The sequence below is a fragment of the Pseudarthrobacter sp. C4D7 genome (assembly GCF_013359725.1).
Lineage (GTDB): Bacteria > Actinomycetota > Actinomycetes > Actinomycetales > Micrococcaceae > Arthrobacter.
Window position 1 is genome coordinate 1 of record NZ_JABFMW010000018.1, and the last position, 56,960, is coordinate 56,960.

A 56,960-nucleotide genomic window follows, 5' to 3' on the forward strand; every position below is an offset into this window, starting at 1 on the left:
GACGCAGGCTTTCGTGGCGAATACGCTCACATTTGATCCGCAGGGATGCCAGTAGCGGCTGAGAGGGGCTGCAAATGATCACCGCACTCATCATCTCCTTGCGCGGCCGCCGGTCCGCCGGGCGCCGGCAACTGGCGAAGCTCCAGTCAAATAGCGGTTGACCGGAGCTTCGCTCCATTATGTGCGCCTACGGCTGGGAATTTCCTGTGAAGCGGGGCAAGGGACTGATAGCCGACGTTACGTAAAGTATCAAGTTGATAGTTGCTAACGCTAGCTACCGAAAGCCCACCCTTCCTCCCCTCGTTTCGGTGCTATGGGAGGCGGATACGCACGTGATGCCAGTCCTCCTGCAAGCCAAAAAGACCGATACTGGCTCTTTCCAGGGCTCCCAAGCACATTTCAATTGAGCACACATACAGCAGCAGTTTGAAGTGCGTTTCTATGTTTTGGCGGCAATATACGATCAATGAATGGACCAATGCCTCACCCTCAGCACTAGCGACCTCGTCAGCCTCTGCGTACAGCTGTCTGGACGTGTGGAGGGCCTAAAGGCTCAGCCCTACTGGACGGCCGCGATTGCCGCACTGGCGGCTGCATTCACCGCATTCCTTAGCACACGCGGGTCAATGCTCGCGAGCCGCAGAGAACGTCGGAATAAGAGTCAGCGTGAGGCACTGTACGGTGCCCAAGATGCTGCTCAAGCGCTCCGCACAAAGTGGACCAGCCTAAAGTCATGGAGGGAAAACGGCGAAGACGGCAAACGCCCCCTACCAGAGCATAAGGAGCAGGACTTGCTTGCTGCCTTCGAGAAGATGGTGAGTCGCATCAAAGACGAAGACCTAAAAGATAAACTCAGTGACTGGCGGGATTGGTCCCGCTTGTACTTCCATGGCTCCGAGGAACACGACAGACATGGCGAACGGGATCGTTGGAAGCTTGCCATCGAACTATGTGGCAAGAAAGCGCTAGAAATCGACTAACCGCTAGGCGCTAGCGAGGCTCCGGACAGTGACATGCATACCGCGCTTTGATGCTTCGCGCTCCATGTCGGCGATCCACTCTTTGCCGCCTCCGATGACTTCGACGTCGGTAAGGCCAGCATCGGCTACGCGCTTGACCAGCTGAGAGACGAAGCTCTCCGTATTGACATCCAAGTCTCGACTATCGATGAGAACTGACTCATGGGCATCCAGATTCGCGGAGCCGACAAGTCTATCGGCAAGCGCCCGAGAGCCGGCGACGCTAGGAACATTGATAATTTTCAATTGGATTCCCCTTTCGCCTGTGTAGTAAGTGTATAGGTTTAGGTAGGTTTCGGGACCTGCTCAGCAGATCATCCCGCAAATCGTTACGCGATGGGAAGCACAACGTCCAGGATCGTTCCCGCGTAGAAGCCCGCATTGCCAGTCCATGGGTGTAGCCCGTGGGGGCTTAGGTGAACCAGGGAATGCCCGGAGATCAAGGCACCCCTTCCACCATGGAGCTTAATGGATTCATGAATGGAGGTTAGTCCCCTGCCGCGGTCCTCGTCCACGAATTCTGATGTGCCCGTAACCGCCATCATCAAGGCGTGCTTCTCTGTCGTAGCCCCAGCCTTCACAAGCGTTGAATAGACGCCTACCCCAGCGTCTGCAACTGCCAGCCGTAATTTGCTGCCACTGTTAAGAACCTGAGCTGCCATGAACCCTCGGCTTACCCTCGCATGCTCGGGCACGTTACATCCAGCCTCCAACAGTGCCTGTGAGACGGACCGCTGCAGCGGGGCTGCCACGGACTGATAATTGACGATGGAAACCAGGCCCGCGACGTCGTCCTCAGAGGAAAACGCCCTTACTTCCACAAGTGCCCGTTCGGATAAGGCGAGGTTAGCATTCACGCTAGGCAACTGATGGGCTACTCCGGCGGAATCAAACACCTTGTCCATTCCCATACGGGACAAGTAGTAACGCACATCCCGGCTGGCAGGGGGGACGAATCTTATCGGCATGCCAGCAGAGGCCTTTGCGTCAACGAAGGCTGCCAGTGATGCCATCATCGCAGGACCCACCCAGCCGCTTTTTGAAAGATCGACCAGACACTCAGACTCTGACCGTCCAGGGCACAACGCGGAGAAAATTTGTGATCCCTCAGTGGCATCACATCGTTCCTGCGCTACCCAATCCACGACGGACCCCAATCTGCACCATTGTCTCGGCTATCTCAATCGAGGTCCCGCCAGGCTGCCAACCTATTCTACTGGGGGTCGTGCGCCCACAGGACTTCTTAAAGCAACCGCCACGTGCGCGACCACATGGTCCAACAAGACCCACGTGCTCAGAGCCCCTAGAATTTCCTGCGCGCACAAAAGGGAAGACCCCTATAAATGGCCTCCCCTTTTGTATGGCGTTTAGAAACGCGCCATCGATTGCTGCGCCATGAACCCTTCTTATTCCACTTAGCGCGTCCCGAACGCCTTCATCTGGTCCCAGTCAAGCCCGGCATCATTGACATCGTCTTCGGTGAGAAGGATGTAGTGCCAGCGCCCGTCAACCATGCCCGAATTATTGACGGTGTTGGCCCACGTCTTTGCGGCCTTCATTTTCTGCCGGACATCCTCAGCGGTGGCTTCCTTGTTCATCTTGGTCTCGATGAGCCAAGAAGTCCTTTGCCCGTCAATCTCCTCAATAGCAACCAAATCAGGATTGTACGTCCGACCTTCCTGCGTCCACGTAATTGGAAGGTCGTTGATGTGGAGACGAGCCCAAACAATCACGTTTGGGGCGTCATCCAGCGCCTGTGCTGCCTTATATTCAGGCGACGTGTCGAACCAGGCGTACTTGTAGAGGCACTTCTTCCAACCGTCGAAGGCAATGGCCTTGGAGTGTGGCTCAGAATGGCCATCGAGATGCTCTCTGGTAGAAACCCGTTCTTTGGCCAACGGCGCGAACTGTACTTCGTCCGAAAAAACTACGTCGTTGCTGGCCACAACCTTCAGTTGCTCTGTAACGAGGGAACCGAGCCTGCGTACGGCACGCTCACCAAACGCAGATAGGTGCTCTTGGGCAGCATCTCCCATGCCATCGATAACTAGATTGACCAGGCGCTGTGCAGCGCGCACTTCGCCAGCATCAGGGCGGACCTTTGGCACACGCATAATTGCCTTGAGCAGAGCATCACGGGAGGATTCAAGCGGAATATCTAGCGCGAGTGCCCGAACCGTACCCTCTGCTTGGACTCCTCGAATAGTCCCTGTTTCATCGGGCTTCAGCAGGGTCCGCCGCAATTCTGTGTCGGCCTCGGTAGTGAGCGCCCTCCCAAGGGCGATGAATGGCTGCTCATCATGAATTTGGTTCAGGGATACCGCCACCTTCGATGCAACCTTGGTTGTATAGGGGATTGCGATCTGAGTACGGCCGATGACTGGGTAATGCTTACGCGGCTTCGACTCGGTTTCAGCCGCCGCAGCCTTCGCTTTCGCGAGGGTGTCCTCTATGTCAGCAAGTCCCCCTTTGGGTGCTTCAGATCTAGCAGAGTCGCCGCCCGTGTTGGTGAGTTCGCCAGTCGGCACAGTGGGCGGTTCGTCGCCCTGACCATCGGCAGGAAAGATGTCGGCATCTTCTTCGATGACTCTCTTACGGGCAATGAGTTTGCCTTCTGCAGTTCGGCGTAGCTCGGCTAGTACCGCGTGATCAATAAACCTCTCATTCAGTGCATGCCTCTTTGCTAGGAGGGCCTCATAGCGTTCGTGTGCAAGCACCTCGAGAGTGTCAAGCATTTCGATTCCGGTGTACTGGCCGAAGGGGAGTCGCATACCGCGTCCGAGAGTCTGCTCGGTGAGGACGGTGGAAACACTTACACGCATAGAGGCGATGACGTAGACGTTTTTGACGTCCCAACCCTCCTTCAGCATTCCGACACTGATGATAATTCGGACTGGTGAGTTTGGGTCCTCGACTTCGTCCAGGGCAGCTAGGGCATTTTCCTTCTCGTCGCCGGTCAAGTTTGAGTGAACGACCAGCGTTCGGCCAACCCATGCACCGCCATCGAAAGCTTCGCTGTCCAGCATGTCCCGGTAGCGGTCTGCCTCGGAGGTGTCCTGGGCGATGACGAGCATGACCGGATTGATCCTCGGGATCCCCTCTTCATCGCAGCGGGCATGAGCGAGCCGCTCTTTGTAGCGAAGTAGAGTAACGCCATCAAGGAGCTTAGTGTGGTCATCGATGCGATCGTCCTTGCGCGCAACCAACACCGGCGTCTTAACAAGTCGGTCCGTTATCGCACGCGCCAGCGGATACCGGTAGACGACCATATCTCCGTCTGCAGGCGCGGGTGTGGCAGTTAGACCGACAACAAGCTCGGGATGAAGCTCATTGATGGTGCGGGCGAATGCCTTACCGCGGTAGCAGTGATGTTCATCGGCGAGTACGACCAAGTCGTTGAGGTTGGCTAGAAATTCGTAGAACGATCCGGAGAGCGTTTCCTGGTACTCGTGGGTCTCGCGTCCGCCGCTCTTCTCATCCTTCTGCGTAAGCGCTTGGACTGTAAAGATGTACAACTTCGTGCGACTTGGGTCTTTCATTGCGGTAAGGGTTGAGGACTGCTTGAAATTGTCTTTCGTTACCACGTACGGGGCTGCCTTCATCGCTGCGGTGAGTGACTTGGAGTTTCCCGGGGTGAAGTTCTTGACGCTCTTGTCGCGGATAGTCCGCCCCGGCGCCAACAGTAGAAAGTTGCGGGCCGGCGTCTCGAGGCCCGCGAAGTAATCGATCAAGCCCGCCATAACGTAGGTCTTGCCGACGCCCGTGGCTGAGTCGACAATGCATTCGAAAGGGCCTTCTTTGCCATCGACGTCATAGTGCATTGACGTCATGGCTGCGACGCTCTCGATTGCCTGCTGGTTCGGATCTCGCAGTTCGAGGCGTGCGGCGATCTGTTTGAGCAGGTCCTGGTCAATAGTCACGTCAGTCATGGTTCGGTCCCTCCTGGGTGGCAGCTCGCCGCCTGAACGGAGAGGTCTGGGCGGCCCGACGACGATAGGCGTCGAGTACGGCTTCAGGAATGCGTGTGAGTTTCGACCCAGGACGGGCTTTACGGAGGGCCTCCGCGGCATCTACGTCAAGTTGGGTAGCCCACACTTCAACGATTTCGCCCTGCGGTAGTTGATCAACAATGGCAGCCACTGTCCCTTCCCCAACAAGTCCGTCGAGGATGACGTAACGGACCCTGCCGTTCCTAGCGGCAAAGATGCCGTCCGGCTTATAACGGACCTCCAGCTGAGCGCACATTGCTTTTGCGAGCTCGCCTTGGGTGATCCAATCGGCAAGAACAACAATGCCACCGATATCCTCGAACATCGACGGTCCGACTTGGACGTGAGTGAATCCACCGCCGCCACCCCAGATCCGGGTGGCTTGTTGGCGGGTTTTAGTGAGTCGGCTCAATTGGCTCTTGACCGACTTCGTCGCATCAAACGTCGCCTGAGAGCCAATCTTCTTGAGGAGTGCAAGCAAAGTCTTATGCTCCCCGTCATTTAGCGGGCTGGTCCCGTCTTTCTTGGTGGCCCTGGCGATTTTTGCGAGTTCCTTATCCATCGAGACAGCAAGCAGGGCTTCGTCTTCGTTCTCCAAGAGTCTGCCAAGCACCTGCTGGAACTCCTGGGCGCCGTCTGGTTTCATTCCCTCTGGGAGATCGACGCCCTCATCAGCCACGCGCGCGATGAGCGTGGTGATACCACCTTGGTCCTCGCCTCGGACGACTTTGACAAGGCGAGGCTTGGTGAAGGAATCGACAGTCTCGGAGAGCAGCTCGCTCGTTACCCAACGGCGTCCGAGCTTGTGTGCGACAGCTGCCGTGGTGCCCGACCCAGCGAAGCAGTCGAGGACAATATCGCCGGGCTCCGTGGATACCTCAATAATTTTTCGAAGCAGCCGTTCAGGCTTCGGAGTAGCGAACGGGGTCTGGCCGGGGAAGAGTGCCTTTATCTCGGCCTTCGCCTCTCGGTTGTGGCCAACCTCTTCGTTCAACCACAACGTTCGCGTATTCGTACCGGAATCGGGCTGAGGTCGTTTCCGACCAAGGGTTCCCTTGGGCCGAAGGATGAATTCGGGCCAGGAGCCAGCGTCTTTGCGTCGCTGCACAGATTTCTGAGCGTCTTCGAGGGGCTCCGCCAGCATGATTGCCGGGATTTCTTTCCGCAGCTTGTCTATGGAGACACCGCAGATATCGGCGCGGATATCATCGTCAGAACCCAGCACACGAAGTTCAAACTTCGCGTACTCGGAGAGCGCAGCAAAGACAGTCTCTTGCTTCGCTCCCCAGCAACGTCCCTTAGCCGGATACATAAGTTCCCCGGTCACAGGTGATTGAATAGCGTAAACCCAGGTCTGGTTGCGGTGAGCACTCGGAGCAGTCGGGTCACCGTCGTACCAGGGCTCATCATCCCCATCCGCCGACTTGTAGATCGCGTTTAATTCTTCATCACGCAATCCGCGCACTAGGCCAGATTTCGCAGTCTTACCGTAAACAAGCAGGGTGTCATGGTCTACGGAGAAGTTTGGAAGGTCATTGCGTGGACCGTCTGCTTTCTGCCAGATGACTGTCCCGAGATACATGTCGATCCCGAGTTCCTCGTCCATGACCGCGCGGCAGCGGTGGACTTCGGCATCGTCGAGGTGCACCCATATAACCCCGTCATCAGCCATCAGGGGTTTGACCTGGCGGAGGCGATCCCTAAGCATCGTGACCCAGATGGAGTGTTCAATATTGTCTTCGTAGTGACGGAAGGTTTTCTTGGTATTGAAGGGCGGGTCTATATAGACCAAGCGCACGTTGCCGAGATATCTCTCCGAGTACTCAGGAGTCTTGGTGAGCGCGTCCAGTACGTGCATGGCGTCACCAGTAATAAGCAGGTTGTCAGCCGTCGGTTCGGGCTGATCTTCTAACTGATCCTGGGTCGTCGCCCCGTCGACCCGCTCAACCTCGCGTAGCAATCGGACTTCCGAGACCCGGAAATCCGACGGTTCAACGAATGTGTAGTCGTACTTGCCGTCACCAGTTGAGAGGAGCGCCTTGTCTTTGTTGGTCCAGGTGAGTTCGAGTCCTCCGCTGTGAGGCGCCATGCTTTGTCCATTCGTTCTGCTCAAGTTTCCACCCCATTCTTCACGACCCATGCACGTTTCCATGTATGGGCTCGTGTGACGTCACCCTGGCCGCAGCCTTCGCCAACTGCCCCAGGCATAAACACGATGGATACAGAGAGCGAGGAGACCGCTATAGCGGTATCCTCGCTCTCTACGTGGACTTATCTAGCGGGCGGGCCCGCTCTTGGTCCGCTCCGCACCCACACCTGCCCCTGTCCGGGTCTTCTTGGCCTTGGCGGCAGCTTTACCCATGGTGACGGCTCCGCTGGGGTGTGTGCCCTCGCTGCGCTCCGCGGCTAGCCGCCCTCGAACTTGATTCTCGTTGGCGCCAGTAGTGGCCAGGGAAGCGGCAAATGCTTCCTGGCGCTCCGCTGATGCATAGTCCGCGGCAGATGTGCTTTCAGCCTTCAGCCCTTGGTCCTTGAGCCGGCTACTGTCATTGCCGGTGACACGGTTTTCGATTTCGCGGCCGACGCCTTCGAGGCGGGCAAAGAGTTCCTTCTCAGCGCGTTCGTAGCGCTGCTCCAGTGGCAACTGCTCGGAGCCCTGGAAGCCGCCCTCGGCGAGGAGTTTGGCTTCGTGCATGTCCTTGGCGGCTTTGACGAACTCGGGATCTTTGAAGTGGGCGTCGTTGGCTCCGTTGATGTTGGCCGTGGTTTCTTTGCGTAGCTGGTCGATGTCGGGTCCGTTGATGCCGTCCTTGCCGATGAGGAACATGCGTTCCTTGATGTCGGCGTCGGCAGCTGCGACTGCCTTCGGGGTTTTGGCGTTGTGTGCCCGTTGCAATGCCTGTGCCAGCTCGGGGTTGGCCAGGTACTCCACGGGCACTTGGTGGCGCTCCAGTTCCGGTGCCAGTTTCACTGCCTGCGCGCGGAGTTCTTCAGCGCGGGCCGCTGCGAGAAGCTGCATGGCCTTCTCTTGTTCGGCGGCTGCCTTCCGGGCCTCTTCCTGGCTCAGGGCCAGTGCCTCCTGACGGGCCCTTTCTGCTGTGATGGTCTGGATACCTGATTCCAGGTATGCGGTGTCCGCGCCGACGTCGCGGGTGTCGATCCCGTAGCGGGTCAGGACCTCCTGCCTGATGCGTTCGGCGGCCGCCAGTGCCGCTGGGTCATGGTCTTTCCAGGCTTCGGCCACAGCGTGGGCAGTGGCAATGTCGTCGGATTGCGCTTTGTCCCACCACTGATCCTTCTCGATAGGCGAGAGTGCTGCGCGTGTGGCGCTGCGTTGGGCGGCCAGTTGGGCCTGCGCTTCATTCGCTGCCTGGGCGTCCTGCTGTTCCCTCTGCCGTTGCAGTTCCTGCCGGCGGCGAGCCAGGGTTTCGGCGATACGCGAGGCGATCAACAGCGACTGGCGCATTCCGCCGTCCAGGACTTCATCGATTCCATCTGATTCACTCATGGTGTTCCCCCTTGCACTTGGTGTTCTTCTTTATCGGTCGAGTCCGGGGCCGGATTCGCGCCCCGTGTGCTGGTGGTCCTTCGTCGGTGTCGGTGTCGTGGGTACTGCCGAACCTGGGCGGATGGGAGCCATGCCGCGAAGCCCAAGTTCCACGGACTTTGGCGCCGGCATCTGTTCTGACGTGGCTTGTTCGGGTGCGCCTACCGTGACTGGTTTAGGCATCGTGGCAGCGAAGGGCTTCAGCTGTTCGGTCACGACGGCGCGGATACGCTGCGCCTCCCGTTTGCGTCCCGATTGCTGGTGCATCTCGTGGATGGCAAAGGCAGTGTTCACCAGCTGCAGCATGAGGGCGGCTTGGGCCGCTGTCTTGTTCTTGCTCGACGCTGCCATGAACAGCATGGCCGTCCCCGCGATGGACGGCAGCGGCACAGGTTTGCTGTGCTGGCGTGGCGCACGCAACTGCGCTGTGCGGGACAGCTCCGCAGCGGTCGCAGCCAGCGGTCCCGGCGTGGGTTCGAGTCGATGCGACCATGCTGCAAATGCCCCCGAAACTTCCCGGGCCGCCTTCGCCCACGTGGCGTGGTCATCCCGCGGCAGTACCCGCAGCTTTTCAACCAGCGCCGCAGCATTGCGGGTGTACTCCACCCAGACATCGGCTGACGGCGTGGCGTTCTCAGGACCCGTCCTGGAGACCTTGCGCTTGTTGCGCGCGGCCGCGTTCCACTCGGCTGCAGCCTCCGTGGCCAACGGCGGGGAATCCATCCATTCCTCACGCAACGCACCGAGCTTCAGGTCCGAAGCCAACGTGCCGCCGCCGAACCAAATAGGACGCTCACCCGCTTTCGGGCGTTCGGCCACGGAGTAACCCACGATGACGTCAGTGGTGTTCTTCGCGTATCGCGGCCGGAGCAGCATTCCTGTGTCCCTGGCCCTCCGAACGAACTCTGCTTCGGTCGCTGACGCACTCGCGCTGGCGCGCACTTTCCGTGCCAGCGCACTGCGGTGCATTTCCCGCTCGTCACGGGCGGCCGTTGCCTTCTCGGCCCGGTCGTAACCGCGGGTGGCGTGCACGGTTGAGAGCTGTTCCAGACCGTACTTGACCTCCAGCTCGCGGCAGGTCTGCTGGGCCCTCTTGTAGTCGCCGTGCGTGGATGCCTTGGTGCCGTCTTCACGGACCAGGGACACTGCGATGTGGATGTGGTGGTTGCCGTTCTCCGATGTGCCGTGATTAATCGCGGCCCAGCGGCAGCGTGCCTTCCCGCTGGTCTCGGTGAAGCCCATGGCGTCCACGAAGTCGTTTGCGATGTCACCCCACTGCTGGTCCGTCAGTGCGCCTTCCTCGGCACGCAGGCTCAGCGAGCAGTGCCAGACGCTGGCATCCTTGTACCCGACGTGGACGCGCTCCTTTTTGGCCGCATCCCACTGCATGTCCTTGATCTGAACTGACACACCAAAGGCCTTCCGGGGCCGGTCAAGGTGCTTGGCGATGGCCAGGGCATCGTCCTTATCCAGAACACCGTCGTCGTACCAGGCCATGATCGCCGCGTCGCCGGCCACTAGGTGTGGTTCGGTGTGCGCGTTCTTCGTCTTATCGGCATCCGTGGATGCGAGATACAGGACAAGGCCGGCCATCCGAGAGCCGCGGGTGATGTTAGGAATCATGGGCCTACATCAGCCCATCAATGGCATCATCAATCCGCATCGCCACCGTACGGATATGCTTCAACGCCTGGCTCGCCTCGACAGGGAAATCTCCTGTAGCGTTCGCCTGCCGCGCCAGCTGGTTGATGTTGTTCGACGAGCGCGCCAGCAGGTTGTGCAGAGCCATCAATTCGGCAGCAATCGCGCGGCGCTCCGTGGGTGAATCGGAAGACTCTGACAGCGCCGATGACACCAGCAGGTTCGGTACCGTCACCCGTTCCCTGGCAGCACGCGCCATGAGGGCCGCGTCTTCCTCGGCGGTGACCCAAACGTCACGGCGCTTCTTGGTCCCAGCGGGCTTGTTCTCCCGACGCCGGCGGGAGAACCGGGAACGAGGTGCATTCTCTTCGGTCACTCGTTCCCCCATCCCTTCAACTGGCCCAGCGCAGCGACCCCGGAACCGGGGACCACACTGCCAAGTGTGCCGTACTCGACCACCAGTGTCGAGCGCGACAAGCCACTTACGCGGGCGTAAGTGTATAGCTTGCTTCGCCGATCGACCGTGCAACGCATCCCGCCCGATGGTGCGGGTTGCGGCAGGCGAACGACCCCGCGGATCCGTACACTGGAACCGGCACACACCTACGAGGGGGAAGTGAGAGACCATGGCGACCATCAACATCGAAGCCACCAAAAGCCAGGCCCGCGCGCTGCTTGACTCGCGCATCAAGTCCGTCGAAGAACTTGTCCAGGCACGCCAGCGCGTGACCGATCTAAAGGAGCAGCTCGCCGCCGCCGAGCGCGACGACAAGCGCGCTTACGTCAAAGCAACCCGCGACGGTTGGAGCCCGGAGGAACTGAAGAAGCTTGGCCTGGAACCGGCCGCAGCCGGCCGCCGTCGCAAAGCCCAGGCGAAGCCCTCCGAGTCCCCCGACGCGTCCGATACGAACGGCGCCCAGGAGAACTAACCCCTCGCACACATGGGCACGACAAAAGCTAAATCCTTCGGGCTTTTCCCGCACCCATGTGCACGACGGGACCCACCTGACCGGCTGCACACAGACGCCAGGTCACCGAGCGCAGGAACCTCACCATCCGGGACCGGCGAATGTGCACAGCCTGGCGAGTGCCAGCACACCAACGGGCACGTTCCCCATGGTCCAAGACCGGCGCTGCCGTCGCACCCGAAGGGGACTGCTGGGTTTACTCCAGCAGGGACGACACGGGACTGCACAGCGGGACATCCTATGGTGCATACGGAACCACTCCCGAGGGCTGGCTTCTAGGGCACAGGGGGGCTTCCCGGGCCGGTACAGGGCGGTGACAACCACAAGCTGTAGGGCGGCGCTAATCGCCACCAACTTCCGCAGGCCCGCGTGATCCAAACAATGGCACCAGCCGCAGCAAGAGACTTCACAAGAAGTGAACCTGACTATGAACTGGGGAAGGCCGGCAACCCGTAAGGGCGCCGGCCTTCACTGTCTCAAACCTTCGCACATCAGTCGTCCGCGGGGGTCTCTCCCTCGGGCACTTGGCCGGACGCAATCCGATCCGCTGTCTTTTCGTAAGCGGCGTCAATGTACGCTGCCAGGTCATCCTCCCGCACGCGCCATATGCCCCTCGGTCCGAACTGCGCTCCCCTCAGCTCGCCGCTTCGCAGCAGCGCGTAGACCATCGGTTTTCCGAGGTTCAAAATCTCCTGGACCTCGGCCATCGTCAGCATCTTTAGGAACGGCAGGGACGTCCGGACGCCGATCTTGTTCACTTCTTCAGTCCACTGACCCATCGCCTACGTTTCCTCGTTTCGGTGCTTCATTTCATCCATCGTTCTCTGGCCCCGCCGCAGCTCGCCAGCCTGCACCGGAGGCCACGGCTTGCCGCCGTTGTACTTGCGCTGCAGACGCTTCACTTCACGCATCGTCGCCCGCACGATGAGGTCCGAAACACTCGCGTCACCCTCCTGCAGGCCGGCCGCCTTGAACGCAGCCCGGACCTGCCCGGCCTGGTCTTCGGTGTAGTACGGGGTGAATGCCGGAACCTTCTTTGGTTTCGCCATCAAGAGTCTCTGCTTTCAGGCGCGCGGTGCACTCGGGCAGGTCTCCAGGTTGCTGATCATGAGTCCCCCTCTGTTTTGTATCCCTGCCCGGCGATGGCGTTCTGCGCCTCGGCCAAATGTTCCCCGAGCTGTGCAGCCAAGCCAGCGGCCGCACGCATATGCTCAGCGGCCACAGCGGCAGAGTGAGCCGGATCCCGGCCGTCATCCTCGTAGACGTTGTACTCGGTAACTGACCTCTCCAGGCCTGCGGCGAGTTGCTGAAGGGCCTGGGCCAACATGTGCCCCGTGGCTCCTTTCAGATTTCCCAGGACCTTGTAGACCGTGGGCGCCGGGTAAGTCTGGCTCATGTGGCAGATCGCGCGTACCGCGTCATAGATGGCATCGGCTTCCTGGACAACGGCCGTCGTTTCATCACTCATAGAGGGCTCCTAGCTTCTTGCGGGAAGTGCGGCTTCAGGCCACGCGTCCCTGGTGCTCTTGACCGGGATTCGGACAGTCGTGCGTCGGGGTCAGCGTATCGGCTGCCCCCGACGCTGGGGTTGTTTTAGAAGGGGGGTTCGGAGTCGGGTCCGTTGCCCCATCCCCCGGCGGCATTGCTGGTGGCCGGCACGGCCCAGGGATCATCCTGCGGCCCGGTCTGCGGTTGGTTGTTGCCGTTGCCCTGGAAGCCGTTCCCCTGGCCGCCCTGGTTGCCGCGCTGCGTGCGGTTGACCTTGGCGTTGGCGTAGCGGAGTGAGGGGCCGATCTCGTCCACTTCGAGCTCGATCACGGTGCGCTTCTCGCCTTCCTTGGTTTCATAGGAGCGGGACTTCAACCGGCCCGTGACGATGACGCGCATGCCCTTGGTTAGGGACTCGGCGACGTTCTCAGCTGCCTCCCGCCACACACTGGCCCGGAGGAAAAGTGTCTCCCCGTCCTTCCACTCGTTGGACTGACGGTCGAAGGTCCTGGGCGTTGACGCGATGGTGAAGTTCGCCACCGCGGATCCCGAAGGCGTAAAGCGGAGTTCTGGATCCGAAGTTAAGTTTCCGATGACTGTGATGGTGGTTTCGCCGGCCATGATGGTTCCTTTTCCTCGTGTGCTGGTGGTGTTCTGGGTGTCTGTTGTGGGTTCGTTTTGAGGTTTGGTCCCACCCGGTTGGTCGTGGGTGAGGTCGTTGGGTTGGTACTGGTTCGCGGTGTGTTCGTCCCAGAGACCGCCGTCCCCGAGTGGGGCACGGTTGATTGCCTCAACGTAGCGGTCGTCCCCTCCCTTATCCGTGGCTGTGTAGCCGTCGTACAGGTCCTCACTGAGGGGTTCCACAATGGCGGGGTCCACAACGTAGGGGTCCACGACCTCGAAGGGAATCCTGCCGCTGGGGTTGACCTGCCGGAACAGGTCCACTTCCAACGGGATCCGTGGGCTGAGGTTGAACCCGACGACCGGTCCCGGGGCGGTCACGGCCCTCACGCTGCCTTGTGAGTCATGGCCGCGTGGACGAGCTTGTCGCGGCGGAGGCCGGACCAGTGGTCCTGGTCGTCCGCGTTGTTCACGACGACGGGTGCCTGGGAGTAGCCGAGTTCGGCGGTGATGTACTCCAGCGCCGCCGGCACTTCGGTGATGTCCACGGCCGTGTAGGTGATGCCCTTGGAGTCGAAGTAGTCCTTCGTCTTCTCGCAGTTGGGGCAGTCGGGCTTGGTGTAGACCGTGTAAGCGGTGGGTGAAGCAGTCATTTTCAGCACCTGGTTTCGTATCAAATAAGTTTCGTTCGTCTGGCTGACTTGCTAGCTCAATTCTAGCAATCATTCAACTGAATGAATAGGGATCCTGCCGCATTTTTCGGGGTTTTTCGCTTCCAGTTCGGTTATGTAGCTCAACCTAAGGGCTATTGGCCCTATAACCACTTCTGTCGATTTCAGAAGCTGATCGCACAAATGTCAGAAGTCCTATTCACATAGCCCACACTGGAGCCTAGCGTGGCGGGTTTTCGGCAGTAGAAGGCAGGTGACGCCGCCGGCGACTGTGGTCATCCCCGCAGGCTCGCCAAAGCGAGAGCCCCCCTGTGCCCTAAGAGGCTCCCCCGCTCCCGGCGCCGCAGGAAACCATGGCGGAGAGGTGGCACTGGTATGTGTCGTCCCTGCTGGAGAGACCTTGGCCGCCGATGCCGGGTGCGCCGGCCCTGGTCGTCGTGGCCCATGGGGAAGTCCGCCGCGGAGTCCCCGCCTTGCCTTGCCGGCCTCCTGCCGGTGCACGCTGCAGTACGCGCGGTTAGGCTGCGGGCTCGATGAGCTCGGGACCATTGTTTCGGACGCTGTTCACCCGGTCGCTGACGATCCTTGGGGTTAGGACCGGGTCAGGCAGCGAATCCAGTAGGTGCTGCACGTCGTCCTTGTCCGTCAGGTCCGGGTCCAGCCACTCGCCAAACCGGTCACGGGGGATGATGACCGGGGAGCGGTCATGGATATGCCCCAGCGTGTCTTGGGTAGTGGTAGTCAGCACGGTGAAGCTCAGTAACCACCGTTCCGGGTCACCCTCGGGCAGGGCGGGATCAGCCCACCACTCGTACAGGCCGGCGAACCCCAGCAACGGCTCTTGTTCGGAGTACAGGTAGTTCGGGATCTTCTTGCCGTCCTCAGTCTTCTGCCATTCGTAGTACCCCTCGGCCGGGACCAAGCATCTGCGCTTCACGGCCGCCTTGCGGAAGGAAGGCTTTTCCAGGATGCTTTCGCTTCTGGCGTTGATGAGCTTGTTCCCGATCTTGATGTCCTTGGCCCAGGACGGGACCAATCCCCAGTGCGCTATGAGCAGGTGCCGGTCCAAAGTGCCTTCATCGAGCCGCTCGGCGACGATGGGCACGTCCTGAGTGGGGGCCACATTCCAGCTCGGGGACGGCGGGGTACCCTCAACCTCCTTGGCGTCGAAGGCGCTCAACAGGTCACCGGTGGCTTTGGACATCACGTAACGGCCGCACATAAGCCCATTCTGCCCGACCCGCCGGCATCCAGGCCCTCATGCCAAATCCGCGCGGGGAGGGGTCTAGGAGCAGCCGCCTTGCAGGCGCTTCATGGCCGCGCGCTCGACCAGTACCGGAACCATCGCCCTGACCGGCCCGGAATTAAAGGCCGAATACTCTTCGCAAACGGCGTCCTCGACGTCCGTCCGGGAGCGCCCGGGAAATCTGCAGGCAAGGGTGTTGATTACCGACACCACAGCCCGCTGCTCTTCACTGCACTCCATCGTTTACCTCATCGTCGAGCCTATGCCGGAGCTTGAATGATAAGCATGCTTTCTATGAGGGTTTGGAGTCAAGCTTCTTCGCCTGGCCCCCATCAGGCGAAGTGGTTTCGAGGAAAGCCCTGCAGCTCCCAGCGTTGCGGGGCTTTTCGCTACCCGCGTTCCAGCGGGTGTCAGCATCCGATCGGCAGAGGGAGTGTGCAGTGGCTCAGGGCGACATCGAGACGTACTACGAAAATGGCCAGTGGAAGAACAAGCGTGAGGGTAGTGACCGCGCGTTCGGGGCCGGCTACGACACCAAGGACGAAGCGGTGACTGCGGGTCGGGCAGCGGCGCAGGCCGACAAGGTGGAGCACGTCATCAAGAACCAGGACGGCCAGATCAGCTCCAAGAACAGTTACGGCAATGATCCGAGGAATGTCCCGGGCTGATCCTTCCTGCGGTTGCCCCACCGGTAGAAGGCAACTGGGAACAACGCGAGGGGCCGGCATTTGCCGGCCCCTCGCGTTCGTTCTTTCTCTGTCGGCACTTATCCCTATTAGCCCTAATAGGGATAAGAGCTGGGTCTATGGTTCAGAAGTGCTGTCACCGTTCCCAGCCGGGGCTCCTGTCGCGCAGCGGCTGAGTGGTTCGGGTGTGCCCAGGGCCGGCGGAAGGACCTGCGGTGCCGGGCCGGGTGGGGAAGCTGGCGGCAAGTAGACGCCGGTGTTTTTCGGCCACTGGGTCGGCGGCTGCTGTTGCGGGCGGCTCCTGCTGTTGGGCGGGTTCGATGGAGGCTTTGAGCCGCTCGTCCAGCTCGGCGCATGTAGCTCGTGCCTGGGTGAGCTTGTCCTCGTATTTGAACGGCTTCCCTGCCTGCTTTTCCACATCGGCGAGGACCGCGTTCTTTTCTTCGATGGTCTGGCGAAGCTGGGCTTCATAGTCAGGCAGGGCGGTGACCTTGTTTTCGAGTTTGGTGATGATGCCGCTGTTTCCTTCCAGCAGCTCCATTCGCGTTAGTACAAGCGGCGGCGCAGGCACATCCTTGATGGTGATTGCGAGGTCCTGGTATGAGCCGAGTCGGGAGTGTTCTCCTGCGTTGCGGACCTGCAGCTGGTGCCCGCCGAGGGTGGCCATGGTTCCGTAGTCCCGTTCCTGGCGGTAGTAATTGCCGTAGTCAGGGGTGTGGGCGCGGATCCATTCGGAGATCGCCGCGACGGCTTCGGTGCGTTTGGTGTAGCTGCGCCCGTCGATCGTTGCGCTGAAGTTCTCCCCGGCGGTCGATGTGATGAGGGGCAGGGCTGCCTGCACTGCGGGCAGTGCCGACTCTGCCCTGGCGATGCTCGCCTGGGCAGAGGACCTGGTCCAGGCAAGGCTGCTTTGGCCTTTTTCGTGGGCTCGTTTGAGGCGTTCAAGTTTGGTGCGCGCGGCGTCGGCTTCGATCTTTTCCATAACGAGGGGGTTGCCGCTGGTCGCTGCCTTAATTTGAGCGGCGTTCAGTGCCAGGTCCCCGACGTCCTCTATTTCGCGGATATCCAGGCGGCCGCGGAGAACCTGCTGGATCATGGTGGCCTTGCGCTGGATGCCGTCCCAGGCCGCGCTGTCATAGCTGCCAACGGTGGCGTACTGGAAGTTGTGGACTTCAGCGTTGGCGTTGCCCTGCCTGATGATGCGCCCGTCGCGCTGGGTCAGGTCTGCCGGCCTCCAGGGACAGGTGACGTGGTGGATGGCTTTGGCGCGCAGCTGCACGTTGGTTCCCGTGCCCATCATGGCGGTGGAGCCGACGAGGACGGCGACCTCACCACTGCGGCACTGCGCGAAGAGCTGGGCCTTCTGGTCCGGCTTGGGCGCCTCCTGGATGAAACGGATCTGTTCAGGCTGGATCCCGCCGGCGACCAGCTGGTCTTTGATCTGCTGGTAGGCGGTCCAGACGGGCTTGCCGTCCGGACCGGTGTCCTTGGACGGCGTGCCGAGGTCGCAAAAGATGATCTGCAGTGCTCCCCTGGTGCTCGAAGGGACTCCTGATCTGAAGCTGGTCTCGTACTCGTTGTCCCGGTTCTCTCCCCAGACTTTCAGGGTCTTGGCGACGACCTGGTCGATCTTCGTCCCGGACTCCGGCTCGATGCCGACCATACGCAGATCAAGGGCTGCCTTGCGCCCGTCGTTGTAGACGTTCAGTGCGTTGTCCGCGCCCTTTTCGGCCCAGCCGGAGAGGGAGTCCAGGCGATCCGCCAGGCCTTTCATGTAGTCCGCCAGCTCGGGCGGCTGCGGGATAAGCACCAGCTCCGGCTGGCGTTCCCCGTCGCCTGGCCGGCGGGCCAGGTTTGGGGTTTTGAGGTTCAGGTCTTCGGAGAGCTTCACGTCTGCGAAGACGTGGAAGCTGCGCAGCATCTCCGGGACGTTCTTGAACTTGGCGAAGCGTGGTTTGTTCTTCAGCCTGCCACCGGCATCCATCTCGATGGCGGTGACGGTTTCGCCGAACGTCGCTCCCCACACGTCGAAGTTCTCCACCCCTGCTGCCTGCAGCAGGTCGGGGCGGAGGTATCGCTGCATGACATGGGCTTCGGTGATGGAGTTGGCGATCGGGGTACCAGTGGCCATGGTGACCACGCGCTCACCATGCGTCTGGCGCAGGTACTCCAGCTTCAAATGCATGTCGGTGGCGCGCATGGAGCCGGCAATTTCGGCGCCCTTGATGTTGGTGACCGTACGGAGGTTCTTGTAATCGTGGGCTTCGTCGACGAATAGATAGTCGACACCCGTGTCTTCGAAGGTCAGGCCAGTATCCGGGGCCGTGTCCATGAGCCGCTTCATGCGTTCTTCTTCGGCCTGGAGCTTGGTTTCGAGCTTCTTGACCGTAGTGCGGTCTTCCCCCTCGGCCTGGGCGTTGACGATCGTCTGCCGGACGTCGGCGATGATCGATTCCTGGTAGGCCTCGATGGTTTCGGCTTTGACACCGATGCTCTTGAAGGCCTGCTGGGTCATGATGATGCCATCCCAGTCGTTGGCAGCTGCCCGGGCGACGAACTGCCGGCGGGTGGTGAGGTCTCCGCTCCTGGTTTTGATGTCGTCCGAACCCGCAGAGAGCAGCCTCGCCTGCGGGTACAGCTCCAGCCATTCGCGGGTGAACTGCTCCAGCATGTGGTTCGGAACAACGACCATCGGCTTGGTGGCCATTCCGAGGCGTTTGAGTTCCATGGCGCCCATGACCATCTCGGCGGTTTTGCCGGCCCCGACTTCGTGGAACAGGCCAACGGCGGGCTCGGAAATGATGCGGGCCACGGCGGTGCGCTGGTGCGGGTGCGGCGTGAAGGTCTTGGCCAGTCCGGGAAGGGTCAGGCGGCCGCCTTCCTTGGTGTAGTCGCGCAGTGCGATGGAGTTGAAGCGGCGGTTGTATTCCTCGATGAGCCGGCTGGCCCGTTCGGGGTCTTCCCAAACCCATTCGGCGAAGCGTTCCTGCAGGGCCTCGGCTTTCTCCTGGGCGGCTTCGGTTTCTTCGAGGTTGGCGACGAGCTTGCCGTCCTCGTCTTTGTCCTCGACCTGGATGGATTTCTGCTCCAGGATGCTTTGGAGCAGGTCAGGTGCGGGCCGGCGCCATGTGCCCCATTCGTTGGTTGACCGGACGGTGCCGCGGTTGGCCTTTACGCGCCAGATGCCGCCACCGACGCTGGTGACAGTGGCATTGGGGTCGGCCAGGATCTCCTGGACGAAGCGCTGGTGCTCCTCGGGCGAGATCCAGACCGCACCCAGCCGGGCTTCGACGTCCTCCATCCCTACCTTGGGTGGCTGGACTTCCTCGAGGGCCTGGACGTTGACGTTCCAGCGTTCGTCCTCGGCCGCGGCCGCACGCGCGGCATCGAGCTTGGTTCGGACGTTGCCGGACAGGTACTCCGGGGCCGTGACCAGTCTGCCCGTCTCGGGGTCGTCGAAGACAAGGGTGCCGAGCTGGTCGCGGGCTTCGTCTTCGGTGACGCCCAGCAGGTCTGCGATCTGTTCCAGGTCCGGGGATCCGTAGGTGTCCAGGGTGATCGCAAGGGCTTCGTCAACGTTGTCCGCTCCCATGGCGGGTTTGCGGGCCACTACCTGGCGGTGCTGCAGCAGCGCGGCCGGGGTGGCGGTCTGCGTTTCGTCGTTGAAGTTTTCCAGGGCGCCCGGAAGCGAGCCGAAGGGGTCTTTGGAGCTCAGGAGCCGGTAGGCCGGCGACAGCCGGCGGGTGATGATGTCCTCGCCGGTTTCCTTGTCGGTGCGGACCGTTTCGGTGTAGCGGTTGACGGGCCCGTGCTTCGGGACGAACGCCGCGTAGCGGGACGCGAGACCTGCGCGCATGGTGTCCAATTCCGGCGTGTCTTCGCTGTCAGAGGCTTCCAGTTCCAGCAGCGTCCGTGCGCCGTCCCGCAGTGTCAGCAGGTCCCGCAGCTCTGCGGCGTGGGCCTTGGGCACGGGCAGCTCTTCGGCCTCTCCTGCCCGCACAATGGTGAAGGACCCGTCCGGCTGGGCGTTGATGGTTCCGTCCCACTCCGGGCCGGTCGCGGGCAGCAGAGCAGTCGCGGTCTTCCCTGGGGCACGTTCTGCGGGGGTATGGGCCAGGTCGCGGTCCAGCGCATCGGTGACAATGACGTTGAGCCGGTCGGCCAGCAGCTGCGGCACGGCCGACAGGTCAGCGGCTTTGACGCTGATGGTTTCATCGCCGTACATGCCGTTCCCGACGGTGATGTCTCCCAGGACGTTCTGGGGATTCATATCGAAGTAGGCGTTGATCTTGATGTTCCGGTCCCCGGCAATGGCGGGGGTGACCCGTTCCCATTCGGTGTTCATGGGTTCACGGCCGGGCTCGCGTTTGCGCAGCAGCAGCAAGTCGGTGAGGGCTTCCGTGCCGGCGGCGCGGCGGTGTGCTCCGCTGGGCAGGCGCACTGCGCCCACCAGGTCGGCCATCGCGCTCATCTCGCGCCTCGAGGTCGGGTTGGCCGCGTCCATGGTGAAACTGGAAGTCAGGACGGCGACGTAGCCGCCCGGTTTCACGGCCGCGAGGCTCTTGAGGATGAAGTGGTTGTGCATCGAATGCCGGGAGTCCGGGTTATGCGTCTTGTCGTACAGCGCGTTGTTGCTGAACGGGACGTTCCCTACTGCCAGATCAAAGGAGTTGGGCTTGACCGGGGTATCGGCAAAAGATTCGCTGCGGATGGTCGCGTGAGGGTACAGGCCGCGGGAGATGGACGCTGTCAGCGGGTCCAGCTCAACCCCGGTCATGCGGGCAGCTTCCGGAGCGAAGCCGATGAAGGTACCGGCTCCGGAGCCAGGTTCCAGCACCTCTCCCCCGGTGAAGCCCAGGCGCTCTACGGCTGACCAGATTTCCTTTACCAGTGCTGCGTCGGTGTAGTAGGCGTTGGTCGTGGTCCTTGATGCGGCGGCATACTCCCGCTCGCTCAGAACCTCGCGCAGCTGGGCACGTTCGGCTGCCCAATCGTCCTTGTCGAACAGCTGCGGCACTGCTCCCCAGCTGGACCACTGCGCCAGCGCACGCTGCTCATCTGCCGTCGCTGACCGCTGCTGCTCCTGCAGCTCCCGCACGATGCGGATCGCTTCAAGGTTCGCCGCGAAGCGGGCCTTCTGCCCGGACGGGGCAAGGTCTGCCTGGGACTGGGGACGGAACCGGCCGGCGACCTCGGCAGCTGCCGGCTCCGGCGACGGTTCGGGCTCTAGTTCTGCTCGTCCTGCTGGCTGGGGGCCGGTTCCATTTCCTCCGGTTCCTGGGGCAGGCCGTCGTAGATCATCTCCTGGTACACGATCTCTCGCGCCCGCAGCTTGGCCATGTTCACCAGGCCCACGTACTCCAGCGGGTTCTCCTGCCCGCGGGGCGGGATCAGGTCCTCGCTCAACGCCCAGATCCGGTCCTGAATCTCCCGCCCCAAAGTCGAAAAGTGTGTCTCTGGATCCGCTATCTGCGCGAAGCTCTCCGGGTCGTGATTCTTCATGGTTTCCATGGCGTGTCTGCCGTGCTCGTTCATTGATTACCTCTTCCGGTTCGGCCCACAAGGACTCCAGGCTCAGCTGACCCTCAATGTGGTTTTTCGATTTCCTCGGTGCCATGCGCGCCGCTCCCCCTCCGTTTGCTTCCACGCTAGCGAAGGCCTTTGAGGATTAACAGCCGGCCCGGCTACCGGCGAGAGGGATGAATTCGAGAAGCTGCAATCCTTTGGAGTTCTTCTTCAGTCAACAGATAGCTTTTCCTGCCAGCTTTTCGAGCGGGGTTTTGCTTCACCTCGCGGTACTCGGTCAACATACGAGAGTAGACGGGAATCGATTGGTGATGAGAGTTCCCGCGCTCTGGCCCAAGTACAAACTCCTCCTGCTCTGTCCATTTATCGTTCTCCACGAGAAAACGGACGTAGTCCGACATCTGGTTTTCCAGTGGGTCGTTGTGATCGAATCCATCGAACGTCAGTGCCCGACGCAAGGATTCGGCATTCTCTACTCCGTCTTCCTGCAGAGCATCCAAGCTGTAGAGCATCATGCGGAACATTTCGAGAACATCCATAACGAACTCGCAGTTACGCGCTGTCAGTTCTGGTCGAAGGCCAGCAAACTCCATCCAGTACTCGGTAGTGAAACCCCGTTCCAAGACTTTGGCACGCTCCAGCTGGTACTCCCTGTCCCCATCAACATCGTTCGCGTCATCAGGGAGCACGCGCCCAAGGATCCGATGAAGCAGAGACAGAGTGTGCCGGTCGAGAGCGGAAAGCGTTTCGGGCTGCAGCTCCTTCGTCCTGTCGCCTTTGCCCCCCTGATCTTCACGATATGCAAACACTGCATCCTGAAGACGATCTCGCACGAAGTCACTAAGAGTCTGTCGTTCTTCATCTGCCCTGGCCTGCAGGGCATCTCTTACTGCATCGTCTAGGCGAACCGTGATCGTAGCCATAACTCGTCCTTTCGTTATGTATTACATAGAAGACTACACGTAAGACGTTAATACGTGTAGTACGTTTGTTCTGCGGCAACGGGACGGAAGCTAATGAGGGAGAGCCAGGGCATGCACCAGGGGACAATTGAGTGGCGAATCATTGGCGAAGAACGCTTCAACCGAGTAGTCGAAGCGCTCCTTATGCGTATGTTCCATCAGCCCCCGGCGTCGAGAGTCGAAGTCATCGATGGGCGGGGCGGGGACGGTGGCATCGATGTAGCGGTGTACGTTGACGACAAGGTAGACCGGATATTCCAACTCAAGCACTTCCCTGAGGGGTTCTCGGGCGGGTTCCGAGAAAACAGGCGCCCGCAAATCAAGAAGTCGTTCGAAACCGCGTGGAAAAATCACCAGCCGCCTCGCTGGGCCCTTGTCTTTCCAGGAAACCCCACGGTCAACGAGAGCAAATTCGTGACCGTACTCGGGCAGAACAAGAAGGTCACAGCTACCGTGTGGGGCCAAGCCCGATTGGACAGCGAAATGGCTAAATTCCCGGATCTGCTGGCATGGGCCACCCGCGACAGCTTGGTGGAGACGCTGAAGACTTTCCACCAGGAAAAGGCGGCCCTGGAAGGACCTAACGACTTGGAGGATCGCGCCCGGGCACTTCACCAACTCGTTGATGGCCGCAGCGCCTACTGGGGCGTGGACTTCGGAGTCACTGAGCACGGCGTCACAAAGATTATTCGCGCCAAAAATCCGCGCGCTGCCGAGTTGGAGCCCTTGGGTTTCAGGTTCAACGTCAGCACCAATGATGAGGCCTTGAGCCGGAGTATCAAGGGGGTACTCGATTACGGCGCCCGTCGCAAGGTAGCTATCCCAGGTGCAGCCGTAAGCGACTTCTCGACAATAGGACCTGATTGGTTTCAGGAAGCCGGCGACGTTCAGCTGGTAGAGCTGCCCGCGGAGGAGTGTGTGCCGGCGGATCGCCCGATTCCGTTGAGTTTAGAATTTTTGGACAGCGCAGGATTCACCAGCGCGCGGCACCAAGGCTTCCTAACCCGCAAAAGCAGCGGTCTGAAGGGCATCGGATTCACTGCTCGCTTCTGCCGGGTACTTGAGCTCGACGCGGAGATTCCCTTCGACACTTCGGAGCCGGGGAACTTCAGTATCAGCCTGGATCTAGCAAATGCATCTGTATCGGATGCTAAGAACGCTCTGCGGATCATTGAGGAGTTCAATGAGGGTGCGTCCATACAGATTCTTTGGGACGGAAAGAAGCTTCTGAAGGCAGCTACAAACGAACAGATACTAGGGCTGGCGGACCCCGCTTCAGAGCTACTGATCGATGATCTTTCAGTACTGGAGAAGCGACTTAACGCAGCATTTGTCGTGCCCGTTGCAGTGACGAACCGGGAACGAGTCATGATCCGCATAGCCCGGCTGCTAACGGAGGGTCATGCTACGTGGCTTCCTCCAGAGATTTCCCTTACCGCGGAAATTTCAGATGACTTCCCTGATGAGCTTGCCCATCATCTCGCGGAGCACCGCGCAGTACTGATGCAAATTCCTGCCCTGCCAATCGAGATTCAGGGAAGCATGTTCAACATGGGTCCGGCGCTCCTACATCATCCAGACGCTGTGGTGCAAGATCATGAAGTAGTGCTCAAGGCTATTGCTGATGGCACGGCGGCAGGGATGACGGTGAAGTTTGATCCGGCCGATGAACAATTAATCCGGGTCATTCCAATGCCTGAGAACGGTATAACGCCGAAAGTTGTGGATTGGGGTCTTCCTGATATTCCCGTACCAGGTTTGGAACAGCAGAGCAGGGAAGACGTGGAACTTTTCGAGGAGCCCGATAGCGAGATGTAGCAGCGTGGCGCACTTTGCGGGTTAGCAACGGCGAGTTGGAGCATCTGCGCAAGCGCCAGATGCGGGAGCATCGAGCAATGGAAATGCTCGCCACACTCATGGACATTCTTAAAACTGTCGCACTGCCCCTTGGCATAGCAATCATCACTGCCCAGGTGACGCTCAATGCTGGGCGTCAACAAATTCGTGCTCACGCAGCTGAGCGCAACGAGAGCCGCCAGTATGAACATCAAAAACGCCTAGAGGACAACGACGCGTCAGCGCGTGCTGTCCGAGGGGAGACCATCGAAGCCATCAGTGACGCCATGGACCAATACGTAGAGGATGTTCGAAGCGAGAAGAACCCCACCACTGCAGCTGTAACCCGCTCACTCTTCCGCCTCTCCAGCCGCTGCTCTGCTGACCACCTGGCCGACACGTGTCGAAGCTATGTTGAGGACTCTGCTCGGGCCCCTGACCGCGGGCATGTGGTGGAGGCGATGCTCGATATCCGCCGGCGGTTACTCGGCTGGCATATCGGTCATCTCACTCTCGAAGACACTGAACGCCTCATACAGGAGGGCCACCGGGAACTAGTGGAGCACCTCGACGACGTCCGGGCGGCTGAGGGCGCGAGTTAGTGATGAGACGCTGACGCTGAGTATCTGGGCGGTCTCCTTGAGAGTTTTCCCTTGTCTGCGCAGCTGGCGGGCAGCCTCTGTTTTCGAGGGAGTCATTGTTCGAGGGCGGCCGCCAAGTCGCCCTCGTGCTTTGGCTGCCACCAGGCCGGCCTTGGTCCGTTCGGAAAGGCGGGACCGTTCGTACTCAGCGAGGGATGCGAACATGTCAAATATGAGCTTGCCATGTGCGCTAGTGGTATCGAGCCAAGGTTCAGCGAGGGAGCGGAAGCCTATCCCCCGCTGTCCAAGCACCGTCACGATGTCAGCCAAGTCCGCGGTGCTGCGGCCCAGCCTGGTCAGATCCGCAACTGTCAGGACATTACCGGGCTGTAGGTAGTCAAGGCATTCCTTCCAGCGCGCCCTGGCCTGAGTGGCGCCGGACGCGTACTCCTGAAACACGCGCACTGCCCCTGCGGCGACGAGTGCATCCACTTGCGAGTCCAATGACTGCCCGCGGGTGCTGACCCTCGCATACCCAATTGCATTTCCCGACACGTCAAAAAGCCTTCACTTTGGGTTTTGACCAGTTTTCATTTCGACAACCAGTTTTGACCAACAATACGAGTGATTTTTAGTCTTTTTTCGAAGGCGTGCCGGATGTCGGTCAGAAACGGTCGTTATTGAGGCACGCTTGGCCGTGGGCAAAATACTTCTTGGCCCAAGGACTGGGCAGGGGCCAGTGCGCTAACTAACCTCTGGTTATGGATGAATCAGCCCTCAGGGCCCTTCGCGCGGGCACTGGGCCCTGGAGTAGATTTCGGGCATATCGAAATAGCGAGGACCGGCTGGATCTCACCGGAGCTCGCCTCGCCGGCGCGAACCTTAGCGGAGAAGACCTAAGCAATGTGGACCTGAGCGGAGCAGACCTCACCGGGACGAACCTGGCTAGCGTTTCCCTTGAATATGCCAACCTCACAGGCGCGAACCTGAGGAGCGCGAATCTCACAGGTGCCATCCTTTATCGTGCGAATCTCACCGATACGAAACTCACAGGCGCCGTCCTCACACGAGCCGAACTCGGCAGAGCAAATCTGACTGGCGCCGATCTTGCCTCTGCTGATTTCAGCGCTTCAGACCTCGGTCGGGCCAACCTCACCCAAGCGTTTTCCCCGCAAGCGGATTACACGGCGGCAGACCTACATGGCGCGATCTTCACCGGGGCAAATCTCACAGAATCCAAGCTGATTCATACGACACTCTCAGAAGCCGTACTTACTCGAGCAGACCTGACCGGGGCTGACTTCAGCGACGCTATCCTCATTGGGGCTGACCTCTCCCACGCACAGCTCCTTGACGCGAACTTCGCTAGAGCGACGTTTGATGACAAAGGACTGCAAGCTCCCCCCCTCCACGACCGAGCCAATGCGGAGGCGGAATTTTTAGAACCGGGAGCCATCCGACTTCAATCGGACCTTCCTCCTAACGCCGATCCTGAAGTACTTGCTAGATTTGCGGCCTCCGCGGCCGTCATCGCCCGATTAGCATCGCAAGTAGGTAGCCAGCTAGAGCGCAGCCTGTTTGGGGAACCGTCCCCAGAAACGAACCGTGGCGTCCTGGTCACGACAACCGAAGCTGACACTGCTGTTATCAGAATCAGTCGCGCCCACTATGGGAGCCCCTGGTGGATGGACTTGATTGAGACCGTGCCCCCCGCGGTCCAAGGTGCCGCGGTTACAGCTGCCGGATCCACCGCGGCATTTCTCTTGCGAAAACGAAGCCAAGGGCTCCTTTCCCTCTTGCTAACACTCGCTCGGCGTCAAGAGCGAGAACCGTACATGGAGGAACGTGTCCTCGAGCAACAGGGGCGGCTTGTAGACCGACAAATATCAAACGAACGTAAGGGTGCCGACCATGCTCAGGAGCAACTGCGCAGGATGCAGGCAGAGGATGCTGTCGCCCGCTACAAGCGACTGCAGATTGAACCGGCAACCGAATATGAGCTTGAAGAACGCATCAACGAGGCTGTGACCGACGGGGAAGCAAAGGCCGCGCTCCTCAAAGCTAGCCCCGACATTACGCCCCTCATAGAGAACGGCCTGACCGTCATCGTTTCTTCGGACGATGAGAATGCCTAAACAGGCAGGGTGGCGTTGATCTGCTCAACCCTGTTGCTTCGCTTGCACTTTCAGGTTGCAGCTGCATTACATCAGGTCATCGCGCATCAATTGGCCCCAACATCCCCATAAGGCTGTCAAAGGCGACATAGGCTGAAGCCCATGGCTCCTCGTCCCAAATGGTGGCACGCCCTGCAAGCTTCCAAGGGGGAAGTTCGGCTCGCGGTCGACCTTTATAACCGTTCTGGAAACGAACGACAGCTTGAAGCGTTCATCGTTCACATGAATCTTGGTTGGACGAAGCTACTGCAGGCACGCACGGAATATGACGGCGGCGATCTGTACGAACGCGATGGACGCGGGTGGCGCAAGAAGCACCCTGAGGGTGGATACCTTTATAAGCCCCTTCGGACGCTACTCGGAGAGCAGTTTTCCAACGCAGACCCCTGCCTGAGCAACATCACCTTCTTTCAGGGCCTTCGGAACCAGATAGAACATCGCCATGAGGCCAAAATTGCCGCCCTCGTTGCAGGTCGTACCCAGGCCCTCCTGATCAACTACGAGCAAACGCTGGTGGAGTGGTTCGGACAGGACGAAGCATTAGGTTCAGAGCTTCGCTTCCCCTTGTTCGTATCGACAATCACCGACGACGCGGCCACAGCGGTCAAGGCGCTACGGGCCCAGATACCGCGGGGAGTCCTCGACTGGGTTCAGGACTTCGATGCCTCGCTCGAACCTGGCCTGACAGCCGACCAGCGCTTTGACTTCAGGATCTACCTCGTGCCGCACAAGGGCCCTAAAACCCAGGCCGATGCCTCTATGACCTTCGTGCGAGAAGAGGAACTTACCGAGGACCAACGTGCGGTGCTCAACCAGGTGCAAACCATCATTCGGGAAAAGCGCGTGTCTGTCGAAGACCTAAATGGGCTGAAGGCCGGCGAGGTGGTTGAACAAGTCGACGTACGCCTGGACTCAACATTCAACATGCATATGCACACACAGGCCTGGAAGTACTACGCGATACGGCCGCCTTCCGATTCGACGGACCGCGCTGCCACGAAACCTCAGTTTTGCTATTACAACGGCACCTTCGAGCAGTACATCTATACGCCTGCGTGGGTGGAATACCTTGTGCGGCACCTAGCTAATGCCGAGGAGTACGCCGCCGTGCGAGCGTGGCGCCCAGCGAATACGGAGCCTAGGCCGTGAGGTGTCAGAACGTCAGAATGGCATACGACGCCCCCACCCTCGTTTCCCAGGCAACTAGCCCGGGAGTCCACGAACAATATCCCAAACCACAGGGATTAGAGCAGCGATCACTACGCTTACAGTATTTACCCACAACGGACCGTTCCCAGCCTTCCGTTCTCTAGGTCGTGCTGCGTTCATTCTGAACCACCCCCTGCCCCAACATATCGGCGTGCTTTTGAAGGATCTCGCTAAGGTCGATCGTCCCTTTGGACGGCAGACTGAACGGGGCTTTGAGGCTGTAGTGGCGCTCCGTAAACGTGATTTGCGCCGTTGAGTAATCCTCTCTAGTGCGGTCCTCCGAGGAAATCAGGTTGTGCGCTCTCAGATCATTGAAACCTTCGGTGAGAACATCTCCTGAGAACCCGTACCACTTCTTGACGAGGTTGCCTGGTAGGTAGAAACCGGGACGTAGAGACCGGGCAACTAGAAGGACCGCCTTGCCCTGAACGGTTAACTTTCGATACCAGTCATCCGACCAGTACTCCAGTGGAAGCGTGAAGTAGTTGCCGGATGGGGCTGTATACGGCTCGCCGCTTCCGCTTTCGTGAAGCGTGGTGATTTTTGCTTGCTTGGATTCCCTTTCTCGGAGAACGAGCTTTCGGGAGGCAAGCCTGGCCCAGCATCGGGAAACAGCGTCCTTCCCGTACGCCTCATCGCCGAGTCCCATAGCCCGTGACCAAACGGCTGCGTCTCGTTTGGTGTCCCAGGGTTCGGCGGATGCTGCCAAGCGGTGAAGTAAGTAGAGATCCAGAGAGCGCCCGTTGCTAGAGTTGATGAGGGCACCCAGAGCACCTGGAATTTTTCCCTTGCCGTCCTGGCGTTGAACGAAATCGGTCCGAATAGGTACGTTCTTCCTCCGTTTCGAGTCAGTCAGAAGTGCCTGCACCGACTTGTCTTGAAGTTCTTTCCATTGCTGTTTCATGCACTGATCTAAGCACTATCAGCCGATTTGAGTTGGCGGATACCATCCGCTGAACTGTCGTTTCAGCGGATGGTATATAACGACCGTTAACAAATTCCACATAGCAATACCGTTGCAAACGCCCGTTAACAATGCCAAAAGGCCAACCGGCGTTTAAGCGCAAGCCCGCCGCGGCGAGGGTATGCAGCTATTGCGACTTTAAAAACTTTGGTTGGAATTCGAGACCGCCTCCGCCCCCGGCCTCCGGGGCCAGCCACGGAGCCGCCATAGTCTGTGCAGCGGACGCCCGGGTGGTGCACAAAGTAGGGAAGGACCGGCACCAGTTCACGGTGCCGGTCCTTCCTGGGTTTCCCTCTGCAAAGGAAATCTGTGTTTCAGCGTAGCTGAATTGCGGGTGCTGCTGCCACGGGATGGGGATCTTCGTTGTTCCTGGTCCCGCGGGGAATTGGTTTCTGGGGTTGTGTCGCGTGGAGCGGCGGTCCGCCGCTGGTGAGTAGTTGCTGTGGTTCGCCCTAGCGGCGGACCGCCCCACTTTGGGAGGTTCCCGGTCCGCCGCTGGTGGTTGGTGCCTTGCCGGGCGGTTGGTTACCGCCCGGCAAGGGTCCTCTACGCGGCTTCGGTGCTGGTTTCCTTGCCGCTGTCGATGATGATCTGTTCAGTCTCGGATGCGGTGTAGCCCCAGGTGACCAGCTGGTTGAGGTAGTCGCGGTGGCTTTGGTGCGGTGAGCGCCATGAGTCCTTGGCGATGGTCTTCTCGTATCCTGCGCAGATCAGGGCGATCAGGGAGAACTCGGGCCTGTTGGTGGTGTGGGCGACGTGGTCGCGGAGCGGGTTCCAGCCCCAGCGTCCTGCCTTGTCTTCGGTTTTGGCTCCGATCATGTCGGCGGCCACTTCGCCCTGGTAGCCGCTGGCGGTTTCGGGGTGGTGGGTGATGGCGTGGACGGTGAAGTACTGCCATCCCTTGGGTGCCTGCTTGCGTGCGAGCAGGGTTTTCACGAACTCGCGGCGGACGACACCAGCGGATTCCATGGCCTTGTTGTTGGCGATCAGGGTCTTCCGCTCTGCTTTCTGTTCCTCGGTCATGGGGCCGGACTGTGCGGGGCGGCCGCCGTCGTCGCGTTCGTGGCGCGGGGTGAAGCCGAGTTCCTTCCAGCCGTTGATGACTGGTTTGGCGGAGTGGTGGCCTTGCCAGTTGCGCTGGATGACGTAGGCGTTGGCGTCGTCCTCGGTGGCGGGTTCTCCGTCGGCCCGGTTCGCGGCCGAGACGTACAGGGCTTCTTCGTCCGCGTAGTGGCCCGCGTCCTCCACGATGGTCTTGCCCTGGCCTTCGAGTTCGGCGACCAGCGCGGCGCGGGCGGCGGCGATGTCCCGCTTGTCCCGCAGGCGCTGGGTGACGTGCAGGAGCATGTCGGGTTCGTCGGCGAGGACTGATTCGAGTTCCTCGGTCGCGTCGGGGTCGTCTTCAAATTCGGCCAGAATCAGGGCTTCTTCGATGGTGCATCCCTTGCCCAGGGCGGTGTCCCCAGCCGTGGTGGACTTGGCCTTCAGGGCATCCTCGACATTGATCTTGGTCCGCCCGGTCTTCTTGGCGATCTGTGCCGCTGAGACGCCGATCAGGGAGAGCTGGTGGTAGGCCTCGGCTTCGTCGGCCTCGGTCAGCGCGGAGCGTTGGATGTTCTCGACCACCTGGGTGAGGATGCGTTCTGCTTCCTCGGGGCTGTCGGTGACCATGACGGGGATCTCGGGGCGTTCGGCTTCGACGGCTGCGCGGGTTCGGCGCTGTCCTATCAGGACGTGCACGGTGCCGTCTTCCTTGCGGTGCGCGATCACGGGCTCGAGTACGCCGTGTTCCTTGATGCTGGCCACGAAGGCAGGGGTGAGCGCGGCGTCTTTGCGGACGTTGACGTCGATGGTCAGGGTCTTGGGGTCGAGCATTTCCAGCGTGGGTGTGGTGTTCATGGTGTTGCTCCTTTTGCAGAGGATTCCGGTGGGTGGGGCGACCAATGGTGACCGGCCAGCTTCCCTCTCCCCCCGTTGTTTTTTGGCTGCTGGCGGAGCTTGCGGAGCTGTGCCCGACGGAGGCCCGTCTACCCGCCAGGGCAAAGGACGGGAAATTCCTGAAGGAAATAAGCGAGGAACGAGCGCCGCAAGGAAATTCCAGGCCTGCAGGCCCCGACGAAGGAGGGGCTAGACGGGGTGGAGCGGGCACGTACGATCCGAAGGACAGCAGTCAAAAAACGTCGTAGACACACCAGGTCCAGGGACGGCGGAGCCGGCACTGGACCCAACAGCCGGCCGCGCCAGCGGACGACCGAATCAGTGTGAGCCCTGCGAGCACCATTCTTTGTCCTGCGCCCTATTGGACTTTTCCTGGGCCGGCCAGGAGGCTGGGCGCGTCCGGGCGGCAAGGTGATGAGCGTCAGTCTTTTCGGGATTGGCGGGCCGCCGCCGGCGACCACCGCGGCAACTGCACCGTTGCGGCGGCCCGCCCGGACCTGGGCCGGCAGGCAGGTGGCCGGGAGCTTTCCGTTCCCGGCCACCTGCCTGGTTCTTAGGCGGAGAGTTGGGCGTCGAAGAGGTCTTCGGCGAGCCCGACGAGGTAGTCGGGGACGTCAGTCTCTTCGCCATGAGTGCCTTGGCCCAGGAAGACCACGTCACCGCAGAAGATGTCGTTCAGGTAAAGCCCGGTTTCGCGGAAGAGGTGTCCTGCGCGGATGTTCGCGGGCAGGTTGATGATCTTCCCTTCCTCGTTGAGGTAGGCGTGCCATTCGCCGCGGGTGATGGCTTCGATATTGCCTTCGACCAGGGCCTGCAGCGTGGGCAGGGATGGGGTGATGGTTTCGGTACGGACGGGCTGGGACAGCCGGGCCGGGACGATCAATGCGGTGCAGGTGGTGCTCATGGTCATGCTCCTTTAGGAAAGTTTGGGGCTGTACTGCTTAGGCGGCGTGGACGGCGTAGGGCATCCGGTACCGGCTGGGCAGTTCCGCCGCGGCTTCGGGCAGGTCGGCCGGGCCGTGGGCCTGCCCGTTCTTCCAGTGGAAGAACGCCTGCTCGGTGATGGCGTCCCACTGCCGGGCTTTGGTCCGGTAGTAGGTGGTTTTCACGTCGCCCTCGCAGTAGGTTGCGACGCCGAACAGGTTGCCGATGGAATCGGCGGTGCGAATGGCCGCGACCATGACGTAGGGCCACTGGCCAAGGTCCCAGCCCTCGCTCCCCCAACTGGGGATCACGGTCCAGCCGTGTTCGGCGATAAGGTCCATCCAGTCGTACCCGCCGTTGGCGTGGTAGTCGCGCAGGACCGGGGCGTCGGTGATGACCTCGCCGGTATCGGCGGTGGTCACCGTCTCGGTGGTGATCGCGTTCATGGTGTTACTCCTTTTGCAGAGGAATGTGGTGGGTGGGGCGACCAGGGGTGACCGGCCAGCTTCCCCTCTCCCCCCGTTGTTTTTTGGTTGCTGGCAAGCTTGCTTGCTCGGCGGCCGACGGAGGCCCGTCTACCCGTAGGGCAAGGCCGGGAAAATCCTCGGAGGAAATAAGCGAGGAACGAGCGCCGGACAGGAATTTCGCGGGTGCAGGCCCCGACGAAGGAGGGGCTAGACGGGGTGGAGCGGACGCCTAGAATCCGTAGGACAGCAACCAGAAAACGTCGTAGACACACCAGGTTCAGGGGTGGCGGAGCTCTGCGACGGCGCCCCTGAACCCAACAGCCGGCCGCGCCAGCGGACGCCCACCAGGGTGAAGCGCAGCGGAACCCGCAGCGCGCCCCGCGCGCTGCTTCTGCGTAGGGTGGGCGTATGAATGACCCGGAAGCGCAGCATCCCGGCGGTCGTAGTGGCCGCCCACGGACCGGGCCGGACTATTCACGGATTCAGCGGATCCTGGTGTTGATTTTCACGGCAGCCGCAGCTGGCTGCTGGGTGCTGGTGGCGGCAGACCTGGCTGTAGGGCGGCCGGCGGGAGGCGATGTCTTCATCGCCGCGCTCAACACTCTCGCGGCCGCAGCGTTTTGGTGGATGGCTGCGAGCAACGGCGCGAGATAGGAAAGGCCGGCACTTGTGTGTGCCGGCCTTTCCGGGTTTTCCCTCTGCAAAGGAAATCTATGGGTGCGGCGTCATTGCCGCGGGTGTCACTGCTCGTCGAGTCGGTGGTCTTTGACGGGCCGGTCCACGGGTCCTGTGATCGGTCCTGCGGTTAGCAGGCTCAGTTCCAGGATGTCTTCCAGCGGGCTCGCGTCCGGGGCAACGGTGTCGTCTTCGGTCATGCGGAAGGGGTCAGCCACGTGCGAGGCTCCTTGACTGTCTGGGATGGGCGTCGTCCCTTCACAGTATCGGTTGTTCCTGCAGCCCGGCTGGAAGTCGCGGCGCCCGCGGCAGCGTCCAACGCGGCCGGAGGAGCCCTGGCGGGGGAGGCCGCCGCGCACCTGGGAAACCCAAACAGGTAGGCCGAACCCCTTTGTGTGGGGTCCGGCCTACGGGTCTAGCGGCTCAGTTGTCGGTCATACGCCTTCTTCGGGTCGCGGGTGCAGTCGGCGAGCAGGCCGCGGTTGACCAGTTCGCCAAGGAGTTCGGCGAGTCGGTAACCGTCGACGTCCTCCAGTGCGAGCTTGAAGTAGCGGGCGGCGAAGCTGGACTTTCCTTTGAGCCATTCCAGCCAGCCCATCAGGCACAGCATCGGTGCGCGCTGCCCTTCAGGGGTAGCCTTCATGAGTTCGAACGCCACTTCCTGGGCGGTGTCCACGCGGGCCCAATCAGGGCGGGTGAGGAACACACCGAGCATGACGGAGGTGAACTGGTCGGGTGCGTGGGTGATGATGTCACCCATCATGTAGTCCCGGACGGTGGGGTGCTGCAACGCTCCTGCCAGCTGGTGCGCGGTCTGGGTGGTCAGGCTCTTGGGGTCATCGAGCACCTTTGCCCACGCTGCGCGGCTGGCTTCCAAGTCCTCGGGCCAGCCGTCGGGCTTGTGCGCGGCGATCGCCTCGCGTGCTGCCTCGTCCCCGGTGAACGGTGCCGGTGCGGTGAAGCCGGTAACGGCACTCCCCCGGTAGATCAGGGCGGCGTTGCCGGTACTGGTGGTGATGGCGTCCAGTGACTGGTTGGGGCAGCAGCTGGTGTCCATGCAGTGGTAGTTCCGCCACAGTTCGGAGGTCACCAACCATGCGTCCTGCAGTGGCATCCCGGCGGTTTCCAGTTCGGTGCGCAGGGCCTCCACGTGCCCGGAGTACGGGCGCGGATCCTCGGTGGTGTCCTCATCGGTGTAGATCACCAGAAGGCTGCCGGTGGCTGCGTCGTCGGCCGTCAGGTAGCTGACGATGGTTTGGGCATAGCCGACCGGGTCCTGCCCGAACGGTGCATCGACGCGCAGGGTCGCACCGAGCTTGTTACCCTGCATGGTCAGGGCGACGAAGGACTCCGTAGGGGTTTGTCCCAGCGTGTGCGGGATGAAGGCCAGGATGTCGGCGGGGCCGGTGAACCTGATGGGGTCGTTCATGGTGTTGCTCCTTTTGCAGAGGATTCCGGTGGGTGGGGCGACCAATGGTGACCGGCCAGCTTCCCTCTCCCCCCGTTGTTTTTTGGCTGCTGGCGGAGCTTGCGGAGCTGTGCCCGACGGAGGCCCGTCTACCCGCCAGGGCAAAGGACGGGAAATTCCTGAAGGAAATAAGCGAGGAACGAGCGCCGCAAGGAAATTCCAGGCCTGCAGGCCCCGACGAAGGAGGGGCTAGACGGGGTGGAGCGGGCACGTACGATCCGAAGGACAGCAGTCAAAAAACGTCGTAGACACACCAGGTCCAGGGACGGCGGAGCCGGCACTGGACCCAACAGCCGGCCGCGCCAGCGGACGCCCTCATTCTGGGTGGAGCGCAGCGGAAACCAGGGCTTTTCGTGTGCCCGGGTTGTGCCCATTGGCGGGCAGGTGGAGCCCTCCGCACAGCTCAAAGCTGTCCCCACTGGGTACAACCCGGGTCCGCACTGTCGTACCCCTCCCCCAGGATGGGAGTCGGCGGCCCGCACCACGGCCGCCGTTCTTTGGCGTGTCTATTCGAATATATGTTCTAAGGTTGTGGTATGTCCTCCGAAGAGTTCGCGGCCGCGCTGCAGGCGCAGTACGCACGGCGGGCCGGCCCAATCGGACTGACCGTGGAAGAGCTCGATTTCGAGCACTTCCCGGCCAAAAACGGGTATCCAGGGATCCCGGTGAAGGCGTGGATCCGGTTCCCGAACTGCGCCGAGCTAGTGGACGGCGAAGTCTTCGCCTGGACAGCCAAGGCAGCGGAAGTGACGTGGAAGGACGGGCCGGTCACGTACCGGACCTGGGTGTGGAGTTCGGCGGTCACCCGCCGGGAAGAAATGATGAACAGGAATTTGGGAGAGCGGACCCGTGGCAAGAACATCAACTGACAACCCCTTGGATGTGCCGGTGCAGGTCCGGTTTACCGCCAAAGGCATCCCCCTAGCGGTCAGGTATGACGGCCGGATCTGGGCCGTGGCCGCGGAACCGGTGCGCTGGTTCACCCGGGCGGACTGGTGGAATACCGCCAAGCGGGCACCGGTCGGGTGCGGTGACCTGGTCAGCGTTGAACACTGGCAGATCCAAGTCAGGCTGACCTCGACGTCGGCGCTGCGCACATTCGATCTGCGCCGCGACCCGTTGTCCGAGCAATGGCTGCTGGCAGCCATCACGGACGAGGGGGCGGCCGCCGCCTAAGCCTGACAGCCCTGGCGGCGGTACCGTGGCTGTCATGACTGAGGACGTGCCGGCCACGCTGCGTCCGCCCGTGCCCCTGGCGCTGGCCAAAGCAGTTGAATCGGTGCCGGCGGAAGCTGCACTGCCCGGCGGCAGCGTCTACGAGCCCAAGTGGGATGGCTTCCGGATGTGTGCCCTCGTGGGGGCTGGCGGGGTGTCGTTATGGTCGCGCCAGGGCAAGGACTTGACGGGGTATTTTCCGGACCTCGCGGAGGCATTGGCGGACCAGGTTCCCCCCGGATGTGTTCTCGACGGAGAAGCAGTCATGTGGACCGCTGACAGGCTGGATTTTGACGCCCTGCAGCGCCGCCTTGTGGCCGCAAGAGCCGGCCTGCCTGCCTTGGTCCGGGACCGCCCGGCCTCGTTTGTTGCCTTCGATCTGCTGGCCGTCGCCGGACACGACATCAGGGAAGCGCCCCTGTCCCAGCGACGCGAGCTGCTCGAGCAGCTGGCCAACGATTGGGAGCCTCCGCTGAACCTCTCCCCCACAACAAGGGACCGCGCCCAGGCCCTCACATGGTTCGAGGAACTGCACCACGCTGGCTTGGAAGGGCTCGTCGTCAAAGGCGCCGCCCAGAGCTACCAGCCCGTACGCCAGTGGGTAAAGGTGAAACGCCGCGAATCCGTAGACGTGGTGTGCGGTGCCGTCATAGGCCCACTGGACCGGCCCCAATATATTGTCGCCGGCCTGCCGATTGAGGGCGGGCTGCGGATCGTTGGACGCTCTACGGCACTTACCGCCAAGGCCGCTCGGGAGCTGTCCGCTTACCTTCACAAGCCGCATAGCTTGCACCCGTGGCCGGAGGTCATCACAGAGACCATGCTGAACAGATTCAGTAAGGACAAAGGCCCCGTGGCACTGACACTAGTAGAGCCCCTAGTGGTGGAAATTTCCGCCGACGTTGCTTGGACGGGTAACGCCTTCCGGCACTCAGTCAGATACCGGCGGCCGCGCCCGGAACTAGCGGTGCGGGACGTACAGCTGCCGGACCGGTAATCCGGCAGCTGCCGCCTTTTGGTCAGGGCTGATCGCAGTCTTGGGACAAGAGCACGATGAGACGCGTGATGTTCAGAGCGATGTTCACGATGAAGCTCATCGTTTTCCATGGCGTCTGTCGCTTTGGACGGGCCATGCGGCTTTCCTTTCCTTGTTGGAAGGAGCCGTTTTTGTCCGGAGTGGCTGCCAGGCAGCATCAGGACTTACCCTAGGTGTGTATTGCTCAATACAACGCCTGAGTGTAAACGGTTCCTTTTCGGCTGGCTCAGGATTGCTGAAGCCCGTTGGCGCGGGCTTCATGCATTTAAGTCAGCTGCCAAAGTCAGCCGCTCTGCCCGGCCGCACGATCCGCTGGGAATCAATTTCGGCACGAATGTCGCGGTCTGTCATCAGCACAGCTCCAAATTACCGTATCGGTTATCCACAGCCGCACTTTCCCGTTGTTGCTGTGCCCCAGTGGGGCTAATGTTCCGAACGCTCAGAGTGCATAACAGGGCACAGATCGGGCGGCCTCGTGCACCACTCTGCCCGCCACATCGGCCCGTCAATTAGCGTCCGGCTCGACCAGTTCAGGCCCGTTGTTGCGCACGCTGTTGACCCTGGTGCTAACGACCCGTGGGACCAGGGTCGGCTCGGGCAGGGAATCGAGCATTGGATGTCCGCCTTGTCGGTGAGGTCCGGGTCCAGCCACTCGGCGTACCGGCTCCTTGGGATGATGACGGGGCTTCGGTCATGGACGTGTCCCAGCGCGTCCTGGGCGGTTGTGGTGAGCACTGTACAGCTAAGCAGCCAGCGGCCGGGGTCGTCCTCGGGCAGGGATGGATCCGCCCACCATTCGTACAAGCCGGCGAAGCCCAGCAGGGGCTCTTTTGGCTAATGCTGAGGATTGACACAAGTGGGTTAACTGCTCGCTCCCCCGCCGGAGGCTGCCCATGCACATCCAGCGCTACCATGGCTGCAGTCGCAAACTGGGTGCAGGACCCTCGCGCGACCAAGAAGATTTCATGCCATAAGCCACGCCAGAATTCCTATTGGAAACCAAAGCCGAGCCATGGCTGGCGTCACTGCCTGCCGCCGCATTTGACACTCTGTATGAGAGCGCGTATAGAGCCAAACCCTGCTTCACATACATGGACACGCTGCCGCTCGGACTGGCGACGCAATGAACGCCCATATACGCAGGCCGACCAGTCATACTGCCGGTGTCCTAACGGCGGCTCCAACCATTAATCCCGTACGGTCCACAATTGAGAATCCAATTGGAAATATCACCTGAGGCCCCGTAGGCACCCTCGCGGGACATCTCGTCGCCCATATAACGTGCCGCGCCACGGGGGGACCCATCCAATCAATTGCGGTGTCTCATATGCGTGTCACTGCCGTCATTCCCGAAGAAGTGCACATAGCGTTGACAGCAGGACAATATGCCCCCACCGAGTAGGAGAGTTACCGGCCGATGGCACGATCTCTGCAAACCCCCGTACCGCCGAAACCCCAGGCAACGCGCGCCATCGACCGTGTAGTCTCCCTAGCGAACGGCAAGGGCGGAGTGGGCAAGACGACAACAGCAGCCAACGTTGGCGGGTACGTGGCCCTAGCTGGCTCCCGTGTGCTCCTGATCGACCTTGACCCTCAGGGCGACTTGGCTCGCGACCTCGGATATGAGCGCCAGACGGGCAGGGAATTTTTTCAGGCCCTCATCACCGGGACGCCGCCGATAATTCTGCGTAACGTGCGGGAAAATCTGGACGTCATCCCTGGCGGCCAGGACTTGGAAGACCTTCAGGGACTTATGGTGTCCCGCTCCAGCCGCTCCGACGCCGGCGACTTCGGCGACATGCTGTACGCCGTCCTAGCCCCGTTGGCAGACGATTACGACTTGGTCCTGATCGACACACCGCCGGGGGAGCGGATCCTCGTGGAGGGCGCCTTCGCGATCTCCAGCGCCGTCGTCATTCCTACCCGCTCCGATGATGCGAGTATCGACGGTGTCGAACGCATCGCACGCCGCTTCATGGCTGTACGTGACCGGAACCCATCTCTTCAATTGGCGGGGATCGTCCTGTTCGGTGTCGGACCGCGCTCCCTTCGCTTGGAGCGCAGCGTCCGAGAAACGCTGGAAGAAATGCTCGGCACCGTCGCCCCAGTCTTCGAAACCCGCATCAGGAACCTGGAAAGCGCAAGCGCCGATGCCCGTCGCAAAGGCCTGCTCTTCCACGAACTCGAAGGTGCCGTTACTGACGCTCAGAAGAACCGCCTGAAGGCGCTCCGGGCGGGTGAGAAGCCGGCGGACGGCTTCTTTTCACGCAATGCTGGCGGACTGGCTGAAGAGTACGAGCAGCTGACCGGGGAGATCCTCGCCCGACTGAACGAGATCGAAAGCGGGAACCAGGCATGAGCGAGCGACAAAGTCTTGCCGGGGCATTCGCGCCTGTAGCGCCTGCCCGGGGCGCAGCACTGCAAGGGTTGCTTGCTCCAAAGCGGGGGAGGGGAGAGCCCACCCCGGAACCCAACCCCAAGGAGACCCCGGAGGCGCCGGCCAGGAACCTTGTACAGGCGCCGCCAGCAGCAGCGCCCGGCGCTGATACGCAGGTGCCTACTGAACAGCCAGGGGCAGATGATCCCCGCACTGAACAGGCGACTGTGGAGGAGGCGCCCCTGGAGGCGATACGGGCGCGGGAGGAGTCCAAGCCTTCCTTAGTCAAAACCCCGAATGCCACCAAACGGCAGCAGCCCGCTTCCAAGAAGGCGACTAGCGCGGCCAAGGCGTCCGAGCTCGCTCCCGGGGCTCTGCGCAATGTCGGGGTTTACCTGCCGCCAGCGCTCCTGGCACAGCTCAAGGACGCCGTCTATCAGGAGCGGACCACATACGCGGACCTGTTGATCGATGCATTCGAAGCCGTCGACGACAAACAGATCGCGAGGGAGTTCACCTCTGTCACCACGCTGACCAAATCCGGCATGCCTAGGCGCGCTCCACGGAAACGAGGAGAGGCCGGCATTCAGATCCAACTGCGCCTCGACGGACTTCAGGTTGCCTGGCTGGATGAGAAGGTCACTGAGTTTGACGCACCGTCGCGCAGTGCGCTGGTCTCGACCGTCTTCAAGCTTCATATCCAAGGGAAGCAAAGAGCGGGGGAGTAGTCCTGCCTCCCGGAAATCTAGGTCATCCCTTCCCATAGTACTTATGGCATGTCTTATGGCATGACATGAATGACCAAGGTACGTCCCGGGGTACAGGTACGACAGCTATCTCGCTGCACGCGCAAAACACTCCAGGTGACCACATCGGCTTACTACTGACCGACTTTGATGCTGCCTACCCCGCTCTGTTGAAAGCCATGTCGGACAGCGACCATTCATCAGGGGGCCCCTCAAACAGTTCCCAGGGATAGTCATCATCGGGGGAGAGCAGTTGCGGAACGCAGTCCACGTTCTTTGCGAGCCATTCCCGCCAGACAATCCGGTCGTTGCGATACCGCTGCAACTGGAGGGCCACAGCTTCGAAGACCCCGAACTGTTCAGCGAGCTGCCTCAGCGAGGTGCCAGCGACGATTGACCAGACCCGGCCTGCGCCGCGGGAAACCAGGTTCCAGGCGGCAAGAACCTCCAGGGCCTCGTGCACGGCGGACCGGGACAACCGGGTGACGCGCACGATGTCGGCTGTCGCCATGACGGAGGAGTGTTCCAGAGCTTCGTAGACGAACGCGGCCGGCAGCCCCAGTTCCCGAAACACCGGGCGGAGGGCATAGATCTTGCCTTTCTGCCAGGAAGCGTCTTCGGCGACTGCCTTCAGCTCTTCAGGAACCGTCAGCATGTAAAGGTCCCCCTTGGTTCCACGGGCTTCTTCAACGAGAGTGATCAGGGGCTCCTTCTCGCCACGTAATTCCCGCAGGTGCACGCCGACTGTGGTGTGATCGAGGCCTGTAGCGACCGCGATGGACCGAACGCCGAATTCGATAAACCGAGAAGCTGTCATGTGTGCTGCCTCACCCAACGCCCTAAGCACCATCCGTCGTGCCATTCCCGTCCTGGATTCCTGGTAGTTCACCTCCCTGATGCGCAGGGCATTTCGCCAGCTTCGGATGAACCGATGCTCCGCATCGGGGTTAGAAATTGCAGGGACCCCCTTTACCCCTGCCGCCTGTGTAGGGGGCTGGCTTGTGGGGGATCTGCGGACGTTGTCATTTGGGTTGGTTTTTGCGGGTTTTTTGCTCAAGTAGCTGAGGGCTTTCATCCAGTCCCGGCGCAGGGCAGGGAGCCGGTGGCGGGCTGGGTACCGGGCGTAGAAGGAGGCCAGGCCAGGCCAGGTTCCCTGGAGGATGCGTCGCTCCACGTCAACGAGCTCTAGGCCGGCGGCCGCGGCGCCGACGATGACTGCCTGGCGCGCGTCCGAGTCCGAGGCGTACCGGTTGGTGTCATACATGCCGGTCTGGGCAAGTACCTGCATGGCCCTCGACATGCGCCCCACGGGGTGGTCCACGACGGGTGCAGAAGAGGATGCCGGGGTGAAGGTCTCTTCCTGGCGGAGTGCCCTGACGGCTTTGATCTCGGCGGACAGATCCTTGGTCATAGCGGCCCAGACCGCTGCGCTGTTGGGCCGACGGGCGATGTCATAGGCCATGGACAGGCTCATCGCCAGTTCCTGGTGGCCGCCTCGCTTATGCGGTGAGCCGGGTGTTCGCATGCAGCCATGGAGCAGGTTCTGGTGCGGGGTCTTGTCCAGGCTCCGGTACCGGGTGCCCAGCGCCTCGACAACATCACGCGCTTCGGAGAAGGTGACCCGACGCGCCAGTGGGATGTAGACGTGGCGGCCGCCGTTGGGGGAGTAATCCTCAATCCACCGGGCGCCCATCGAATGCAACCAGGTCTGGACCGCGCGGACGTCGGCCTGGACCCAGTCTGTACCTGCTACCGAGGAGTCAAAGTCGAGGAAAATCGCCGCGCAGGTGCCGTCCTTGCCAAAAATTCTCACGGCCGCAGGCAATGAGGGGAGCGTTTCGGTTAGGTTCCGTTCGTGTCGTTGCGGGTAGGTCTTGCCCCCATCCCGGGACAACCGTACGCGCGGCTGACCGGCCAATAGCGGTGTTAGTGCCGACCAAAGGGTGGCTGGGTCATCTTGCTGTCCTGACACGCCAGAAGTGGGGTGTGATGGCAGCACCGAGACGTGCTGATGTACGATGACTGTAATCCTTTCGGGGATTGAGGTACGAAAAAGGGCCGATCCTGCCAGATCGGTTTCATAGCAACACAAAGGATGGCCGTTTTTCGGCCTTCCACGACTTACAATCTGATCCGCCGGCAAGCAATCCAGAGGGTAAGTCTCAAGCTTCGAAGGCCCGCCTAGTGCGGGCCTTCTTTTGGTTATGAGGCCATGCGGATGGGCAACTCCTGCTGATAGTCATCCCGGTCGAGTGCGGCCAGGTCTTCCTTGAGTCGTGGCTCGACAACGGACAGGAGGTATTCCGTAACGGTCAGGCCCTTGTGCGCTGCGACTTTGGCGATACCGTCAGCGGTTGGTTCAGGTGAGCGGAAACCAATGAACTTACGCAGCCCCTTGCTAGGACGCCCGCCGCCTCGATTTACTGCTACTGCCGTCATTTGCTGTGTCCTTTGATTTTGTAGCCGCCTAAGCCGCTACAGCTTCATCGTTGTGGTGCCCGCCCCGCAGAATCACAGGTTGATCCTTCGCGACTGCTCCGAAACTATCACCGGCCTAGCAGCCGTTTGGGGATTTGTTTTCAGAAAACGGCAGCGTGTCGCTTGTGTGACTTTCCTCCGGGCATAGGGCCTCCCTTCGGCGCCAGGCATTCTTTCGTACGTTTACAAACTCGCCGTGTGACAAGCGCAGCTAGGGGCCCCTTGGTAGGGTGTCCCCTTGTTTGACGGACACAGTCAGGCGCTAAACCAATATTACACATCACTGAAATAATTTCAGTGGCATGTTCGCTGGGGTGAGAAGTTGACGGGGAACCAATTGTTAGAACCTACGGAGTTGTCCCTGCGGACGATCCAGTCCTTGCAGCTGCCGCCTTCTCCAAGTCTCCCGCATCTGATCAGCGCCGTAGAGCGGGCCTACGGCAAGCCGTTGGAGTTCGACGAAGTCCCGGATGAGGCCCTGGCCGAGGGGGTAACCGGTCGTTGGGTGGATATGCCGGACCGGGGGATTATCCAATATCGCCGCGGTCACGCGTTCTGGTGCCGCCATGTCATCCTCCACGAGTTTGGGCACATTCTGCTGGGGCACAAGGGTGAACCAGCTGACGGCCTCCAGTCCGCAGGCTTCTTTTCTGGAGTCGGTAAGCGTCGCGGGATCAGCTGGATGTGCCGGCCCGCCGCCATCCCCCTGGAAGAGGCCGAGCAGGCGGCGGAAAATCTCGCCTACGCCCTGGCCCAACGCCTGGTGACAGGTCAGGACGCCTGCGTCTCCGACGCAGAACGGATTTTTGGACTGTGATTCAAGCTGCATTCTGGCTGCTGGCCGTTGTTTTTGCGGCGAGGTTGTACCTCGTGGCACGGCATAACGCGTCGTCGGCGTTTTTGGGGGCCACTGGCGTCGGCGTCGTTGGCCTCTTCTGTACCGGCCAAATCGTCCCGGAAAGCACCCTGGACGCTCTGATCGGGGGGACCAACTGGCTGCACCTGGTGAGGAACCTCCTTGTGACCGCAGCAGTGTGGCTGGTCCGGGAAGGTGTGTTCAGCGCGCTGTCCACCGAACCCGAGGCCAGGCGGCGCGTGGCGCGCAGACCGCTGTTTCTCGCCGCACTCCTGCTGGCCATAACCATCCCATTCACCCTGCAATCCTTCGTCCCCACCACGGACGCCTTCATCCCCGAAACCGTTCAGCAGCCCGCTGTCTATGTTTACGCCACGGTCTACATGGCCGTCCTTGGAGGCCTGGGCCTGTCCGTCCTGCGAGTGAGCATTGGTCCACGAGACAGCCGCACCGTACGCGCAAGCGCCACAGTCGTCGGCATCGGAATGGGCCTCATGGTCCTGGGCTGTGTCGATGAAATCATCTACATGAGCCTGCGCTTCCTCGGCTTCCAGGGTTCCATAACCGATGTGACGTACATGCTCTTCACACCCCTCTTCTACAGCGGAATCCTGCTCACTTCGCTGGGACTCGGCATACCGCCTATGGTGCGGCTCTGGCGCAGACTGGCTCTCGTAGATCGTTTCTGGATCCTCGTGCTCCATTGCAGGTTCCCTGCCGTAAGAAGCACCGCCCAGGCATCGAAGACGCGGTTGTCGGTCGCGGCAGACGTCCTGGGGCCCCGCCCGGCCGAAAGGCTGTACACCCTGGTTATTGCCATCGGTGACCTCCGCGCTGCAGGCCGGCAAGCAGCTTATTCCCCGCCAGCTGAAAGGGCTCTTGTCCTTGCTCAGCGGCGGTTGACCAACACATTCGAGCCCCTTGGGCTGGAGCTTAGGAAAAGGGCGGAAATCTAGGTGGCTACAGACACCCAATTCGCAGTCATTACCCCTTCGGTGATGCAGCGTGTGGCTCGCATTTCAACGGAGGTGGCGCAGCCGCCACTCGTTCTCTCCCTCCTGCTCATTCTCGCTGCAGTGCGAGACGGGGGAGGAGTCGTTGCCCTGATCCCTGGGCTCGTGGCCGCTGTGACGATCTGCCTGGCGCCTCTGCTGGTAGTGGTGCTTCTTGCCCGTCGTGGGAAACTCACGGATCACCACGTGGGGGACAAGAAGCAACGCCGCCCGGTGATGCTGTGGACGCTGGGATCGGCCCTCGTTGGTTGCGGAATACTGACCCTCATCAACACTCCTGTGGCCGTGTGGGCACTGATTGCCGGCATTCTCGGCGGCATCCTGGCCCTGATTATCGTCAGCCCATTCTGGAAGGTGTCCGGGCACGCCATGACCCTTGGGGGCGCGACGATTTCCTCGGCCATGCTGTTCGGGGTCTGGTCAATCCCGTTCGTGATTGCCGCGCCTTTGGTGTGCTGGTCAAGGGTGTACCTGAAGGATCACACGCTCTCCCAAGTGCTGGCCGGGTTCGTAACAGGCCTTGTCGTATTCGGATCAGCCTGCGCGCTGATTCTGAACTGACATAGTATTTTTTCTGAACGTTCAGGGTCCCCAGCTTTGGAACAGCAGACCGGTACTACGAACGGCCTTGATGCGGCTCCGAGAGCAGGGAAAATGACTGAGGGTACCAACCCCGTTGACAGCAGGACTGACCGGGAGGTCTTGGCGTCCAAGCTGCAACTCCTTCTCGACATCGTGCATGCCAAGGATGCCGCCAGCTTCACTTACGACGAGATCCGCGCCGGCCTGGCTGAACAGGGCTTCAATCTGACGAAGACCCGGTGGCATCGGCTCCTGGCCGGCTCTCCCGACAACCGGTGGGATCCCGACCTGCTGAAAGCTCTGGCGTACTTCTTCGACGTGGACCCCGACTACTTGCTGCAGCGCAGCGGGCCAGTCCCCGAGCGTGTGGAAGCCGAGCTGCGCCTTATTGAGGCGTTGCGCATTTCAGAGGTCGAACATTTTGCTGCACGCGTCCTGGGGGAAGTAAACATCGACGCCGTCCGCGCAGTCACTGAGGCCCTGAGAAATCTTCCGGGCCGGTCGCGGCCTGAAGGCACCACGCACGACTGAAAGAAATTCACTACTGAAATTATTTCAGTAGGATTGGTGCATGCCCCGCTACCTGCAGGCCGCCGAAAGCCATTCTTCGGCCCGCCCCGACTGTCACCACACAGCCAACGGTAGCCGCAGGTGTAATGGCACGAGGGGGCTATTCGCCCCCCGAAGCGACACCCAAAGCTTCGCCAAGCAGCCTGTATCGCCGCTGGACCTCGTCCCGTGCCAGCAGGTACTGCACCCTCATCCCGTTGCGCTCTTCGGTGGCCGGCGGATCCTGGGTGGTAATCCCCTCATCGGTAAGCAGTTGCAGATTATGCTTCGCCGTCGCAACTCCGATGTTGAGGCCCGCCGCCACCTCTCCGCGCGTGGCAGGACCGTTCTGCGCCAGGAATCCAATAATGGCCACCCGCGTCAGGTTCCCGAACGCGTTAATGACCGGCTCCAAATGAGCTGTGGTCTTCGGGTGGGCATACCTGGGCATACCTGCAATCTTGCCGTACCCACGTGTGTGCTCGCATAGCAACACCGTAGCGGATAGTTTAATTAACCGCTATGCTCGAGGCAGAAGTCAGACGCCATCGGGTGAAGACAGATTCAAGTTGGGGGAAAGCACGATGACCAGGTTGCGGTTCGACGCCCGCCGTCACGGCCAGGTTCAGCCGTGATGCAGCGGAGGTCACTTGGCCTCGTGGCGCTGATCGTTGTCCCCGGCTTCATCTTCGGGCTGGTCTTTTCCATACTCTTGCTCCTTGCCCCGGCAAAGCCCGCCGCTGCCGACTGCGGCCCGACAGTCTCGGTGTCGATCAACGGCGATACCAAGGTCGATGGTTACTCGCAGGAGCAGTTGAAGAACGCTGCGGCGATCATGGGTGCAGGCAAGGCGCTGAATCTGCCTGTGAAGGGCCAGATGATCAGCGTCATGGTCGCCTTGGGGGAGTCAGGGCTCCGTGTTCTGGACCGTGGCGACGTCGCTGGGCCGGATTCACGGGGTTTGTTCCAGCAGCGCGGGAATGGGGCGTGGGGATCGTACGCGGATCGGATGGACCCGACCATCAGTGCGACGAACTTTATCAAGGCGCTGCAGAAGGTGGATGGCTGGGAGCTGCTGGAGCCGACCATTGCCGGCAACAAGGTTCAGCGCAACGCGGACCCGTACCACTATCAGAAGTATTGGCCGGAGGCCGTGAAACTCGTTCAGGCACTCTCGGACGGCACGTTCTCGCTGGAAGGTGGCGGCTGTGCCATTCCAGGGCAGTCCGGAGCTGGGGATGACTACCCGTGGAAGAACTCACCGACCTGGATGCAGGCCGGAACGGGCGGAGCGGCGGCGTCGCCGCTGGGCATGTTCTACCGCGAATGCGTGGACTTCGCTCTGTGGCGGGTCAACCAGCAGATGGGCTCCACCAAAGCACCGTTCAAGTTCCTCAATGGCACCTTCCGCCCGGACGGCCAGGGATTGGGCTCGGCCCTGACCTGGAAGGCCGGCTGGGACGCCAAGGGCTGGGCCACCGGCAACATTCCCCGGGTCGGCGCGGTCGTTTGGTACGCGCCGGGTGCCGGGGGAGCGGACCCGACCTACGGCCACGTCGCCGTGGTCAAGGAAGTCAAGGACAACGGGACCTACGTCGAAGAGGGCTACAACGGCAACGCGCCCCCGGATGACCACAACTACTACACCCGGACGGTCAGCAACACGGCCCCGTCAGCCTTCCTGTATCTGCCCATCCAAGAGGAGAAGAAGTGAAAAAATCCCTGGCACTGACCGCGGCGGTCCTGCTGTGCACCGCCTGCGCACCGGCAGCGGACACCACACCGGCCCCGGCGACCAGCACGGCTGCCACAGCCTCAGCACCGGTCTCTCTGAGCGCGGACAGCGGCCCGCAGGCCCCCGATGGCACCGTCCCGGCCACCATCGGCATCAGCTGGGATCAGGCCAGCAAGGACGCCGCCGTAGATACCGCCCAGAAGGCCATGACGGACTTCGCCCGCCCGGGCGTGCAGGACAAACAGTGGGCCAACGACCTCGCCCGTTGGCTCACGCCGCAGGCCACCGCCGACTACTCCGCCGTGGATCCCGCCAATATCCCCGCCACCCGCGTCACCGGCCCCGTGACGCTGACGGTCGATGAGGCGAACGGCTACGGCGTTATGGCGGCCGTGCCAACCGACGCCGGGACCTACTCCGTGCAGCTGCTCCGCACCGGCCAGGAAGCCCGGTGGAAGGTCAACCGGCTCACGCCGCCCGCGTCCTAAGCGCCCGCACTTCACCAACCCCGTCAACGTAAGGAATCAGGTTCATGAGCACCACTCCAACAGAGGTCCTGGCCTTCCCGAACATCAAGGCCATCATCAGCGACAACGGCACCGCCGAGGTCGTCGTCGCAGGAAACTCCCGCGTCGTCCCGGCAGGGGAGACCCTGCAGGACCTGCGCGACAACGCACTGGCCCTTGTCGTGGCCGAAGCCAAGACGCTGCAGCGCCCCGTCCGGGTCCGCATTGAGGATCCCGAAGGCCAGGGAGAACTGATCGTCCACCCGGGCGGCAACGTCGAATCCGTCTCCTACGAGCCCCGGCCCGTCCGCCGCAGAACTGCCGCACCCGCCAGCACTCCCGCTGCGGCCGCCGTCGAAACCAGCGATACCGCTGCAGCGCCAACGCCTGCGGTGAAGCCTGAAGCTGAGCCGACGGTGGAGCGTCAGCCCTGGCCGCCCCTTCCCGCCGAGACCGCGTTGGCCGAGGACGTGGCGCCGGCGGACGATGAGGCACCGCAGCAGGCTGCTGCAGCCGATGCGCCAGTGACCCGACGCAGCTTGAAGGAGACCTCCTTCCTGGTCAGCGCCCCTGTGCTGGAGCCGGCCACGCAGGGCTGGCGGGGTGCGCTTACCCGCCTGGGCTTCCGGATGGACCCCTCAGCGGAGGAACTGTCCGAGCGTGAAGACATCCGCACCGTCAGCCAGCACTGGCCCGGGCCGCGGACCATCGCCGTGGTCAACCGCAAGGGCGGGGCCAACAAGACGCCCACGGTTGTGATGCTCTCGGCGATCCTTGCCCGCTACAGCGGCGCCGCAACGGTGGCCTGGGACAACAACGAATCCCAGGGCACCCTGGGATGGCGGACCGAGAAAGGCGCCCACGACCGCAGCGTCCTGGACCTGATCGATTCCTCCACCGAGCTGCTGTCACCGTCCACCAACGCGGCCGAGATCGCCAAGTTCGTCCACCACCAGACCGCCGACAAGTTCGACGTGCTGCGCTCGGACGAAAACGAAGAAGGCGACCACGAAGTCACCGCCGAGGAAGTGGACATCGCCCACCAGGTCCTCACCCGGTACTACCGACTGGTCATCATGGACTCCGGCAACACCGCCCGGGCAGCGAACTGGCGGCGGATGATCGACCACACCAACCAGCTCGTCGTCCCTGTCACCGCCATCGAGGACCGCGCAGAAGCCGCCCGGCTGACCCTGCAGACCCTCGAATCCCGTGATGGCCACGACGCCGAGCTGGCGCGCAACGCCGTCGTGATCGTCTCCGAGTCCACCGATGCCAAGCGCAGCATGACCGGCGACGCCCTGAAGCGCGCGAAAGCCGAGGCGCAGCGGATCGCGGACGGCTTCGAGCCGTTCGTGCGCGCCGTCGTCCGCATCCCGTACGACCCCGCCCTGGTTAACGGGCCGATCCGCTACGAAGCCCTCCAGCCCGCCACCCAGCGGGCATGGCTCGCGGCGGCCGCAGCCGTCGCCAAAGGCTTCTAGAACAATCCCTACGGAATCTGAGAGTAGAGAGGAGGAACCATGCAACAGACCCTGAACCCCTGGGTTACCCGCCCCACGGCTGATGAACCGGCTGAGGAAACCCGGGCTGCGGCTGCCCCGCCGGCGGCGGTCATCAGCACGCCGCTTCGGGGCATGGTCGAACCAGACGCGGCCGACCGGCTGGCGACCCGCAGCATGGCCGGTACAGCCCGTCTCTGGGTTGTTGGTACGCATGGGGGAGCGGGCGAAAGCCGGATCGCTGACCTCATAGAATCTGCCCGTTCCACAGACCATTGCTGGCCTGTCCTCCCCAGCGGCGCCAAGCCGCGGGTGCTGCTGGTCTGCCGCGCAGACATGCGGGGCCTGACAACTGCCAGGAACGCGCTCACCCAGTGGGTGTCAGGCGCGGCCCCGCAGGTCGATCTCCTCGGCCTCGCCGTCCTTGCAGACGCCCCGGGAAAGACGCCCAAAGCCCTCCGGGACTTCACCGCCCTCGTAGGTGGCGGAGCGCCCCGATTCTGGTCCTTGCCCTGGGTGGACGCTTGGCGACACACAGATGCCACGGAGCTGCCAGCTGTCCGCGAATATCAGCGCTTCATTACCGACGTGACCGCCCTAGCCACGACAACCAACCACTGAAAGGTCTCACCATGAACAGGTTCACCGCACTCACCACGAGCGTCATTCCCAACCCCACCCCCGTCGTCCCCGCGCAGGCAGGCGGCCTGCTGACCATCCTGAACTGGGCCTCCGGCATCGGCCTGGTCCTGGGCGTCCTGGGCGTCATCATCGTCGGCATCGGCATGGTCATCCAGCTCCAGCGCGGTGAAGGCGCACAGGCAATCGGCAAGCTCGGCTGGGTCCTCATGGGCTGCATCATCATCACCGGTGCCGCGGGCATCGTCCGCGCCTTCGTCTAAACCAGCACCACCAACGGGAGGTTCCGTATGAGCCAGTCAACAGAGAGCACCACCGAAAGCAATCCGTTCACCAAACCCGGCTTCATCATCGCGGCCGCGCTTGTGGTCACGCTGCTGGCAGCAGGAATTGTCATCTTCCTGCTCCCCAAAGGACAGAGTGACGCACAGCCAGCACCACCAACTCCGGGAACCGGGAGTACGCCTACTGCCAGCCCCAGCGCCTCTACCGCTGGCAGCAGCGTTTGCGGTCTTCCGACCGCGCCGGAAACATCCCTCGGCGCCGCACCCGAAACCAAATGGGAGCTGGTAGGAACGATGGCTGCTCCCACCGACCCACAAATTGGTCCGGGAAAGACAGATGCCCAGGGGATCAGGTCTTGCTTCGCCCACACGCCAAAGGGCGCGCTTTACGCGGCTGTGAACCTTTGGGCTCTGGGCAGTGACCCTTCAAAAGAACGTGCCATCGCCGAACAGCTCGCGGCAAAGGGACCTGGACGCGAGGCAGGCATGAAAGCGCCCCAGACTCAGGCTCCCGCTTCAGCCGTGAAAATCCAGATCGCCGGATTCAACGTCTCCTATACGGCCAACCAAGCCGTCGTCGACTTGGCATTCAAGGCAGACAACGGTGCGCTTGCCTCCGTTCGCACCACGTTGCTTTGGCAGGACGGTGATTGGAAAGGTGTCGTCGCCGATAACGGCGCACCGCTGGAAGAACCGCGACAGGTCCGGGACCTGTCCGGCTTTATCCCGTGGAGTGGGGCGTGAAACCCACATGGAACCCCGTTGGGGACTGGGTTCAGGGCCTCGCCGACGATGCAATCAGCAACTTGGCGAAATCCATCATGGAGGGAATGAGCCAGATGGTGACAACCCTCTCGACCTTCTGGGTCTCCATGCCAACCGTGAACCTCATCAGTGAAGACCGCACCGGAGCGAGCCCGGTGGTCACCACCGTGAACAGCCAGCTGTGGCCCTGGACGCTAACCTTGGCCGTTCTGGCAGTCATCATCGGAGGAATCCGCATGATTTGGGAGCAGCGGGGCGCACCGTTGAAAGATCTCTTGCGCTCCCTCATCACCCTCACGGTGGTGTCCAGTCTTGGTGTGGGCGTCATCTCCATCTTGATCATCGCGGCAGACACCTTCGCAGCCGCGATCATCCAGCGGTCCACCGACGGGAAGGGTTTCGCGGAATCGATGCACGTCCTCGTCGTAACGGGCCAGACCGGTGTCGGGGCCTTCATTCTGATCGTTCTGGGCCTCGTCGGATTGATCGCATCCCTTGTCCAGATCGTTCTGATGGTGGTGCGCAGCGGCATGCTGGTGATCTTGGCCGGCATCCTGCCCACCACCGCCGCTTTCACGAACACCGAGATGGGCAGGCAATGGTTCCAAAAGGCCGTCGGCTGGACCATCGCCTTCATCCTCTACAAGCCTGCGGCAGCCATCGTGTACTCAGTCGCATTTCTGCTGATGGGCAACACGAGCGGCCGTGACGCCCTCGTAGGCTCCATCAGCGGGTTCACCCTCATGATCGTGGCCTTGTTCGCGCTTCCAGCCCTGATGCGGTTCGTCACCCCAATGGTCGGAGCCGTTGCCTCTGGCAGCGGCGCAGCGGCCGGAGCGGCTGTGGGTGCTGTTGCCACCGGAGCTGTCTCCACGGGCCGCACCGGCAGCGGGCGGGGTAATGCAGCACCGATCCCGGCAAGCACCAGCAATACACCCAGCACGAACGCAGGCAGCTCTCCCAAAGGGAGCCCCGGATCCTCCGGTCCTCGGGGTGGGGGAGGACAGCCCACGCCGGGCACCGTGGGCCCGGGCGGGGCAGCTGGTAAGGCAGGCACAGCTGGAGCGGCAGCACCGGCCGGAAGCGCTGCAGCCACGACCGGTGCCGCAGCCACGGGCCCGGCCGGCATGGCCGTAGCCACAGGCGTCCACGTGGCGTCCAGGACATCAGAGGCAATCAAGACGACCGCGCAGGATTCAACCGGGGAGGGCCCCAGTGGCAGCAATTAACACCGAATACAAGGAACCGTCCTACGGCAACTGGCGCGTCCCACGCTCAGCTGGCCTGGGCAACCTCGGCGCTATCGGCACCGGCATTGTCATGGTCGGACTCCTTCTGGGCATCGTCAGCTTCGCCATCTGGGGCCTGTTCGTCGGCCTGGGCGTTCTTGCCGTCGCCGGCGCCTGCGCGCTGTTGCTGACCGTGAAGGACAAGCACGGCCAGTCCGTAGTAGATCGTTTCGGTACCCGCTTGGCTTTCAGGGTCTCCAAGTCCTCCGGCACCAACCTGTACCGTTCCGGCCCGTTGGGTGTGACCGAGTGGGGCATGTACCAGCTGCCCGGGTTGGCGGCGAAGTCCACCCTGTACGAGTTCACCGACTCCTACAAGCGCCCCTTCGCCATGTTGCACGTCCCGGCCACCAGCCACTTCACCGTGATCTTCTCCACCGAACCCGATGGGGCTTCCCTTGTTGACCCGGAGCAGGTTGATGCCTGGGTCGCAAACTGGGGCGGCTGGCTCGCCGGGCTCGCCGACGAGGCCGGCCTGGACGCCGCGGCCGTGACCGTTGAGACCGCCCCGGACTCCGGGTACCGGCTGCGGAATGAGGTCATGATGAACATCGACCCGAACGCTCCGCAGTTCGCCAGGGACATGCTGCATGAGGTCGTCGACACCTACCCGGAAGGCTCTGCCACGGTCCGCGCCTGGGTGTCCCTGACCTTCAATGCCTCCCTGCGTGCGGGCTCGAAGAAGCGCACCCCGGAGGATGTCGCCCGCGACCTGGCCTCCCGGATCCCCGGCCTGTCAGCACGGCTGCAGTCCACCGGGGCCGGGATCGCCCGGCCCATGTCCGCGCAGGAACTCTGCGAGGTCGTGCGGATCGCCTATGATCCGCCTGCAGCGTTGATCATCGACGAAGCCCATGCCGCCGGTAGCCCGGTGTCCCTGGCCTGGGGCGAGGTCGGCCCGACCGCGACCCAGGCAAGCTGGGACGACTACCGCCACGACTCCGCGTTCTCGGCCTCCTGGACCATGACCGGCGCGCCCCGCGGTTCGGTAAATTCCTCTGTCCTGTCCCGTCTTCTGGCCCCGCACGGGGACATTGACCGCAAGCGCGTCTCCCTGCTGTACCGCCCGATGGACTCGGCCCGTGCCGCAACGGTGGTTGAGCGGGACCAGAACAACGCGAACGTCCGCATCACTTCCGGTACCCGCCCCACGGCCCGGGCACTGATTGATGCCCGCTCTGCTGTCCAGACCGCCCAGGAAGAAGCCCAGGGTGCAGGCCTGGTGAACTTCGGCATGGTCGTCACCGCCACGGTGACCGACAAGGAACGCCTGCCGGACGCCGTTGCCGCCATCGAGCAGACCTCCGGTACTGCCCGGGTCCTGCTGCGCCGCGCCTACGGCTCGCAGGACACCGCCTTCGCAGCGTCCCTGCCCCTGGGGCTGGTCCTGCCCAAGCACAGCATGGTGCCCACCGAGATAAAGGACGCCCTCTAATGGCCCGCATGAAGCTTTTGACAGCAAAGAAGGCAAAGACAGTAAAGACAGTAAAGACAGTAAAGAAAGCAAAAGCCCCGGCAAAGGAAGCAGGGCCAGGCTCGCGGGGCTGGACCGGACGGGGCGGCGGCATGGCCCAGCTCCTCCCGTCCGTCCGGGAGTACCGGGGAACAACCGTTCAGGTCTGCGGGCTGTGGCCGTTCTCTTCGGGTGCGTCATCACCCATGATCGGTGTCCCGCTCGGCCGGCATGAGGAAACCCAGGCAACGGTGTGCTGTGACCCGATCAGCTGGTTCCAGCGCGCACGCCTGATTTCCAACCCGTCCGCGTTCATCCTCGGCAAACCAGGCCTCGGAAAGTCCACGGTGGTCCGCCGGATGTTCATCGGTCTCTCCGCACAGGGCGTCCACCCTTTGATCCTGGGCGACCTCAAAGGCGAGCACGTCAAAGCCGTCAAAGCCCTCGGCGGACAGGTCATCAAGCTAGGCCGCGGCGTCGGCTACATGAACATCCTCGACCCCGGCCAGGCCGTCGAAGCAGCCCAGCTGCTCGAAGCCAGCGGCCACCACGAAGACGCCGCACGGGTCCGCGCCGACGCCCACGGACGGCGCCTGACCATGGTCGTCTCCCTCATCACCATCAGCCGGAACAACCCGCCCACCGACCAGGAACAGACCATCCTGGACCGGGCCCTGCGCGTCCTCGATGAACGCTTCGACGGCGTCCCGGTCCTGAAAGACCTGCTCGACGTGATCGTCGCCGCCCCGGACGAACTGCGCCAGGTCGCCCTGGACCGCGGCGACATGAACATCTACCTCCAGGAAACCCGGGCACTGGAAGCCACCCTCCTGGGCCTGACCGGCGGCGGAAAGCTCGGCGAAATCTTCTCCCGCCAAACCACCAACCCCATGAAGCGCGATCGCGCCGTCGTCTTCGACGTCTCCAGCATCGACGAGACCGAAACCGACCTGCAGGCCGCCGTGCTCCTGGCCTGCTGGTCCTACGGCTTCGGCACCGTGAACGTCGCCAACGCCCTCGCCGACGCAGGCCTGGAACCGCGCAGGAACTACTTCGTCGTCCTGGACGAACTGTGGCGGGCCCTCCGCGCCGGCAAGGGCATGGTCGACCGCGTGGACGCCCTCACCCGCCTCAACCGATCCGTCGGGGTCGGGCAGATCATGATCTCCCACACCATGTCCGACCTGCTGGCCCTGCCGGCCGAGGAGGACCGGATGAAAGCACGGGGTTTCGTTGAACGCTCCGGCATGGTCATCTGTGGCGGCCTGCCCGCCTCCGAGATGCCGCTGCTGACCTCCGCGATCCCGCTGTCCCGGCAGGAACAACAGAAACTCATCTCCTGGCAGGACCCGCCCGCGTGGGACTCCCGCGGTGTAGACGTCGAACCGCCAGGTCGTGGGAAGTTCCTCATCAAGGTCGGCGGCCGTCCCGGAATCCCGGTCCAGGTGGGCCTGACCTCCGTGGAGCACGGCCCCGACGGGGTCAACGACACGGACGGGAAATGGCACGGATCCCCGGAACCGATCCTGGACCCGGCCGCAGCCATCCTGCCGATTGAAGGAGGCACGCTGTGAGCGCACCGAACCGCAAAGGCATCGGTCTCGGGGACGCCATCCTCGTCTGGCTGGCCATCGGCTTTATCGTCGTCTTCGGTGGGGGCACGTACGCCGCGGTACACATCGGCTCGTGGATGGCAGGCATCGACGCGCCTCCGGCCCATCCTATTGACCTGATCGCCGGGCTGATCAAGGGCAAGGTGCCGTGGCCGGCCCAGTCCACCATCGTCGTCTGCGTCATGGCCGGCCTGGTACTGGCCCTGGCCATTGTCGTCCTGATGGCGTGGCGGCAGGGTGCGTCCAAGCGTGCCCGCGTGGACAAGGCCGCCCGCTACCTGGGCCGCGGGAAGTCCCTCGCCGCGTTCTCCGACAAGGGTGCACAGGCCAAAGCCGAACGGCTGGGAATTAGGGACAACCCAGGCATCGTCGTGGGAAAGGTGGTTTCCACCGGCCAGAAGTTCGTCCAGTCCTGGGAAGACCTCAGCCTCGACATCTGGGGACCCCGAACGGGTAAATCCACCTCGCGGGTGATGCCCGCGATCCTGGACGCTCCCGGCGCGGTGGTCTCGACGTCCAACAAGCGTGACGTGGTGGACGGCACCCGAGGCGTCCGCGAGAACGTAGCCCCGGTGTGGGTGTTCGATCCGCAGAAGATCGCCCAGGAAGAACCGGACTGGTGGTGGAACCCGCTGTCCTACGTCACCGACGAAGAGAAGGCCTACAAACTCACTCAGCATTTCTCTGTTGGTTCCCGCGTGCCGGGGTCAAAACCGGATGCCTACTTCGACCCGAAGGCTGAAGACATCCTGTCCTCGTACTTCCTCGCGGCCGCGCTCGGTGGGCTGCCGATCACGCAGGTCTACCTGTGGGTGACCGAACAGGTGAACCGTGAACCGATCAACATCCTCAAGCAGCACGACTACGAGCTGCAGTACAAGGGCCTGGAGTCCACGCTGGAACTGGCTGACAAGCAGCGCGATGGCATCTTCGGCACCGCCGAGAAGATGATCCAGTGCCTCAAAAGCCGCAACACCCTCCGCTGGGTCGCTCCAACCGGCGGCGCGACCGTGGCCACGGATACCCGCCGACAGTTCAACCCGCACGCCTTCGCCGCCTCCCAAGATACGATCTACATCCTCTCCAAGGAAGGCGCTGGCTCAGCCGCCCCGCTCACCACGGCCCTCACGGTGGCGATTGCAGAGGCTATGGAGGAACGCGCAGAGCGCAGCGGTGGCCGCCTGCCCAAGCCGGCCCTGTTCGCCCTGGACGAGCTGGCCAACGTCGTCCGCTGGGCCGGCCTTCCGGATCAGTTCAGCCACTACGGCTCCAAGGGCCTGATCGTTATGGGCATCCTCCAGTCCTGGTCCCAGGGCGTCGAGCTGTGGGGTGAAGCCAACATGCGGAAAATCTGGTCGGCTGCGAACGTCAAGGTCTACGGCGGCGGTGTCGCCGAAGAAGGCTTCCTCCGCGCCCTTTCTGATCTGATCGGGGACTACAGCTACATCAACGTCTCCGTCTCCTCAGGGAAGTCAGGTTCCAGCCGCTCCCGCCAGGAAAGCAAGGAACGCATCTTCGACGTCTCCAACCTGGCGGAGCTGGACCGCGGCCGCGCCGTTGTCCTGTCCTCGGGTGCACCGGCAACCCTCGTCCGGACCATGCCCTGGTACACCGGGCCCCACAAAGACGCGGTGGAGTCATCCATCAAGAAGTACAGCCCCCAGTCCGAGGAAGAGGCGGAGCCGGTTGCAGCCGCCGCTGTCGCTAATCCCTGGGTAACGA

55 protein-coding genes (1 of these 55 running past the window's edge) are annotated in these 56,960 nt (G+C 62.0%); 27 read left to right on the top strand and 28 right to left on the bottom strand.

The genetic code is table 11. The features are described 5' to 3' along the window. The first annotated feature begins 791 nt into the window (after positions 1-791). Positions 792-980 carry a hypothetical protein gene (locus HNO81_RS13115; protein WP_175318550.1) on the top strand — a complete coding sequence of 63 codons (189 nt, stop codon included), beginning with the start codon at positions 792-794 and terminating at the stop codon, positions 978-980. 3 nt (positions 981-983) lie between these two features. On the opposite strand, the gene HNO81_RS13120 is transcribed toward HNO81_RS13115, so the two are convergent. The 7 genes from HNO81_RS13120 to HNO81_RS13150 form a co-directional block, all read right to left on the bottom strand. Next, positions 984-1,265, bottom strand: a complete 282-nt coding sequence (locus tag HNO81_RS13120) for a hypothetical protein (RefSeq protein ID WP_175318551.1) — start codon at positions 1,263-1,265, stop codon at positions 984-986. 83 nt (positions 1,266-1,348) lie between these two features. Continuing rightward, positions 1,349-2,035 (bottom strand): hypothetical protein, encoded by a 687-nt coding sequence (locus HNO81_RS13125; RefSeq protein WP_175318552.1) that lies wholly within the window; start codon positions 2,033-2,035, stop codon positions 1,349-1,351. A 399-nt stretch (positions 2,036-2,434) separates the two neighbouring features. Beyond that, a complete protein-coding gene (locus HNO81_RS13130) occupies positions 2,435-4,948 on the bottom strand; it encodes a DEAD/DEAH box helicase (RefSeq protein ID WP_175318553.1) in 2,514 nt (837 codons plus the stop codon). Further along, on the bottom strand, positions 4,941-7,097 hold the full coding sequence (locus tag HNO81_RS13135; RefSeq protein WP_175318554.1) for a site-specific DNA-methyltransferase: 2,157 nt from the start codon (positions 7,095-7,097) through the stop codon (positions 4,941-4,943). The genes HNO81_RS13130 and HNO81_RS13135 overlap by 8 nt, the downstream gene beginning before the upstream one ends. Positions 7,098-7,283: 186 nt before the next feature. Continuing rightward, on the bottom strand, positions 7,284-8,516 hold the full coding sequence (locus HNO81_RS13140; RefSeq protein ID WP_175318555.1) for a hypothetical protein: 1,233 nt from the start codon (positions 8,514-8,516) through the stop codon (positions 7,284-7,286). A 30-nt stretch (positions 8,517-8,546) separates the two neighbouring features. Next, positions 8,547-10,178, bottom strand: a complete 1,632-nt coding sequence (locus HNO81_RS13145; RefSeq protein WP_175318556.1) for a relaxase/mobilization nuclease domain-containing protein — start codon at positions 10,176-10,178, stop codon at positions 8,547-8,549. Between the two features lie 4 nt (positions 10,179-10,182). After that, a complete protein-coding gene (locus HNO81_RS13150; RefSeq protein WP_261620160.1) occupies positions 10,183-10,572 on the bottom strand; it encodes a MobC family plasmid mobilization relaxosome protein in 390 nt (129 codons plus the stop codon). A 250-nt stretch (positions 10,573-10,822) separates the two neighbouring features. On the opposite strand from HNO81_RS13150, the gene HNO81_RS13155 reads away from it, so the two are divergent. Next, entirely contained in the window at positions 10,823-11,125 is a 303-nt protein-coding gene (locus HNO81_RS13155; protein ID WP_175318558.1) for a hypothetical protein, read from the top strand. 530 nt (positions 11,126-11,655) lie between these two features. On the opposite strand, the gene HNO81_RS13160 is transcribed toward HNO81_RS13155, so the two are convergent. The 7 genes from HNO81_RS13160 to HNO81_RS20425 form a co-directional block, all read right to left on the bottom strand. Beyond that, positions 11,656-11,922, bottom strand: a complete 267-nt coding sequence (locus HNO81_RS13160; protein ID WP_371818255.1) for a helix-turn-helix domain-containing protein — start codon at positions 11,920-11,922, stop codon at positions 11,656-11,658. A gap of 24 nt (positions 11,923-11,946) precedes the next feature. Further along, entirely contained in the window at positions 11,947-12,213 is a 267-nt protein-coding gene (locus tag HNO81_RS13165) for a hypothetical protein (protein ID WP_175318560.1), read from the bottom strand. A gap of 56 nt (positions 12,214-12,269) precedes the next feature. Continuing rightward, entirely contained in the window at positions 12,270-12,632 is a 363-nt protein-coding gene (locus HNO81_RS13170) for a hypothetical protein (protein WP_175318561.1), read from the bottom strand. 125 nt (positions 12,633-12,757) lie between these two features. Next, on the bottom strand, positions 12,758-13,654 hold the full coding sequence (locus HNO81_RS20150) for a single-stranded DNA-binding protein (protein ID WP_175318562.1): 897 nt from the start codon (positions 13,652-13,654) through the stop codon (positions 12,758-12,760). A 5-nt stretch (positions 13,655-13,659) separates the two neighbouring features. Beyond that, the gene (locus HNO81_RS13180) at positions 13,660-13,926 is read right to left on the bottom strand and encodes a glutaredoxin family protein (RefSeq protein ID WP_175318563.1); all 267 of its coding nucleotides are present in this window, start codon (positions 13,924-13,926) and stop codon (positions 13,660-13,662) included. 535 nt (positions 13,927-14,461) lie between these two features. Next, positions 14,462-15,166 carry an SOS response-associated peptidase gene (locus tag HNO81_RS13185; RefSeq protein ID WP_175318564.1) on the bottom strand — a complete coding sequence of 235 codons (705 nt, stop codon included), beginning with the start codon at positions 15,164-15,166 and terminating at the stop codon, positions 14,462-14,464. Positions 15,167-15,229: 63 nt separating this feature from the next. Next, positions 15,230-15,430 carry a three-helix bundle dimerization domain-containing protein gene (locus HNO81_RS20425; RefSeq protein WP_371818256.1) on the bottom strand — a complete coding sequence of 67 codons (201 nt, stop codon included), beginning with the start codon at positions 15,428-15,430 and terminating at the stop codon, positions 15,230-15,232. Positions 15,431-15,630: 200 nt separating this feature from the next. On the opposite strand from HNO81_RS20425, the gene HNO81_RS13190 reads away from it, so the two are divergent. Then, entirely contained in the window at positions 15,631-15,858 is a 228-nt protein-coding gene (locus HNO81_RS13190) for a DUF2188 domain-containing protein (RefSeq protein ID WP_175318565.1), read from the top strand. Positions 15,859-16,012: 154 nt separating this feature from the next. On the opposite strand, the gene HNO81_RS13195 is transcribed toward HNO81_RS13190, so the two are convergent. The 3 genes from HNO81_RS13195 to HNO81_RS13200 all read right to left on the bottom strand — a co-directional run bounded on the left by HNO81_RS13195 (position 16,013) and on the right by HNO81_RS13200 (position 22,325). Beyond that, positions 16,013-20,974: a DEAD/DEAH box helicase family protein gene (locus HNO81_RS13195; protein WP_261620158.1), complete on the bottom strand. Its 4,962-nt coding sequence runs from the start codon at positions 20,972-20,974 to the stop codon at positions 16,013-16,015. Between the two features lie 128 nt (positions 20,975-21,102). Continuing rightward, positions 21,103-21,411, bottom strand: a complete 309-nt coding sequence (locus HNO81_RS20155; protein ID WP_254703460.1) for a TnpV protein — start codon at positions 21,409-21,411, stop codon at positions 21,103-21,105. Between the two features lie 149 nt (positions 21,412-21,560). Continuing rightward, positions 21,561-22,325, bottom strand: coding sequence for a YfbU family protein (locus HNO81_RS13200; protein WP_175318567.1), 765 nt, complete (start codon positions 22,323-22,325; stop codon positions 21,561-21,563). 111 nt (positions 22,326-22,436) lie between these two features. Between HNO81_RS13200 and HNO81_RS13205 the strand changes: the two genes are divergently transcribed. Both HNO81_RS13205 and HNO81_RS13210 read left to right on the top strand, forming a co-directional pair. Next, positions 22,437-24,182: a hypothetical protein gene (locus HNO81_RS13205; protein WP_175318568.1), complete on the top strand. Its 1,746-nt coding sequence runs from the start codon at positions 22,437-22,439 to the stop codon at positions 24,180-24,182. 77 nt (positions 24,183-24,259) lie between these two features. Continuing rightward, positions 24,260-24,802 carry a hypothetical protein gene (locus tag HNO81_RS13210; RefSeq protein WP_175318569.1) on the top strand — a complete coding sequence of 181 codons (543 nt, stop codon included), beginning with the start codon at positions 24,260-24,262 and terminating at the stop codon, positions 24,800-24,802. On the opposite strand, the gene HNO81_RS13215 is transcribed toward HNO81_RS13210, so the two are convergent. Continuing rightward, the gene (locus tag HNO81_RS13215; RefSeq protein ID WP_175318570.1) at positions 24,755-25,336 is read right to left on the bottom strand and encodes a recombinase family protein; all 582 of its coding nucleotides are present in this window, start codon (positions 25,334-25,336) and stop codon (positions 24,755-24,757) included. The two genes, HNO81_RS13210 and HNO81_RS13215, sit on opposite strands and share 48 nt — an antisense overlap. A 206-nt stretch (positions 25,337-25,542) precedes the next feature. Between HNO81_RS13215 and HNO81_RS13220 the strand changes: the two genes are divergently transcribed. Then, positions 25,543-26,916, top strand: a complete 1,374-nt coding sequence (locus HNO81_RS13220) for a pentapeptide repeat-containing protein (protein ID WP_175318571.1) — start codon at positions 25,543-25,545, stop codon at positions 26,914-26,916. A 141-nt stretch (positions 26,917-27,057) separates the two neighbouring features. Continuing rightward, positions 27,058-28,104 (top strand): DUF3644 domain-containing protein, encoded by a 1,047-nt coding sequence (locus HNO81_RS13225; protein WP_175318572.1) that lies wholly within the window; start codon positions 27,058-27,060, stop codon positions 28,102-28,104. A gap of 160 nt (positions 28,105-28,264) precedes the next feature. Here the strand turns inward: HNO81_RS13225 and HNO81_RS13230 are convergent, their stop codons facing one another. From HNO81_RS13230 to HNO81_RS13245, 4 genes are all read right to left on the bottom strand, one after another. Further along, positions 28,265-29,068 carry a hypothetical protein gene (locus HNO81_RS13230; protein WP_175318573.1) on the bottom strand — a complete coding sequence of 268 codons (804 nt, stop codon included), beginning with the start codon at positions 29,066-29,068 and terminating at the stop codon, positions 28,265-28,267. A 606-nt stretch (positions 29,069-29,674) separates the two neighbouring features. Further along, the gene (locus HNO81_RS13235) at positions 29,675-31,027 is read right to left on the bottom strand and encodes a ParB/RepB/Spo0J family partition protein (RefSeq protein ID WP_175318574.1); all 1,353 of its coding nucleotides are present in this window, start codon (positions 31,025-31,027) and stop codon (positions 29,675-29,677) included. Between the two features lie 592 nt (positions 31,028-31,619). Then, a complete protein-coding gene (locus HNO81_RS13240; protein WP_175318575.1) occupies positions 31,620-31,970 on the bottom strand; it encodes a DUF3846 domain-containing protein in 351 nt (116 codons plus the stop codon). A gap of 37 nt (positions 31,971-32,007) precedes the next feature. Then, positions 32,008-32,436, bottom strand: a complete 429-nt coding sequence (locus HNO81_RS13245) for a hypothetical protein (protein WP_175318576.1) — start codon at positions 32,434-32,436, stop codon at positions 32,008-32,010. A gap of 429 nt (positions 32,437-32,865) precedes the next feature. Here HNO81_RS13245 and HNO81_RS13250 point away from each other — a divergent pair, with 429 nt between their 5' ends. Next, positions 32,866-33,111: a hypothetical protein gene (locus tag HNO81_RS13250; protein ID WP_175318577.1), complete on the top strand. Its 246-nt coding sequence runs from the start codon at positions 32,866-32,868 to the stop codon at positions 33,109-33,111. Positions 33,112-33,197: 86 nt separating this feature from the next. Here the strand turns inward: HNO81_RS13250 and HNO81_RS13255 are convergent, their stop codons facing one another. Together HNO81_RS13255 and HNO81_RS13260 are read right to left on the bottom strand one after the other, a co-directional pair. After that, complete coding sequence (locus tag HNO81_RS13255; protein ID WP_175318578.1) at positions 33,198-33,350, bottom strand: hypothetical protein; 153 nt, start codon at positions 33,348-33,350, stop codon at positions 33,198-33,200. A gap of 197 nt (positions 33,351-33,547) precedes the next feature. After that, entirely contained in the window at positions 33,548-34,561 is a 1,014-nt protein-coding gene (locus HNO81_RS13260) for a DUF4192 domain-containing protein (protein ID WP_175318579.1), read from the bottom strand. 575 nt (positions 34,562-35,136) lie between these two features. Between HNO81_RS13260 and HNO81_RS13265 the strand changes: the two genes are divergently transcribed. Genes HNO81_RS13265 through HNO81_RS13275 form a run of 3 tightly spaced genes read left to right on the top strand, consistent with a single transcriptional unit; the run spans position 35,137 to position 36,812 of the window. Continuing rightward, positions 35,137-35,469: a hypothetical protein gene (locus HNO81_RS13265; protein WP_175318580.1), complete on the top strand. Its 333-nt coding sequence runs from the start codon at positions 35,137-35,139 to the stop codon at positions 35,467-35,469. Further along, entirely contained in the window at positions 35,450-35,776 is a 327-nt protein-coding gene (locus HNO81_RS13270; protein WP_261620171.1) for a hypothetical protein, read from the top strand. Before HNO81_RS13265 ends, HNO81_RS13270 begins: the two co-directional genes overlap by 20 nt. A gap of 34 nt (positions 35,777-35,810) precedes the next feature. Further along, positions 35,811-36,812: an ATP-dependent DNA ligase gene (locus tag HNO81_RS13275; protein WP_175318581.1), complete on the top strand. Its 1,002-nt coding sequence runs from the start codon at positions 35,811-35,813 to the stop codon at positions 36,810-36,812. Positions 36,813-37,274: 462 nt separating this feature from the next. Here the strand turns inward: HNO81_RS13275 and HNO81_RS13280 are convergent, their stop codons facing one another. Further along, positions 37,275-37,655 (bottom strand): SOS response-associated peptidase family protein, encoded by a 381-nt coding sequence (locus HNO81_RS13280; RefSeq protein WP_315967734.1) that lies wholly within the window; start codon positions 37,653-37,655, stop codon positions 37,275-37,277. Positions 37,656-38,268: 613 nt separating this feature from the next. Here HNO81_RS13280 and HNO81_RS13285 point away from each other — a divergent pair. Then, positions 38,269-39,210: a ParA family protein gene (locus HNO81_RS13285; protein WP_175318582.1), complete on the top strand. Its 942-nt coding sequence runs from the start codon at positions 38,269-38,271 to the stop codon at positions 39,208-39,210. Between the two features lie 245 nt (positions 39,211-39,455). Further along, positions 39,456-39,956 (top strand): hypothetical protein, encoded by a 501-nt coding sequence (locus HNO81_RS20160; protein ID WP_261620170.1) that lies wholly within the window; start codon positions 39,456-39,458, stop codon positions 39,954-39,956. 175 nt (positions 39,957-40,131) lie between these two features. Here HNO81_RS20160 and HNO81_RS13295 read toward each other — a convergent pair whose 3' ends face one another. Continuing rightward, complete coding sequence (locus tag HNO81_RS13295) at positions 40,132-41,973, bottom strand: MarR family transcriptional regulator (protein ID WP_371818258.1); 1,842 nt, start codon at positions 41,971-41,973, stop codon at positions 40,132-40,134. A gap of 203 nt (positions 41,974-42,176) precedes the next feature. After that, positions 42,177-42,413, bottom strand: a complete 237-nt coding sequence (locus tag HNO81_RS13300; protein ID WP_175318584.1) for a hypothetical protein — start codon at positions 42,411-42,413, stop codon at positions 42,177-42,179. Between the two features lie 487 nt (positions 42,414-42,900). On the opposite strand from HNO81_RS13300, the gene HNO81_RS13305 reads away from it, so the two are divergent. From HNO81_RS13305 to HNO81_RS13320, 4 genes are all read left to right on the top strand, one after another. Continuing rightward, a complete protein-coding gene (locus HNO81_RS13305) occupies positions 42,901-43,269 on the top strand; it encodes a metallopeptidase family protein (RefSeq protein ID WP_254703461.1) in 369 nt (122 codons plus the stop codon). Beyond that, complete coding sequence (locus HNO81_RS13310; RefSeq protein ID WP_175318586.1) at positions 43,266-44,264, top strand: hypothetical protein; 999 nt, start codon at positions 43,266-43,268, stop codon at positions 44,262-44,264. The genes HNO81_RS13305 and HNO81_RS13310 overlap by 4 nt, the downstream gene beginning before the upstream one ends. Further along, positions 44,265-44,882, top strand: a complete 618-nt coding sequence (locus tag HNO81_RS13315) for a hypothetical protein (RefSeq protein ID WP_261620168.1) — start codon at positions 44,265-44,267, stop codon at positions 44,880-44,882. It begins immediately after the preceding gene. A gap of 93 nt (positions 44,883-44,975) precedes the next feature. Continuing rightward, positions 44,976-45,434 (top strand): hypothetical protein, encoded by a 459-nt coding sequence (locus HNO81_RS13320; protein ID WP_175318587.1) that lies wholly within the window; start codon positions 44,976-44,978, stop codon positions 45,432-45,434. 139 nt (positions 45,435-45,573) lie between these two features. On the opposite strand, the gene HNO81_RS13325 is transcribed toward HNO81_RS13320, so the two are convergent. After that, positions 45,574-45,903, bottom strand: coding sequence for a helix-turn-helix transcriptional regulator (locus tag HNO81_RS13325; protein WP_175318588.1), 330 nt, complete (start codon positions 45,901-45,903; stop codon positions 45,574-45,576). Positions 45,904-46,086: 183 nt separating this feature from the next. On the opposite strand from HNO81_RS13325, the gene HNO81_RS13330 reads away from it, so the two are divergent. The 10 genes in view from HNO81_RS13330 to HNO81_RS13375 are tightly spaced (at most 44 nt apart) and all read left to right on the top strand, a layout consistent with a single transcriptional unit that may run on beyond the window. Next, positions 46,087-47,166: a CHAP domain-containing protein gene (locus HNO81_RS13330; protein ID WP_175318627.1), complete on the top strand. Its 1,080-nt coding sequence runs from the start codon at positions 46,087-46,089 to the stop codon at positions 47,164-47,166. After that, positions 47,163-47,675: a hypothetical protein gene (locus HNO81_RS13335; protein WP_175318589.1), complete on the top strand. Its 513-nt coding sequence runs from the start codon at positions 47,163-47,165 to the stop codon at positions 47,673-47,675. Before HNO81_RS13330 ends, HNO81_RS13335 begins: the two co-directional genes overlap by 4 nt. Before the next feature lie 44 nt (positions 47,676-47,719). Then, a complete protein-coding gene (locus HNO81_RS13340; protein WP_175318590.1) occupies positions 47,720-49,177 on the top strand; it encodes a ParA family protein in 1,458 nt (485 codons plus the stop codon). Between the two features lie 39 nt (positions 49,178-49,216). Continuing rightward, entirely contained in the window at positions 49,217-49,816 is a 600-nt protein-coding gene (locus HNO81_RS13345; RefSeq protein ID WP_175318591.1) for a DUF6668 family protein, read from the top strand. A gap of 11 nt (positions 49,817-49,827) precedes the next feature. Further along, positions 49,828-50,097 (top strand): hypothetical protein, encoded by a 270-nt coding sequence (locus tag HNO81_RS13350; RefSeq protein ID WP_175318592.1) that lies wholly within the window; start codon positions 49,828-49,830, stop codon positions 50,095-50,097. A gap of 27 nt (positions 50,098-50,124) precedes the next feature. Then, positions 50,125-50,862, top strand: coding sequence for a hypothetical protein (locus HNO81_RS13355; RefSeq protein ID WP_175318593.1), 738 nt, complete (start codon positions 50,125-50,127; stop codon positions 50,860-50,862). Then, entirely contained in the window at positions 50,859-52,112 is a 1,254-nt protein-coding gene (locus HNO81_RS13360) for a hypothetical protein (protein WP_175318594.1), read from the top strand. Before HNO81_RS13355 ends, HNO81_RS13360 begins: the two co-directional genes overlap by 4 nt. After that, on the top strand, positions 52,099-53,607 hold the full coding sequence (locus tag HNO81_RS13365; RefSeq protein WP_175318595.1) for an SCO6880 family protein: 1,509 nt from the start codon (positions 52,099-52,101) through the stop codon (positions 53,605-53,607). Before HNO81_RS13360 ends, HNO81_RS13365 begins: the two co-directional genes overlap by 14 nt. Continuing rightward, the gene (locus tag HNO81_RS13370; RefSeq protein ID WP_175318596.1) at positions 53,607-55,199 is read left to right on the top strand and encodes a helicase HerA domain-containing protein; all 1,593 of its coding nucleotides are present in this window, start codon (positions 53,607-53,609) and stop codon (positions 55,197-55,199) included. Before HNO81_RS13365 ends, HNO81_RS13370 begins: the two co-directional genes overlap by 1 nt. Continuing rightward, on the top strand, positions 55,196-56,960 hold the 5' portion of the coding sequence (locus HNO81_RS13375) for a type IV secretory system conjugative DNA transfer family protein (RefSeq protein ID WP_175318597.1). It continues 5 nt past the right edge of the window; only the first 1,765 of its 1,770 coding nucleotides appear in the window; the start codon lies at positions 55,196-55,198; its stop codon lies beyond the right edge, outside the window. The genes HNO81_RS13370 and HNO81_RS13375 overlap by 4 nt, the downstream gene beginning before the upstream one ends.

Excerpts from the sequence above, each read along its gene's own strand:
- HNO81_RS13125 (WP_175318552.1), bottom strand. The coding sequence starts at position 2,035 with ATGATGGCATCACTGGCAGCCTTCGTTGACGCAAAGGCCTCTGCTGGC.
- HNO81_RS13130 (WP_175318553.1), bottom strand. The coding sequence starts at position 4,948 with ATGACTGACGTGACTATTGACCAGGACCTGCTCAAACAGATCGCCGCA.
- HNO81_RS13135 (WP_175318554.1), bottom strand. The coding sequence starts at position 7,097 with ATGGCGCCTCACAGCGGAGGACTCGAACTCACCTGGACCAACAAAGAC.
- HNO81_RS13140 (WP_175318555.1), bottom strand. The coding sequence starts at position 8,516 with ATGAGTGAATCAGATGGAATCGATGAAGTCCTGGACGGCGGAATGCGC.
- HNO81_RS13145 (WP_175318556.1), bottom strand. The coding sequence starts at position 10,178 with ATGATTCCTAACATCACCCGCGGCTCTCGGATGGCCGGCCTTGTCCTG.
- HNO81_RS13155 (WP_175318558.1), top strand. The coding sequence starts at position 10,823 with ATGGCGACCATCAACATCGAAGCCACCAAAAGCCAGGCCCGCGCGCTG.
- HNO81_RS13165 (WP_175318560.1), bottom strand. The coding sequence starts at position 12,213 with ATGGCGAAACCAAAGAAGGTTCCGGCATTCACCCCGTACTACACCGAA.
- HNO81_RS13170 (WP_175318561.1), bottom strand. The coding sequence starts at position 12,632 with ATGAGTGATGAAACGACGGCCGTTGTCCAGGAAGCCGATGCCATCTAT.
- HNO81_RS13180 (WP_175318563.1), bottom strand. The coding sequence starts at position 13,926 with ATGACTGCTTCACCCACCGCTTACACGGTCTACACCAAGCCCGACTGC.
- HNO81_RS13185 (WP_175318564.1), bottom strand. The coding sequence starts at position 15,166 with ATGTGCGGCCGTTACGTGATGTCCAAAGCCACCGGTGACCTGTTGAGC.
- HNO81_RS20425 (WP_371818256.1), bottom strand. The coding sequence starts at position 15,430 with ATGGAGTGCAGTGAAGAGCAGCGGGCTGTGGTGTCGGTAATCAACACC.
- HNO81_RS20155 (WP_254703460.1), bottom strand. The coding sequence starts at position 21,411 with ATGAACGAGCACGGCAGACACGCCATGGAAACCATGAAGAATCACGAC.
- HNO81_RS13200 (WP_175318567.1), bottom strand. The coding sequence starts at position 22,325 with ATGGCTACGATCACGGTTCGCCTAGACGATGCAGTAAGAGATGCCCTG.
- HNO81_RS13205 (WP_175318568.1), top strand. The coding sequence starts at position 22,437 with ATGCACCAGGGGACAATTGAGTGGCGAATCATTGGCGAAGAACGCTTC.
- HNO81_RS13210 (WP_175318569.1), top strand. The coding sequence starts at position 24,260 with ATGGAAATGCTCGCCACACTCATGGACATTCTTAAAACTGTCGCACTG.
- HNO81_RS13220 (WP_175318571.1), top strand. The coding sequence starts at position 25,543 with ATGGATGAATCAGCCCTCAGGGCCCTTCGCGCGGGCACTGGGCCCTGG.
- HNO81_RS13225 (WP_175318572.1), top strand. The coding sequence starts at position 27,058 with ATGGCTCCTCGTCCCAAATGGTGGCACGCCCTGCAAGCTTCCAAGGGG.
- HNO81_RS13230 (WP_175318573.1), bottom strand. The coding sequence starts at position 29,068 with ATGAAACAGCAATGGAAAGAACTTCAAGACAAGTCGGTGCAGGCACTT.
- HNO81_RS13235 (WP_175318574.1), bottom strand. The coding sequence starts at position 31,027 with ATGAACACCACACCCACGCTGGAAATGCTCGACCCCAAGACCCTGACC.
- HNO81_RS13240 (WP_175318575.1), bottom strand. The coding sequence starts at position 31,970 with ATGAGCACCACCTGCACCGCATTGATCGTCCCGGCCCGGCTGTCCCAG.
- HNO81_RS13245 (WP_175318576.1), bottom strand. The coding sequence starts at position 32,436 with ATGAACGCGATCACCACCGAGACGGTGACCACCGCCGATACCGGCGAG.
- HNO81_RS13250 (WP_175318577.1), top strand. The coding sequence starts at position 32,866 with ATGAATGACCCGGAAGCGCAGCATCCCGGCGGTCGTAGTGGCCGCCCA.
- HNO81_RS13260 (WP_175318579.1), bottom strand. The coding sequence starts at position 34,561 with ATGAACGACCCCATCAGGTTCACCGGCCCCGCCGACATCCTGGCCTTC.
- HNO81_RS13265 (WP_175318580.1), top strand. The coding sequence starts at position 35,137 with ATGTCCTCCGAAGAGTTCGCGGCCGCGCTGCAGGCGCAGTACGCACGG.
- HNO81_RS13275 (WP_175318581.1), top strand. The coding sequence starts at position 35,811 with ATGACTGAGGACGTGCCGGCCACGCTGCGTCCGCCCGTGCCCCTGGCG.
- HNO81_RS13285 (WP_175318582.1), top strand. The coding sequence starts at position 38,269 with ATGGCACGATCTCTGCAAACCCCCGTACCGCCGAAACCCCAGGCAACG.
- HNO81_RS13300 (WP_175318584.1), bottom strand. The coding sequence starts at position 42,413 with ATGACGGCAGTAGCAGTAAATCGAGGCGGCGGGCGTCCTAGCAAGGGG.
- HNO81_RS13320 (WP_175318587.1), top strand. The coding sequence starts at position 44,976 with ATGACTGAGGGTACCAACCCCGTTGACAGCAGGACTGACCGGGAGGTC.
- HNO81_RS13325 (WP_175318588.1), bottom strand. The coding sequence starts at position 45,903 with ATGCCCAGGTATGCCCACCCGAAGACCACAGCTCATTTGGAGCCGGTC.
- HNO81_RS13330 (WP_175318627.1), top strand. The coding sequence starts at position 46,087 with ATGCAGCGGAGGTCACTTGGCCTCGTGGCGCTGATCGTTGTCCCCGGC.
- HNO81_RS13340 (WP_175318590.1), top strand. The coding sequence starts at position 47,720 with ATGAGCACCACTCCAACAGAGGTCCTGGCCTTCCCGAACATCAAGGCC.
- HNO81_RS13345 (WP_175318591.1), top strand. The coding sequence starts at position 49,217 with ATGCAACAGACCCTGAACCCCTGGGTTACCCGCCCCACGGCTGATGAA.
- HNO81_RS13350 (WP_175318592.1), top strand. The coding sequence starts at position 49,828 with ATGAACAGGTTCACCGCACTCACCACGAGCGTCATTCCCAACCCCACC.
- HNO81_RS13355 (WP_175318593.1), top strand. The coding sequence starts at position 50,125 with ATGAGCCAGTCAACAGAGAGCACCACCGAAAGCAATCCGTTCACCAAA.
- HNO81_RS13370 (WP_175318596.1), top strand. The coding sequence starts at position 53,607 with ATGGCCCGCATGAAGCTTTTGACAGCAAAGAAGGCAAAGACAGTAAAG.